The organism is Nocardia sp. CDC160, assembly GCF_035818795.1.
GTDB lineage: Bacteria > Actinomycetota > Actinomycetes > Mycobacteriales > Mycobacteriaceae > Nocardia.
Genome location: NZ_JAYKYT010000002.1, coordinates 1,193,645 through 1,250,185, shown reverse-complemented (window position 1 = coordinate 1,250,185; position 56,541 = coordinate 1,193,645). Strand labels below are relative to the sequence as shown.

Annotated in this window: 52 protein-coding genes, 1 tRNA gene, 1 pseudogene and 1 riboswitch (2 of these 55 only partly in view); of the genes and pseudogenes, 26 read left to right on the top strand and 28 right to left on the bottom strand. The window is 67.7% G+C overall.

Annotation, left to right across the window (positions count from 1 at the left end; genetic code table 11):
* The 3 genes from VMT40_RS13330 to orn all read right to left on the bottom strand — a co-directional run.
* Window positions 1-401: the 5' portion of a hypothetical protein gene (locus VMT40_RS13330; protein WP_326358286.1), read on the bottom strand. Its footprint begins 331 nt before the window's first position; the window shows 401 of its 732 coding nt (coding positions 1-401); it begins with the start codon at window positions 399-401; the stop codon falls past the left edge of the window.
* A 109-nt stretch (window positions 402-510) separates the two neighbouring features.
* Window positions 511-586 (bottom strand) — tRNA-His (locus VMT40_RS13325).
* A gap of 66 nt (window positions 587-652) precedes the next feature.
* Window positions 653-1,279 (bottom strand): oligoribonuclease, encoded by a 627-nt coding sequence (gene orn / locus VMT40_RS13320; protein ID WP_326311616.1) that lies wholly within the window; start codon window positions 1,277-1,279, stop codon window positions 653-655.
* Between the two features lie 188 nt (window positions 1,280-1,467).
* Between orn and VMT40_RS13315 the strand changes: the two genes are divergently transcribed.
* Window positions 1,468-3,258 carry a helicase HerA-like domain-containing protein gene (locus VMT40_RS13315; RefSeq protein ID WP_326358285.1) on the top strand — a complete coding sequence of 597 codons (1,791 nt, stop codon included), beginning with the start codon at window positions 1,468-1,470 and terminating at the stop codon, window positions 3,256-3,258.
* Between the two features lie 129 nt (window positions 3,259-3,387).
* Here the strand turns inward: VMT40_RS13315 and lysA are convergent, their stop codons facing one another.
* The 7 genes from lysA to VMT40_RS13280 form a co-directional block, all read right to left on the bottom strand.
* Entirely contained in the window at window positions 3,388-4,734 is a 1,347-nt protein-coding gene (gene lysA, locus VMT40_RS13310; protein ID WP_326358284.1) for a diaminopimelate decarboxylase, read from the bottom strand.
* A gap of 143 nt (window positions 4,735-4,877) precedes the next feature.
* Complete coding sequence (gene cmrA / locus VMT40_RS13305; protein ID WP_326358283.1) at window positions 4,878-5,672, bottom strand: mycolate reductase; 795 nt, start codon at window positions 5,670-5,672, stop codon at window positions 4,878-4,880.
* Window positions 5,673-5,772: 100 nt separating this feature from the next.
* The gene (locus tag VMT40_RS13300; protein ID WP_326358282.1) at window positions 5,773-6,207 is read right to left on the bottom strand and encodes a DUF4189 domain-containing protein; all 435 of its coding nucleotides are present in this window, start codon (window positions 6,205-6,207) and stop codon (window positions 5,773-5,775) included.
* A 203-nt stretch (window positions 6,208-6,410) separates the two neighbouring features.
* Window positions 6,411-6,971 carry a hypothetical protein gene (locus VMT40_RS13295; protein ID WP_326358281.1) on the bottom strand — a complete coding sequence of 187 codons (561 nt, stop codon included), beginning with the start codon at window positions 6,969-6,971 and terminating at the stop codon, window positions 6,411-6,413.
* Between the two features lie 83 nt (window positions 6,972-7,054).
* Window positions 7,055-7,648: a VOC family protein gene (locus VMT40_RS13290; RefSeq protein WP_326358280.1), complete on the bottom strand. Its 594-nt coding sequence runs from the start codon at window positions 7,646-7,648 to the stop codon at window positions 7,055-7,057.
* A complete protein-coding gene (locus VMT40_RS13285) occupies window positions 7,648-9,675 on the bottom strand; it encodes an NADPH-dependent 2,4-dienoyl-CoA reductase (RefSeq protein ID WP_326358279.1) in 2,028 nt (675 codons plus the stop codon). Before VMT40_RS13285 ends, VMT40_RS13290 begins: the two co-directional genes overlap by 1 nt.
* A complete protein-coding gene (locus VMT40_RS13280; RefSeq protein WP_326358278.1) occupies window positions 9,672-10,226 on the bottom strand; it encodes a PadR family transcriptional regulator in 555 nt (184 codons plus the stop codon). The genes VMT40_RS13285 and VMT40_RS13280 overlap by 4 nt, the downstream gene beginning before the upstream one ends.
* A gap of 219 nt (window positions 10,227-10,445) precedes the next feature.
* On the opposite strand from VMT40_RS13280, the gene VMT40_RS13275 reads away from it, so the two are divergent.
* Both VMT40_RS13275 and VMT40_RS13270 read left to right on the top strand, forming a co-directional pair.
* Complete coding sequence (locus tag VMT40_RS13275) at window positions 10,446-10,649, top strand: cold-shock protein (RefSeq protein WP_062996784.1); 204 nt, start codon at window positions 10,446-10,448, stop codon at window positions 10,647-10,649.
* Between the two features lie 177 nt (window positions 10,650-10,826).
* Complete coding sequence (locus VMT40_RS13270; protein WP_326358277.1) at window positions 10,827-11,798, top strand: hypothetical protein; 972 nt, start codon at window positions 10,827-10,829, stop codon at window positions 11,796-11,798.
* A 23-nt stretch (window positions 11,799-11,821) separates the two neighbouring features.
* On the opposite strand, the gene VMT40_RS13265 is transcribed toward VMT40_RS13270, so the two are convergent.
* Window positions 11,822-12,280 (bottom strand): flavodoxin family protein, encoded by a 459-nt coding sequence (locus VMT40_RS13265; protein WP_326358276.1) that lies wholly within the window; start codon window positions 12,278-12,280, stop codon window positions 11,822-11,824.
* A 144-nt stretch (window positions 12,281-12,424) separates the two neighbouring features.
* On the opposite strand from VMT40_RS13265, the gene VMT40_RS13260 reads away from it, so the two are divergent.
* On the top strand, window positions 12,425-13,342 hold the full coding sequence (locus tag VMT40_RS13260; RefSeq protein ID WP_326358275.1) for a D-alanyl-D-alanine carboxypeptidase family protein: 918 nt from the start codon (window positions 12,425-12,427) through the stop codon (window positions 13,340-13,342).
* A gap of 9 nt (window positions 13,343-13,351) precedes the next feature.
* Here VMT40_RS13260 and VMT40_RS13255 read toward each other — a convergent pair whose 3' ends face one another.
* Entirely contained in the window at window positions 13,352-14,776 is a 1,425-nt protein-coding gene (locus VMT40_RS13255) for an MFS transporter (RefSeq protein WP_326358274.1), read from the bottom strand.
* Between the two features lie 101 nt (window positions 14,777-14,877).
* On the opposite strand from VMT40_RS13255, the gene VMT40_RS13250 reads away from it, so the two are divergent.
* Window positions 14,878-15,945 (top strand): helix-turn-helix transcriptional regulator, encoded by a 1,068-nt coding sequence (locus VMT40_RS13250; RefSeq protein WP_326358273.1) that lies wholly within the window; start codon window positions 14,878-14,880, stop codon window positions 15,943-15,945.
* A gap of 98 nt (window positions 15,946-16,043) precedes the next feature.
* Window positions 16,044-17,387: an MFS transporter gene (locus tag VMT40_RS13245; protein WP_326358272.1), complete on the top strand. Its 1,344-nt coding sequence runs from the start codon at window positions 16,044-16,046 to the stop codon at window positions 17,385-17,387.
* Window positions 17,388-17,407: 20 nt separating this feature from the next.
* Here VMT40_RS13245 and VMT40_RS13240 read toward each other — a convergent pair whose 3' ends face one another.
* Window positions 17,408-18,016, bottom strand: a complete 609-nt coding sequence (locus VMT40_RS13240; RefSeq protein ID WP_326358271.1) for a TetR family transcriptional regulator — start codon at window positions 18,014-18,016, stop codon at window positions 17,408-17,410.
* Between the two features lie 141 nt (window positions 18,017-18,157).
* Between VMT40_RS13240 and VMT40_RS13235 the strand changes: the two genes are divergently transcribed.
* From VMT40_RS13235 to VMT40_RS13225, 3 genes and pseudogenes are all read left to right on the top strand, one after another.
* On the top strand, window positions 18,158-19,222 hold the full coding sequence (locus VMT40_RS13235; protein WP_326358270.1) for a ferredoxin reductase: 1,065 nt from the start codon (window positions 18,158-18,160) through the stop codon (window positions 19,220-19,222).
* A gap of 8 nt (window positions 19,223-19,230) precedes the next feature.
* Complete coding sequence (locus VMT40_RS13230; protein ID WP_326358269.1) at window positions 19,231-20,379, top strand: fatty acid desaturase family protein; 1,149 nt, start codon at window positions 19,231-19,233, stop codon at window positions 20,377-20,379.
* A pseudogene (locus tag VMT40_RS13225) lies at window positions 20,380-20,625 on the top strand (hypothetical protein); the annotation flags it as partial.
* 96 nt (window positions 20,626-20,721) lie between these two features.
* Here the strand turns inward: VMT40_RS13225 and VMT40_RS13220 are convergent.
* Window positions 20,722-21,363 (bottom strand): DUF4254 domain-containing protein, encoded by a 642-nt coding sequence (locus tag VMT40_RS13220; RefSeq protein WP_326358267.1) that lies wholly within the window; start codon window positions 21,361-21,363, stop codon window positions 20,722-20,724.
* 463 nt (window positions 21,364-21,826) lie between these two features.
* Here VMT40_RS13220 and VMT40_RS13215 point away from each other — a divergent pair, with 463 nt between their 5' ends.
* Window positions 21,827-22,147: a hypothetical protein gene (locus VMT40_RS13215; protein ID WP_326311636.1), complete on the top strand. Its 321-nt coding sequence runs from the start codon at window positions 21,827-21,829 to the stop codon at window positions 22,145-22,147.
* A 406-nt stretch (window positions 22,148-22,553) separates the two neighbouring features.
* Here VMT40_RS13215 and VMT40_RS13210 read toward each other — a convergent pair whose 3' ends face one another.
* From VMT40_RS13210 to VMT40_RS13195, 4 genes are read right to left on the bottom strand one after another with little or no spacing between them, the layout of a single operon-like run.
* The gene (locus VMT40_RS13210) at window positions 22,554-23,114 is read right to left on the bottom strand and encodes a GTP-binding protein (protein ID WP_326358608.1); all 561 of its coding nucleotides are present in this window, start codon (window positions 23,112-23,114) and stop codon (window positions 22,554-22,556) included.
* Between the two features lie 13 nt (window positions 23,115-23,127).
* Entirely contained in the window at window positions 23,128-23,565 is a 438-nt protein-coding gene (locus tag VMT40_RS13205) for a DUF742 domain-containing protein (RefSeq protein ID WP_326358266.1), read from the bottom strand.
* Window positions 23,562-23,990, bottom strand: coding sequence for a roadblock/LC7 domain-containing protein (locus tag VMT40_RS13200; RefSeq protein ID WP_326311638.1), 429 nt, complete (start codon window positions 23,988-23,990; stop codon window positions 23,562-23,564). Before VMT40_RS13200 ends, VMT40_RS13205 begins: the two co-directional genes overlap by 4 nt.
* A 10-nt stretch (window positions 23,991-24,000) precedes the next feature.
* Complete coding sequence (locus tag VMT40_RS13195; protein WP_326358265.1) at window positions 24,001-26,772, bottom strand: sensor histidine kinase; 2,772 nt, start codon at window positions 26,770-26,772, stop codon at window positions 24,001-24,003.
* Window positions 26,773-27,049: 277 nt separating this feature from the next.
* Here VMT40_RS13195 and VMT40_RS13190 point away from each other — a divergent pair, with 277 nt between their 5' ends.
* The gene (locus VMT40_RS13190; protein WP_326358264.1) at window positions 27,050-27,691 is read left to right on the top strand and encodes a DUF4389 domain-containing protein; all 642 of its coding nucleotides are present in this window, start codon (window positions 27,050-27,052) and stop codon (window positions 27,689-27,691) included.
* Here the strand turns inward: VMT40_RS13190 and VMT40_RS13185 are convergent.
* The 3 genes from VMT40_RS13185 to VMT40_RS13175 all read right to left on the bottom strand — a co-directional run bounded on the left by VMT40_RS13185 (window position 27,655) and on the right by VMT40_RS13175 (window position 30,252).
* Complete coding sequence (locus VMT40_RS13185; protein ID WP_442789981.1) at window positions 27,655-28,536, bottom strand: ABC transporter ATP-binding protein; 882 nt, start codon at window positions 28,534-28,536, stop codon at window positions 27,655-27,657. The two genes, VMT40_RS13190 and VMT40_RS13185, sit on opposite strands and share 37 nt — an antisense overlap.
* Before the next feature lie 104 nt (window positions 28,537-28,640).
* A complete protein-coding gene (locus VMT40_RS13180; protein WP_326358262.1) occupies window positions 28,641-29,456 on the bottom strand; it encodes an ABC transporter permease in 816 nt (271 codons plus the stop codon).
* Complete coding sequence (locus tag VMT40_RS13175) at window positions 29,449-30,252, bottom strand: ABC transporter permease (protein WP_326358261.1); 804 nt, start codon at window positions 30,250-30,252, stop codon at window positions 29,449-29,451. The genes VMT40_RS13180 and VMT40_RS13175 overlap by 8 nt, the downstream gene beginning before the upstream one ends.
* A gap of 154 nt (window positions 30,253-30,406) precedes the next feature.
* Between VMT40_RS13175 and ectB the strand changes: the two genes are divergently transcribed.
* A complete protein-coding gene (gene ectB, locus VMT40_RS13170; RefSeq protein WP_326358260.1) occupies window positions 30,407-31,669 on the top strand; it encodes a diaminobutyrate--2-oxoglutarate transaminase in 1,263 nt (420 codons plus the stop codon).
* A gap of 71 nt (window positions 31,670-31,740) precedes the next feature.
* Here ectB and VMT40_RS13165 read toward each other — a convergent pair whose 3' ends face one another.
* Window positions 31,741-33,843 (bottom strand): serine/threonine-protein kinase, encoded by a 2,103-nt coding sequence (locus VMT40_RS13165; RefSeq protein WP_326358259.1) that lies wholly within the window; start codon window positions 33,841-33,843, stop codon window positions 31,741-31,743.
* 268 nt (window positions 33,844-34,111) lie between these two features.
* Between VMT40_RS13165 and VMT40_RS13160 the strand changes: the two genes are divergently transcribed.
* The 4 genes from VMT40_RS13160 to VMT40_RS13145 are packed head-to-tail and all read left to right on the top strand — an operon-like array spanning window position 34,112 to window position 37,932.
* Window positions 34,112-34,915 carry an ABC transporter permease gene (locus VMT40_RS13160; protein WP_442789980.1) on the top strand — a complete coding sequence of 268 codons (804 nt, stop codon included), beginning with the start codon at window positions 34,112-34,114 and terminating at the stop codon, window positions 34,913-34,915.
* Window positions 34,888-35,784: an ABC transporter ATP-binding protein gene (locus VMT40_RS13155; RefSeq protein WP_326358257.1), complete on the top strand. Its 897-nt coding sequence runs from the start codon at window positions 34,888-34,890 to the stop codon at window positions 35,782-35,784. Before VMT40_RS13160 ends, VMT40_RS13155 begins: the two co-directional genes overlap by 28 nt.
* Window positions 35,781-36,776, top strand: a complete 996-nt coding sequence (locus VMT40_RS13150) for an ABC transporter substrate-binding protein (protein ID WP_326358256.1) — start codon at window positions 35,781-35,783, stop codon at window positions 36,774-36,776. Before VMT40_RS13155 ends, VMT40_RS13150 begins: the two co-directional genes overlap by 4 nt.
* Window positions 36,777-36,786: 10 nt before the next feature.
* Entirely contained in the window at window positions 36,787-37,932 is a 1,146-nt protein-coding gene (locus VMT40_RS13145; protein WP_326358255.1) for an LLM class flavin-dependent oxidoreductase, read from the top strand.
* Here VMT40_RS13145 and VMT40_RS13140 read toward each other — a convergent pair.
* Window positions 37,929-39,098, bottom strand: coding sequence for an MFS transporter (locus tag VMT40_RS13140; RefSeq protein ID WP_326358254.1), 1,170 nt, complete (start codon window positions 39,096-39,098; stop codon window positions 37,929-37,931). The genes VMT40_RS13145 and VMT40_RS13140 overlap by 4 nt on opposite strands.
* 257 nt (window positions 39,099-39,355) lie before the next feature.
* On the opposite strand from VMT40_RS13140, the gene VMT40_RS13135 reads away from it, so the two are divergent.
* The 3 genes from VMT40_RS13135 to VMT40_RS13125 all read left to right on the top strand — a co-directional run bounded on the left by VMT40_RS13135 (window position 39,356) and on the right by VMT40_RS13125 (window position 44,361).
* Window positions 39,356-39,634 carry a hypothetical protein gene (locus VMT40_RS13135; RefSeq protein ID WP_326358253.1) on the top strand — a complete coding sequence of 93 codons (279 nt, stop codon included), beginning with the start codon at window positions 39,356-39,358 and terminating at the stop codon, window positions 39,632-39,634.
* Window positions 39,635-39,701: 67 nt separating this feature from the next.
* The gene (locus tag VMT40_RS13130; protein ID WP_326358252.1) at window positions 39,702-42,620 is read left to right on the top strand and encodes a helix-turn-helix transcriptional regulator; all 2,919 of its coding nucleotides are present in this window, start codon (window positions 39,702-39,704) and stop codon (window positions 42,618-42,620) included.
* Window positions 42,621-42,678: 58 nt separating this feature from the next.
* Window positions 42,679-44,361, top strand: a complete 1,683-nt coding sequence (locus tag VMT40_RS13125; protein ID WP_326358251.1) for a bifunctional metallophosphatase/5'-nucleotidase — start codon at window positions 42,679-42,681, stop codon at window positions 44,359-44,361.
* Between the two features lie 20 nt (window positions 44,362-44,381).
* Here VMT40_RS13125 and VMT40_RS13120 read toward each other — a convergent pair whose 3' ends face one another.
* Complete coding sequence (locus VMT40_RS13120) at window positions 44,382-45,659, bottom strand: oxygenase MpaB family protein (RefSeq protein WP_326358250.1); 1,278 nt, start codon at window positions 45,657-45,659, stop codon at window positions 44,382-44,384.
* Between the two features lie 161 nt (window positions 45,660-45,820).
* Between VMT40_RS13120 and VMT40_RS13115 the strand changes: the two genes are divergently transcribed.
* From VMT40_RS13115 to VMT40_RS13100, 4 genes are all read left to right on the top strand, one after another.
* Window positions 45,821-46,381 carry an HD domain-containing protein gene (locus VMT40_RS13115; RefSeq protein ID WP_326358249.1) on the top strand — a complete coding sequence of 187 codons (561 nt, stop codon included), beginning with the start codon at window positions 45,821-45,823 and terminating at the stop codon, window positions 46,379-46,381.
* A gap of 195 nt (window positions 46,382-46,576) precedes the next feature.
* Complete coding sequence (locus tag VMT40_RS13110) at window positions 46,577-47,485, top strand: LysR family transcriptional regulator (protein WP_326358248.1); 909 nt, start codon at window positions 46,577-46,579, stop codon at window positions 47,483-47,485.
* A 221-nt stretch (window positions 47,486-47,706) separates the two neighbouring features.
* A complete protein-coding gene (locus VMT40_RS13105) occupies window positions 47,707-47,982 on the top strand; it encodes a hypothetical protein (RefSeq protein WP_326311655.1) in 276 nt (91 codons plus the stop codon).
* 120 nt (window positions 47,983-48,102) lie between these two features.
* Window positions 48,103-49,728: a hypothetical protein gene (locus VMT40_RS13100; protein WP_326358247.1), complete on the top strand. Its 1,626-nt coding sequence runs from the start codon at window positions 48,103-48,105 to the stop codon at window positions 49,726-49,728.
* A gap of 2 nt (window positions 49,729-49,730) precedes the next feature.
* Here VMT40_RS13100 and VMT40_RS13095 read toward each other — a convergent pair whose 3' ends face one another.
* On the bottom strand, window positions 49,731-51,485 hold the full coding sequence (locus VMT40_RS13095; RefSeq protein ID WP_442789958.1) for an NRAMP family divalent metal transporter: 1,755 nt from the start codon (window positions 51,483-51,485) through the stop codon (window positions 49,731-49,733).
* A 346-nt stretch (window positions 51,486-51,831) separates the two neighbouring features.
* Window positions 51,832-52,011: riboswitch (M-box (ykoK) riboswitch) on the bottom strand.
* A 232-nt stretch (window positions 52,012-52,243) separates the two neighbouring features.
* On the opposite strand from VMT40_RS13095, the gene VMT40_RS13090 reads away from it, so the two are divergent.
* Window positions 52,244-52,954, top strand: a complete 711-nt coding sequence (locus tag VMT40_RS13090) for a hypothetical protein (protein WP_326358246.1) — start codon at window positions 52,244-52,246, stop codon at window positions 52,952-52,954.
* 572 nt (window positions 52,955-53,526) lie between these two features.
* Here the strand turns inward: VMT40_RS13090 and VMT40_RS13085 are convergent.
* Window positions 53,527-54,045: a hypothetical protein gene (locus VMT40_RS13085; RefSeq protein ID WP_326358245.1), complete on the bottom strand. Its 519-nt coding sequence runs from the start codon at window positions 54,043-54,045 to the stop codon at window positions 53,527-53,529.
* An 88-nt stretch (window positions 54,046-54,133) separates the two neighbouring features.
* Between VMT40_RS13085 and VMT40_RS13080 the strand changes: the two genes are divergently transcribed.
* Window positions 54,134-54,673, top strand: coding sequence for a CGNR zinc finger domain-containing protein (locus VMT40_RS13080; protein WP_326358244.1), 540 nt, complete (start codon window positions 54,134-54,136; stop codon window positions 54,671-54,673).
* Between the two features lie 33 nt (window positions 54,674-54,706).
* Here the strand turns inward: VMT40_RS13080 and VMT40_RS13075 are convergent, their stop codons facing one another.
* Entirely contained in the window at window positions 54,707-55,333 is a 627-nt protein-coding gene (locus VMT40_RS13075; RefSeq protein WP_326358243.1) for a winged helix-turn-helix transcriptional regulator, read from the bottom strand.
* A gap of 58 nt (window positions 55,334-55,391) precedes the next feature.
* Between VMT40_RS13075 and VMT40_RS13070 the strand changes: the two genes are divergently transcribed.
* A complete protein-coding gene (locus tag VMT40_RS13070) occupies window positions 55,392-56,297 on the top strand; it encodes an alpha/beta fold hydrolase (protein ID WP_326358242.1) in 906 nt (301 codons plus the stop codon).
* A gap of 34 nt (window positions 56,298-56,331) precedes the next feature.
* Here VMT40_RS13070 and VMT40_RS13065 read toward each other — a convergent pair whose 3' ends face one another.
* Window positions 56,332-56,541, bottom strand: the 3' portion of a protein-coding gene (locus VMT40_RS13065) for a YciI family protein (RefSeq protein ID WP_326358241.1). 78 nt of this gene lie beyond the right edge of the window; the window shows 210 of its 288 coding nt (coding positions 79-288); its start codon lies beyond the right edge, outside the window — the gene reads right to left on this strand; its stop codon occupies window positions 56,332-56,334.

Here is a 56,541-nt window from a genome sequence, read left to right as displayed (position 1 = left end):
GCCTGGTACGCATCAATGTAGGAATGATCCAGGAACATGCCCCATTTCGGATCTTCCGGGGCTGTCGCGACAACCTCGCGAGCGCTGTCGTAAGCCCGGGCGCTTTCCGTACGGTCTCCATCGAGCGCCAACGCGTGAGCCCGAAATGTCAGTGCCGCAGCTGAAAACAGTGAGTCATGGGGAGCGCTGCGACGTGCTCCGCTGGCCAACTCCTCAGCCTCCGTTGCCTCGCCTTGGTCGCAAGCCAGTTGGCTCATACGTACCAGGGACAACCCGATGCAATAGTCATCGGCCAGCTGGTGCGACCATCGCAACGCCATCGCCGCCCAGTGATCGGCGTTGATGAAGTCGCGTTGATCCTGGTACTGCCAGGCGGCCGTTTCGGCAAACATGGCCTGCATACGAAGAATCCCGCGCGGATCGCCGACGCGCCCGCGCCTGAGCTGAGCGAGCAGCGCAAGTTGGTGAAATGCGGCGAGGCCCCCGATCCGGGGGATCGAGGGCCTCGAGTGGGGTGGCTGACGGGACTCGAACCCGCGACACCCAGGATCACAACCTGGTGCTCTACCAGCTGAACTACAGCCACCATTGCCGGTAACTTCCGGCGCGGTAGAGCTTAACGTGTTGGCCGGTCGAGTACCTAATCGGCTGTTCAGGAGGGGTTTACGGGGGGTTGGGCGGGGGTGGAGAGTTCGGCGGCCACGGCGGCTATTTCGGCGGTGGAGGGGCCGGGTGGGGCGACGAAGGCGGTGCGGCGGTAGTACTGGAGTTCGCGGATGGACTCCTGGATGTCGGCGAGGGCGCGGTGGGCGAGGCCCTTCTCCGGCTGGCCGAAGTAGATGCGGGGGTACCAGCGGCGGGCCAGTTCCTTGATGGAGCTGACGTCGATCATGCGGTAGTGCAGGTGGGCGTCCAGGGTCGGCATGTCGCGGGCGATGAAGCCGCGATCGGTGGCGATGGAGTTGCCCGCGAGGGGGACGGTGCGCGGGGTGGGTACGTACTGCTTGATGTAGTCGAGGATCTGCTGCTCGGCCTCGGCGACCGTCACGGTGGAGCGGCGGACCTCGTCGGTGAGCCCGGAGCGGGCGTGCATCTCGGTCACCACCGGCGGCATGGCGGCCAGGGCGGCGTCGTCGGCGTGGATCACGATGTCCACGCCCTCGCCGAGGATATTGAGGTCACTGTCGGTCACGAGCGCGGCCACCTCGATCAGCTTGTCGCTGTCGAGCCGTAGGCCCGTCATCTCGCAGTCCATCCACACCACGTACTTATCGCTCACCCGCCAAACCCTAGCCCTTCGCGGCGCGCCGCCCCGGTTACCCGGCCGCGTCGAGGCCGCTCGCCCGCCCGGCCGGGCAGTATCGTTCTGGGCAGATCCGCGCAAAACGAGCGGTCGGCATGTTGGTTGGGCAGTTCCACGCATATCGCAGGGCAGTCGCAGTTGGCAGAGCAGACGGAGGAAGCGCGATGACCACCCCGCAGGAGAAGGCAGCGGCGGCACGAAAGGCGGCGGAGGAGGCGGCGCGGATCGCGGCGGAAGCGGCGGCCGCCGCCGAGGCCGCGGAGAAGGAAGCGGCCGAACAGGAAGCCGCGGAGAAGCAGGCCGCGGCCGCGCAGGCGGATGCCGTCAGCAAGGCGGCGGCCGCGGACAAGGCGGATGCCGCTGCTGCGCAAGCCGATTCGGGAGCCAAAGCCGCGAAGCCGAAGGCCGGTGCCGCAGACAAAGACGAGGCGGCCGCGCAGGAGATCGCGGCGGGCTACGCCATGGAGGGCCTGGCCCTCGAACTCGGCACCGTGATCACCGGCGGCACCGTGCATCCCGATGCGTGCGTACGCATTCCGATGAAGACCATGAACCGCCACGGCCTGGTCGCGGGTGCGACCGGTACCGGTAAGACCAAGACCGTGCAGGGCATCGCCGAGCAGCTCTCGGCGGCCGGTGTGCCGGTTGTGGTGGCCGACATCAAGGGCGACCTGTCGGGCCTCTCACAGCCGGGCCAGTCCAATGACAAGCTCCTCGCCCGCGCCCAGGAGACCGGCGACCCGGACTGGAAACCGCAGGGCTTCCCCTGCGAGTTCGTCTCGCTCGGCACCGAGGGCATCGGTGTGCCGATCCGCGCCACCATCACGTCGTTCGGGCCGATCCTTCTCAGTAAGGCGTTGGGGCTCAACGAAACCCAGGAATCCACCCTCGGCCTGATCTTCCACTGGTCGGATCAGAACGGCTTCCCGCTGCTCGATCTCAAGGACCTGCGCGCGGTCATCCAATTCCTCACCAGCCCCGAGGGCAAGGAGGACCTCAAGGGCATCGGCGGCGTCTCCGCACAGACCGCGGGCGTGATCCTGCGCGCCCTGGTGAACCTGGAGGCCGACGGCGGCGACACCTTCTTCGGTGAGCCGGAACTGGATCCGGCCGATCTCATGCGCACCGCGGGCGGCATGGGCGTCATCACGCTGTTCGAGCTGGGCGCGCAAGCCGCACGGCCGCAGATGTTCTCGACCTTCCTCATGTGGGTGCTCGCCGACCTGTTCCAGACCCTGCCCGAGGTCGGCGATATGGACAAACCCAAGCTGGTGTTCATCTTCGACGAGGCGCACCTGCTGTTCAACGGCGCGTCCAAGGCGTTCCTGAACCAGGTCGAGCAGACGGTCAAACTGATCCGCTCCAAGGGTGTGGGCGTGTTCTTCTGCACCCAGTTGCCCACGGACATCCCGAATTCCGTGCTCTCCCAGCTGGGTGCGCGCATCCAGCACGCGCTGCGCGCGTTCACCCCGGAGGATCAGGCGGCCCTGTCGAAGACGGTCCGCACCTACCCCAAGACCGCCACCTACGATCTCGAAAAGGCGCTCACCTCACTGGGTATCGGTGAGGCCATCGTGACCGTGCTGTCGGAGAAGGGCGCGCCCACCCCGGTGGCCTGGGCGCGCATGCAGCCGCCGCGCTCACTCATGGACACCATCGGCGACGACCAGATCCGCGCCCGCGCACAGCAATCCAGCCTGTACGGCAAGTACGGCACCACGGTGGACGCGGACTCCGCCTACGAGATCCTCGCCGAAAAGCTGGCCGCCGCACAGCAACAGGCCGAGGACGAGCCCCCGGCGAAGTCCTCCCGCTCCTCGCGGCCCGCCCCCGAGCCGGAATCCATGGCGGAGAAGATCGTCAACAACCCCGCCTTCAAGAACCTGCTCCGCTCGGCGGCCACCGTCGCGGGCCGAGAAATCAGCCGCAGCATCTTCGGCACCCGCAAACGCTGATTGCCGCCTCGAGGGCTATCGCGACCCTGTCATCGCGGCATGCATATTGGCCGGGATCCACCGCAGCAGGGTGGATCCCGGCCAAGAGCGTGCCGGAATCTCGGAGGGGTTCTCCGAACGGACGCGGCGTCAGTGGCCGATGTCTCGGCACATCAGGTCGTCGATCGTCTCGCGGCGAACCAGTTCGCGAGATTGGCCATCCCGGACGGCGACGATGGGGGGACGGCCGACTCCGTTGTAGGAGGAGGCCAGGCTGTGGTGGTACGCGCCGGTGCAGGGCATGGCCAACACCTCGCCGGGCCGGAGGTCGGCGGGCAGCCTGACGTCGTGGGCGAGGATATCGCCCGCCTCGCAGTAGCGGCCCGCGATGGTGGCGGTCATGTGCGGGCCGGTGGGGTGGCGGTTGACCACGACCGCGTCGTAGCGCGCCCCGTAGAGGGCGACGCGGGGATTGTCGCTCATGCCGCCGTCGACGGTCACGTAGGTGTGGCCGCCCTCGACGTGCTTGACCGACAGCACCCGGTAGAGCGTGACACCCGCGCGGGCCACGATGGCGCGACCCGGCTCCAAAGCGATTCGCGGGCGCGGGAATCCGTGCCGGGCGCAGGCCGCGTCGAGCGAGTCCTCGACGATGTCGGCCAGCTCGGCCAGGTTCATTTCGGCGTCGCCGCTGCGGTAGGCAACCGCGTGCCCGCCGCCGAGGTCGAGATCGGTGAGGGTGATGCCGAATTCGTCACGGATGCGGGCCATTTCGCCGATCATCCGGCGCACCGCCTCGCCGTAGGGGAAGGTGTCGTAGATCTGCGAGCCGATGTGGCAGTGCAGGCCCACGAGTTCCAGGTTCGGTTGCCGCACAATGCGATCCACGGCCTCCTTGATGCCCTGTCCGCCGATCGGGAAGCCGAACTTCTGGTCGGTCACCCCGGTGCGGACCGCCGGATGCCCGTGCACGTCGATATCGGGGGTGACCCGCAGCAGCACGCGCTGCGGCTTGGTCGCCAAGGCCGAGAGCGAGGTGATCTCGGTCAGGGAGTCGATGACGATGCGCCCGACCCCGCAGCTGATCGCGGTCTCCAGCTCGCCGAACGGTTTCCCGTTGCCGTGCAGCATGATTCGCTCCGGTGCGGCCCAGGAGGACAGGGCGACGGCGAGTTCCCCGGCCGAGCACACGTCCAGGGACAGACCCTCGTCGGTGATCCATTCGGCCACCGCCCGGGTCAGCAGCGCCTTGCCCGCGTAGATGATCTCCGCGTCGGGGAACCGCTTGCGGTACGCCTGGCAGCGCCCGCGCACCTCGCCCTCGTCGAGGACATAGGTCGGAGTGCCGTACTGATCGGCGATATCGGCCAGTGCGACCCCGCCGACCGTAATGCGTCCGTCGTCGTCGTAGTGGGTCTCGGCGGGCCAGATGGCCGGATCGAGGCGGGGCACCAGGCCCCCGTCACGCAGCGACGGAAAGATCTCGAGCAGCGTCAAGGTGTCTCCTGTTGGCGTCCCCGCTTTCCTTTCTGCGGGGCCTACTCAGGAGTACGCCCGTACCGGTAGCCGGTGCACCTCCGGCTACGCGGCCTTGACGATCGCCGGGGCGATCCTTACGGCTTGTTGACCTTGATGAGAGGTCACTCACCCAGCTTCTTGTAGGCGGCACCCGCGACCACCGAGGTGATCGAGCGCGGCCCGAACTGCCCGGCCAGGCTCATACCCTTGCTGATCAGGCCCGGAACCACGCGCATCTTGTTGCGGGCCAGCGCGTCGATGGTGATCTTGGCGGTGTGGGCGGCGGTGACCCAGATGAACTCCGGGATCTTGTTGCCCATCTCCTCCTGGTCCGGATTGTCGGTCCGGACCGGGCCGGGGGCCAGCAGGGTGACGTGCACGCCCGTGCCCTTGAGCTCGCCGCGCAGCGACTCGGAGAAGGTGTTGACGAACGCCTTGCTCGCCGAATACGTGGTGTTGTGCGGAATGGGCATATTGCCCGCCGCGGAACCGGTGATCATGATGCCGCCCGCGCGCCGCTCCAGCATGCCCGGCAGCACGGCGAGGGTGAGGTCGTGCACGGCAACGGCATTCAGTTCCATGATGGCGCGCTCGTAGTCCAGATCCAGCTTGGCCAGCGGGCCGAAGGTGGCGACACCGGCGTTGTTGCACAGGATCGCGATATCGCGGGCGGCCAGCTCCTCGGCCAGCGGGGCGCGCTGATCGCGGTCGGACAGGTCCACCGCGCGCACCTCGGCGGTGATGCCGTACCGCTCGGTCAGCCGCTGCGCCAGCTCGGCCAGCAGATCGCCGCGCCGGGCGACCAGGATCAGCGAGTAACCCCGCGAGGCAAGCTCTTCGGCGAGGGCGACGCCGATCCCGGAGGAGGCTCCGGTGACGACGGCACGATTGTCGGCGGTGGGTGCAGGCAGGCTCACGGTCGAAGAGCCTACCCATGCACGGGCGATTCGGAGGGGCGGGTCCGGGGGAGCGGAGGGTGCGCGGGGGCGTGCCCTCCACTCCTGGCGGTGGATCCGATCAGCCCGCGTTGGCGGTGCATCGGGAGTCGAGCACCTTCGCCTGACTCGGTTCCGCGCTGCCCAGGCTGACCATCAGCGGGTTCGGGTCCGGGCCGCTGGCGGCGAGGGCATTGCGGGAGGCCTCGACGAGGGTGCGGCCCAGGCCGGTGTACAGGTCACCGTCGCGGTCCACCAGCGCCGCGCAGCCGTTCACCCAGCGCACGGGAATGACGCAGTCGGAGTAGCCGCACAGGTCCATGGCGTGGCTGTCGGCGGTGGCCTGGTCGGGCGCGTTGTACGTGTAAGCGATGTGCCACTGGTTGCCGAGGACGGTCACCGCGTACGCGCCGTAGAGATCGCCGTAGTACGCGCTCGCGGTGCCGGTGGTGCCGGACAGCAGCGCACCGGCGGCGCAGACCGCTACTCCCAGAGCGGCCTTACGTGACAAGTTCATAGAGAATTTCTCCCCCAGAGTCGTTGAAATCAGGTGCTTCGCGATCATGTCAGAGCGGTACGACAGCGCTGACCGTCTGAATCGGTTGCCATATAGGTCATTTCGCTTCCGGACGGAAGATCGTGCGGTTAGCTAGGGCGTGGGGTTCCCGGAATAGACGAAGGCCCCGCCGGTTTCGGCGGGGCCTTCGTCGACACGATGGGTCAGCTGAGCACGACCGACGTGAGCGGCACGGTGAGCGTGCGCGCATTGCTTGCCATGCAGTCCGCGGCCAGCTGGCCCGGGTTGTCGATCGGGCCGGTGTTGACCGCGAGGTTCGAGCCCTCACCCGAGGTCACCTGCAGGGTGTTGCTCGCGGGCGGCGGAGTGGGGCCGCCGGGTACGTGGAAGGGGCCGGACACGTGGGTGCGGTCGCCGTTGTTCCAGATCAGGTCGGCGTCGACATTGACGTTCACATCGTCGCAGTTGCCATTACCGCTGAAGGTGCCCTGGAACCCGCTGATGTCGCAGCCGGTGATGGTGCCGCTGATATTGCCGTTGACCGGGCCGGGTGCCATCCCGATCGGGCTGGTGGTGATGCTCAGGTTGCCGCCGTTGCACACCGCGCTGCCAGCGGCGGCGGCGTGCGGGGCGAGCGTGACCAGGGCTCCGCCAGCCAGGGCGGAACACACGACGGCAAAGGCCTTGCGGGGTGATGCCATGGTCTTGCGGGGTAATGCCATGGTCTTGCGGGGTAATGCCATGGTCTTGCGGGGTAATGCCATTGTGATCGTCTCCTTGGATCAGTGCAGATCAGATGGGGCGATGCAGTGGCTAACGTGGAACTCTCACGCGAAAACGCAAGAGACTATACCCCTGGTGATTTGGGCTCCATGAAGGCGATGCCCCAGGTCAAGTGTCCAAACCAGACGCTGGCGATCCGTCCGCCCTGGACGGCCGGTTTGGGGTCACCGATGGGTCCGCCCGCGGCGCGAACGGCCGCCACCGTCGCGTCCAGATCCGACGCCATGAACGCGACCCCGACCAGCGCGGGCGGCCGACCCGAGGTGACCGCCTCGATGAACGGCTCGCCCACGCGGTAGAAGGCCATCTCGGGTCCCTGCGGGCCGCGTGGGAAGAAGCGCCGCCGCGGCGGAACGTCAAGGACGGCGGTCAGATTGGTGACGGCGTCGTCCAGGTCGGGCACCCAGTACACGACGTGATCGACGGTCCTCACACCGTTCGCGTGCGTGGGAACCCAATCGGACCGGGGCGTATTCGATTCCAGATAGGGAACGCCGAGAATCCCTGGATCGGCGTGGGTTTCGTCGAAGCCCCAGGCGGCCTCGCCGAGTGCGCAGTCGACGCCGCCGATCCGGATGCGCCCGTCGCCGACGGTGAAACCCAAGGCCGCCCAGGACTGCTCGTCTCCGGGCAGCCCCAGGCGGGTGAGGTTGGCCATTACAGGCCCGCCGCCAGGCGGGTGCCCTGGTTGATGGCGCGCTTGGCGTCGAGCTCGGCGGCCAGGTCCGCGCCGCCGATGAGGTGCACCTTCACCCCGGCGTTCTGCAGCGGCTCCTGGAGATCGCGCACGGATTCCTGTCCGGCGCACAGGATCACGTTGTCGCACTCGATGACCCGCGGGCGCTGGCGCTTCTCGCCGAAGCTGATGTGCAGCCCGCGATCGTCGATGCGCTCGTAGTTGACCCCGCCGATCTGCTCGACGCCCTTGGCCTTGACCACGGCCCGGTGCACCCAGCCCGAGGTCTTGCCCAGGCCCTTGCCGAACGAGGACGACTTGCGCTGCAGCAGTACGACTTCCCGCGCGGCGGGGGAGGGCTTGGGGGTGGTGACGAAGCCGGGGACGTTGGGATCGTCGGAGACGCCCCACTCTTCCTTCCACTCGTCGAGCTTGAGGCTGGGATGCCCGTCGACGGTGAGGAATTCGCTCACGTCGAAGCCGATGCCGCCCGCGCCGATGACCGCCACCTTCTTGCCGACCGGCTTGCCCTCGCGCACCAACTCGGCGTAGGTGAGCACCTTCGGATGGTCGATGCCCGGGATGTTCGGGATGCGCGGCTTCACGCCGGTGGCCAGGATGATCTCGTCGTAGCCGCCCGCGATGAGCTGCTCGGCGGTGGCCTTGGTCTGCAAATGCAAACGCACACCGGTGATCTCGATCTGCCGGGTGTAGTAGCGGATGGTCTCGCTGAACTCTTCCTTGCCCGGAATCCGGCGCGCGATGTCGAACTGTCCGCCGATCTTGTCGTCGGCCTCGAACAGATCCACCTGATGCCCGCGCTGGGCCAGGCTGACCGCGGCGGAGAGTCCCGCCGGGCCCGCGCCCACGACCGCGAACCTCCGGGTGCGCCGCGTCGGCAGCAGCTGCAGCTCGGTCTCGTGCCCGGCGCGCGGATTCAGCAGGCAGGAAACGGTTTTGGCCTGGAAGGCGTGGTCCAGGCAGGCCTGGTTGCAGGCGATGCAGGTATTGATCTCGTCGGTCCGCGCGTCCTGCGCCTTGCGCACCCAGTCCGGGTCGGCGAGCAGCGGACGGGCCAGCGACACCAGATCGGCGTCGCCCCGGGTCAGGATCTCCTCGGCGGTTTCGGGCATATTGATGCGGTTGGACGCGCACACCGGAATGTCCACCAGGTCTTTGACTTTCGCGGTCCACTCCACGAACGCCGCGCGCGGCACCGAGGTGACGATGGTGGGCACCCGGGCCTCGTGCCAGCCGATATCGGTATTGATGATGCTGGCCCCGGCGGCCTCCACATCCTTGGCGACCGCGGCGATCTCGTCCCAGGTCTGGCCCTGCTCCACGAAATCGGCCATGGAGAGCCGGAATACGATGATGAAGTCCGGCCCGACGGCCTTGCGCACCCGGCGCACGATCTCGCCCGCGATGCGCCGCCGGTTCTCCGGCGATCCGCCCCACTTGTCCTTGCGCTTGTTGGTGCGCTCGGCCAGGAACTGGTTGATGAAATACCCTTCACCGCCCATGATTTCGACGCCGTCGTACCCGGCGAACTTGGCCAGGGCCGCGCAGCGCGCGTAGTCGTCGATGGTCTCCTCGACGCCCTTGGCCGACAGCGCGCGCGGCTTGAACGGGTTGATCGGGGCCTTGATGGCCGAGGCCGACACGCTGGTCGGCATGTAGGAGTAGCGGCCCGCGTGCAGGATCTGCAGCGCGATCTTGCCGCCCTCGGCGTGCACGGCCTTGGTGATGGCGCGGTGGCGGTAGGCCTCGGTCTTGTTGGTCAGCTTCGCGCCGAAGGGCAGCAGCCAGCCGGTGCGGTTGGGTGCGTATCCGCCCGTAATGATCAGTCCGACACCGCCTTTGGCCCGCTCGGCGAAGTAGGCGACCAGCCGGTTGATGTGCCAGGCCCGATCCTCGAGGCCGGTGTGCATGGAACCCATGACCACGCGATTGCGTAGCGTGGTGAATCCCAGGTCCAGAGGTTCGAAAAGGTGCGGGTACGCGCTCATCGACGAGTGCCTTTCGTGTCGCGCTTCAGGGCGTCGAGTACTTCGTCGCACCAGTCCACGATTCCCTCCTCGACGCGAATGCCGCCGCGCAGGACGAGGTACTGGTGCAGCTTCTTGCCGGAGAGCTGATCCGGCGCGGGGTAGTCCTTCTTCTCGAAGGTGCGGTACAGGTCGAGTCGATGCTCGTGCTGGTCGCGATGGCGCTTCACCTCGGCCATGAGCGCCGACACATCGCCGAGCGAGGCGGCGCGCAGTTTCACGCCGAGCTCGTTGCGCATGGGTTCCAGTTCGGTGGGCTCGCCGATCCAGCGGATCAGTTCCTCGCGCCCGGCCTCGGACACGGTGTAGACCTTCTTGTCGGGGCGGCCGTCCTGCGGGACCGTTTCGGCGATCACCCAGCCCTGCTCGTCCATGCGCTTGAGCACGCGATAGATCTGCTGGTGGGTGGCGTGCCAGAAGAATCCGATGGACTTGTCGAAGCGCTGCGCCAGGTCGTACCCCGAGCTGGCGCGTTCGGTCAGCGATACCAGGAGCGCGTGTTCGAGGGCCATGCGGCCAGGGTAACTGCTACAGCCCGTACTATGCAATTCAGTGCATAGTATTGGGCCCTGCGTGTCCACAGATCACTTCTGTGGCGTACGGTTGGTTGTCTCACAATTAGCCGTGCCGGTAGCGACTTATTGGTCGCGACAGGGCATTGTGGTGGTACAGAGACTGGGCGATCGGACGTGATAAGCCCGGCTCATCGACAGAAAAGATTGAAGTAAGCAATGGCTCAAGGCAGCGTGAAGTGGTTCAACGGCGAGAAGGGCTTCGGCTTCATCGCGCAGGATGGTGGCGGCCCTGACGTCTTCGTCCACTACTCGGCCATCTCCGGTTCGGGTTTCAAGTCGCTCGAAGAGGGACAGCGCGTGGAGTTCGAGATCGGCCAGGGGCAGAAGGGGCCGCAGGCCCAGGATGTCCGCGCTATCTGATTCACGGTAGCTCCGAAAAGCCCCGTACCAGCAGGTGCGGGGCTTTTTCGCGTCCGCGTCGGGCGCGCCGGGGAGCGCTCGGTTAACGCGCCCGTGCGCGGGGTGGATTTCAGAGCGAATCAAACGCCCGGGACCACCGGGCGGAGGACACTGAACGGCGAAACAGGGGAGGCAGCCGTGCGTTCGAAACTCACCACCGTCACCGCGGCGGTACTCATCGCGAGCTCCGCGATGCTCATGACAGCGTGCAACGACAAGGACACCACCAAGGGCACACCGGTCAGCACGGTCAGCGGCACGCCGCTGGGCGGGGCCAACCAGCCCGGCGGCACCGACAAGACGGGCGGCACCGACAAGACCGGCGGCTCGAATTCGCAAGCGACAGTGCGGACCATCGGTAAGACCGGCTGGTACGAGGGCTTCGAGATCTCCGTCGACAAGGCGACCGTCACGCCGGACGGTTCCGGCGGCGCGAGCGTGCGCGTCGACATGACCTTCAAGAACACCACCACCAAGGACGCCACGCCCAGCGTCATCCCCGATATCCAGATCGACGGCGCGATCTCCCCGGGCACCGGCTTCGACATGCCGGACGTGCCCGGAAAGGGTTCGGCCGCAGGCGATGTCACCACCTCGGTGAAGAAGCTCGACAGCGCCGAGCACCTGCTGGACACCGTCACCGTGGTCTTCGGCACCTCGGCGGACAATCAGACCAAGATCCCGCTGAAGGCCGATGCCAAGGCCGACAGCGTCGCGCCCAAGACGCTGAATGTCTCCGGCAAGCTGGTGCAGGACCAGACCACCGTCGAAATCACCGGTGGCACACTGACTCCCAGTTACGTCAAGGGCGAGCGCAACAAGATGAATCTGGCGCTGCACATCAAGCTGGTCGGCGGCTCGGGCATCGGTGGCGGCGGCCTGAACGTCTTCACCGAGGACTTCAGCCTGAAGATGCCCGACGGCCAGACCGTAGTGGCCGACAACCGCGGCTTCATCGACGAGCTGCTCGATCGCAATCAAACCATCGACAAGGCCGACCTTTTCGCCGTGTTCGTGGTCCCCGCCCCCGCGACCGGCAACTACGTGGTGAGCTACGACGCGACCAAGGGCGCGAGCGCCACGCCCACCTACGCGTTCACCGTCAACTGAGAAGGATTGCGCGCCCGGGACTTTCAGGCCCTCGCGGCCACCCGGGCGCGCAGTCCGGCGGCGAAGGCGCGCGTCGCCTCCAGATCGGCCGCGTCGGGCCTGCCCTTGTTGACCCCGCCGATCGGTCGCAGCGGGGCCCAGGTGTCGAACGCGCGCACCGAGAAGGTGTCGATCACGTCGAATCCGGCGCGCCGGGCCAGCCGGGTCATGGGCCACAGCTGCGGCGGGAACCCGCTGGTGGCGAAGACGAATGCCTTGCCGCGCGGCTGTTTCGGCAGCGCGCGCACGAAGGCCCGCAGCCGCGGGTGGAACATCTGATGGAAGATGCCCGACCCGAATCCGACCAGGTCGTACCGGTCGAGGTCGCTCACCTCGACCTGTTCCGGCTCGGCGATGGTGGCATCGAGTACCTCGCCCATGGCCTCCGCGACCCGGCGCGTATTCCCATGCGACACCGAAACACACACGATCAGGGTCTTCATCTCCACTCTCCTTCGTTCCCGGACGACTCTTCCGCCGCCCGGATGACTCGGACATGACTGGAGACACCGCCCACACCGGCAACCGTGACACCGCATCGGTGTGTCGCCGATCACTTCTCGCGTGCCAGCCCGTATACAGACACCATGCGGACATTCGCTCGGGTATTGCAGGCTGCCGTGGCAACGGTGCTGGTCATGGCGGTCGGTCATGGTGTGGCGGCGGCCGCCCCGGTGGCGAGCCCTCCCCGTACCCTGTTGCCCTGGACCGATTCCGAACCGGAGGGCGTGCAGGCCCCGGCGGCCGCGCTGGCGGACGGAATAACCGGCACGATGCTGTGGTCTCGCCAGCAGGACACCCCGGTCCCGATCGCCAGCATCGCCAAGGTGATGACCGCGCTGGTCGTGATCACCGCGGGCGACCTCGAGCGACCCGTCACCGTCCCGTCGGAGGCCATCGCCTACTGCGTCCGCAATGACGGCAGCACCGCGGGCCTGTCCGCCGGTGAGGTGCTCCCCACCCACGAACTGCTCTACGCTCTGCTGCTGCCCTCGGGCTGCGATGCCGCCTACACCCTCGCCGACGCCTACGGCCCCGGCCTGGACGGCTTCCTGGCCAAGATGAACGGCACCGCGGCGCAAATGGGCCTGGCCGCAACCTATTTCGCCGACCCCAGCGGCCTGCCCATCCCCGCCGACGACTCCACCTACTCCACCCCCGCCGACCTGATCGCGCTGGGCCTGCGCGCCATGCTCCTCCCGGTCTTCCGCGAAGTAGCCGGTTCCCAGAGCCACTTTCTCCCCGGCGGTGACGGCCACCGCGCACACAATTGGCAGACCACGAACCTGCTCCTGCGCCACTACCCCGGCACCATCGGCATCAAGACCGGCTCCACCGATGCCGCCGGAGCCTGCCTGCTCTTCGAAACCGTCCGCGCCGGAATCCCTTTGATCGGCGTGGTCCTGCACAGCGCCGCATGGAGCGGCGCCGCCGCGAGGGACGACGCCGAACGCATGCTCAATTGGGCCTACGACCCGGTTCTGGCCGTCCTGCCGATCCGCTGACACCGGTTTTCAGCGGGCAGCCTTGGCGGAGAGGACACCTGCCACCAAAACGGTGACGCCCTCGGCAATGGCGGTCACGCCGACCGCGTGGGAGGCGGAGAGCAGGGTGGTTCCGGCCAGGGAGAGGAAGACCGAGCCGAAGGTGGCTATGCCCACCACGACGCCGAGTTGGACGCAGGTGACCAGGATCCCGCTCGCATCGGCGGCCAGGGCCAAGGGGATTCGGCTGGTCGTGCGGGCCATGAGCGGGCTGAAGGACAGGCCGAAGCCGATGCCCATGATGCCGAAGACGGTCAGGGCGAGCGGGCCCATGTCGCCGCCACCGCGCAGCAGCAGGCCCATGACGACCATGGTGACGGCGGCCAGCAGCAGGCCCAGCGGAATCATGCGGGCGTGGTAGCGGGCGGGGATGCGTGACCAGTTCAGGCTGGCCAGGGCGAAGGTGATGCCATTGGGCAGGAACAGCAGTCCGGCGTGCAGGGCGCTGTAGCCGAGCGTGCTCTGCAGATGAATGGCGATGACGAACAGCCAGCCGCCGAAGGTGGTCATCACCAGGAACAGGGTGCAGGCGGTGAGAACCAGGCCGGGGGACCTCAGAACCCGGTCGGCGAACAGCGGTTCCCCGCCGCGCCGATGCACCCAGCGTTCCACCAGGGCGAAGCCCGCGAAACCGACCGCGGCGCAGGCCAGGGCGATCCACGTCCACACCGGCCAGTCCTGTTCGTGGCCGAGCACCAGCGGCACCACGAACAGCAGCACCGCCGGGGTCAGCACGGCCAGGCCCGCGAGATCCAGCTTGCGATCGCCGCGCACGGCCGCGGCGGGCAGGATGCGGGGTGCGACGGCCAACAGCGCCAGGCCGATCGGGACGTTCACCAGAAACACGCCGCGCCAGCCGGTTCCGGCGAAATCGCTGCTCACGATGACGCCGCCCGCGATCTGACCGACCACCATGCCGCCGGAGATGACGGCAGCGTAGGCCGAAAGCGCCCGGGCGCGTGTGGTTCCGGTGAAGGTGCGCTGGATGAGGGTCATCACCTGCGGCACCATGGCCGCGGAGCCGATGCCCTGGAGGAATCGGAAGACGATGAGCGCGGCGGTGTTCGTGGCCAGACCGCACGCGAGCGAGGCGAGGGTGAACACCGCCAGCCCGGTCACGAACATGGTGCGCTGCCCGAATCGGTCGCCCAGGCGGGCGCCGGTGACCAGCAGTACCGCGTAGGCGATGACGTAGCCGGAGACGATGAGCTGCAGGCCGGAACCCGTGGCGTGCAGGGAGGTTCGGATCGAGGGGATGGCGACATTGACGATGGAGGCGTCCAGGACGGCCATGAACTGGCCGAGCAGGATGACGGCGAGGACCGCGATCGGTCGCCGGGTGGCGACCGGGGCGGGTGCCGCCGCGGTGGGGGATTGGGTCAAGCTCTGTGTCATGAACCGAGGGTGCGGCGGCGCGGCAGCGGGTAACAGGAGCCTGCTTATACGGGTACTGCCACCACCTGGATACAAGTAGCGGGAACCGCCACCATGGACGCATGGTGTCAGAAGCGGATCCATGCGGACCCTTGATCGATACGGTGTCCGAAGCCGCGGCGCGGAACGGCTCTTCGCGCTCGGTGCGCAAGGCGCGGCGGGAGGAGCTGTCGACCTTCTTGAAATCGCGGCGGGCGCGCATTCGGCCGGAGGAGGTGGGTCTGCCGGTGGGGACGCGGCGCCGCACGCCCGGGCTGCGGCGGGAGGAGGTCGCGCAGCTGGCCGGGGTGGGGATCACCTGGTACACGTGGCTCGAGCAGGGGCGCGATATCAATTGCAGCGTCCAGGTTCTCGATGCGATCGCGCGGGCGCTGGCGCTGGATGGTGCCGAGCACGCGCACCTGTACCGGCTGGCGGATGTGCCGACCATTCCGTCGCCGGTGGTGGAAGAGCCCGTGCCCGAGGAGGTTCAGATCATCCTCGACCACATGCATCCGCTGCCCGCCGCCCTGTTCAGCGCGAAATACGATGTGATCGCCCACAATGCGGCCTACACCGTCATGTATCCCATGTTCATGAGCGGCTCCCGCAATGTGCTGCGCAAGGTCTTCCTGGCCGACGAATGCTGCACCCCCTACCCCTCGCACTCCGAACCCGAGCACCTGGCCCGCATGGTCGGCTACCTGCGCGCCGCCTACGCACGCAATATCGGCGACCCGGAATGGGTGGCGTTCATCGACGAAATGGTCGCGCTGAGCCCGCGTTTCGCCGAACTGTGGGCCCGCAACGACGTAGCCCTGCCCCTCGGCCGCACCCGCGTCATCCGCAACCTCGCCGTCGGCGAACTCGTCATGTACATGACCAGCATGTCCCTGCCCTCCATCGCGGGCGCGTGGATGCAGGTCTGGACCCCCGCCGACCCCGAAGCCTGGGACAAACTCCACACCCTCCTCGCCATGACCGAAGACCAACGCCGCCGCCCCTGGGCCGACCACGTCGAACAGGCCCACGGCCGACCACTGGAAACCTGGGTTCCAGCGAAGATGCATGTCTGCGCGCCGGGCGACACTCGCTCCGTCGGAACGCGGACGGACCTCACCTCCGAAATGTCCCCCGCGTCGGCGACATAGCCGGGGAACTGCGACGCAATGAACCTTCCGGCGCGACATTTTGGTCGGAATGGCTGGCCGGGGCACATTTTTCGGCGGAGGTCAGTAGTCTGCGCTGCATGAGCGAGGGCTCGGGGGTTGTGGGGCGGGCGGCGGTTGGGCAGGCCACCGGGCGGGGGCCGGTGCTGGCGTGGGGGTTGTGGGATTGGGCGGGGGCGGCGTTCAATGCCGTGATTCTCACCTTCGTGTTCTCGGTGTATTTGACCGACAAGGTGGGGGAGGGGCTGCCGGGCGGGGTTTCGCCGAGTGCGTGGCTGGGATGGGCATTGGGGGCCGCGGGGTTCGTGGTGGCGGTGACCGCGCCGGTGGCGGGGCAGTGGTTCGATGCCACCGCGAAACGCAAACTGGCGCTGGGGATTTTGACGGCGTGCACGGTCGTGGTGATGGCGGCCATGTTCTTCGTGCGGAAGGACTACCACTACCTGTGGGTCGGGCTGGTGCTGCTGGCCGTGGGGTCGGCGACCTTCGAGCTCTGCCACGTCCCGTATTTCGCCATGCTGCGGCAGGTGTCGACGCCCGCCACGGTCGGCCGGATCTCCGGATTCGGTTGGTCCATGGGCTATTTCGGTGGCATCCTGCTGCTGTTGCTCTGCTATGTCGGGTTCATCGCTGGCAAGGGGGATTACCGCGGACTGCTCGGCGTGCCGATCGATGACGGCCTGAACATTCGCCTGGTCGCGGTGCTGGCGGCGGTGTGGTTCGCCGGATTTGCCGTGCCGCTGTTCCTTTACGTCCCGGAGGTCCCGCGCACCGACGCCGATCCCGGTGCGGCTGTTCCCGCCCGGGCCGTCCTGAGTTCGTACCGGGTGCTCTGGCGCGATGTGCGCGAGCTCTGGCGCGTGGACCGCCGCACCGTCGGATTCCTGCTGGCCAGCGCCATCTTCCGGGACGGCCTGGCCGGGGTGTTCACCTTCGGAGCGATCCTGGCCGTCCGCGTCTACGGTATCGCCGACTCCGACGTCCTGCTGTTCGGCATTGCCGCGAATGTCGTTGCGGCACTGGGCGCTCTGGTCGGCGGCCGGTTCGACGACCGCACCGGCCCCAAGGCGGTGATCGTGACGGCGCTGACCGGCATGATCATCTGTGGCGCCTTCCTGCTGGTGCTGTCCGGCCCGCTCATGTTCTGGATCTTCGGCCTGCTGCTGACCGTATTCGTCGGTCCCGCACAGGCTTCGGCGCGCTCGTTCCTGGCGCGGCTGGCCCCGCCGGGTCGCGAGGGGCAGCTGTTCGGCCTCTACGCGACCACGGGGCGAGCCGTATCATTCCTCGCCCCAACCCTTTTCGGGTTCTTCGTCTGGGCATTCAACGCCGAGCGGGCCGGAATCATCGGTCTGCTCGTGGTCCTCGTCATCGGCCTGATGCTCTTGCTGCCGGTTCGCGGAGACGACTTGCGCGGCCGCTAGATTCAAGGTTTCCAGACGCTTCAGGGTTTCCAGACACCCATGCCGAGCGCGATGAGCCGAACCTGAAGCACCGCGCGCTCGATGACGCGCGCACTCTCGCGGCCGTCGCTGATCAGGTAATCGGCGATCCGGTCCGCCACCGTGGACACGATGAGCCCCGCCGCCAACTCCAAATCGTCGGGCGACCACGCGTCCAGCGCTCGCACCCGCGACAGGTCCGCCACCAATTCCCGCTCGATGAGCTGCATTTCGGCGGTGATGGCCCCGCGCAGCGCCGCCGATCCGCCATAGCGCTCGCGCAGCAGGAATCCCCACAGGTCACGCTGCCCGTCGACCTGATCGAACACGAAGCGCACGGTCTGGGCGAGCCTGGCATTGGGCGTGCGCCGCATTTCCCGTAGCGCCAGCCGCAATTGGCGCACACCCGCCTCGACCAGGGTGGTGCCGAGTTCGTCGAGCGAGGTGAAGTGCCGGTAGAAGGCGGTGGGCACGATCCCGGCCGAACGCGCGATCTCACGCAGCGAGAGCGCGGCGAAACCGCGATCCGCGGCCAGGGCGAGGGTGCCGTCGAGCAGCGCCGCGCGGGTGCGCTCCTTGCGCTCGACTCGGGTAGCTGCCTGCTCGCTCATCTCGATGAGCATACATGCGTTCACATTCGTTCCATTCAAGAGATGTCGTGTGGGTCACACGAACTGCCGGTTGAACTGGACGGGTTCCTTTCGGCACACTAACTCAGTGTACAGATGTGCACCGAAATCCAGGAGGCTCACATGGTCGGACTACTCGACCTGGTGCAGAAGACCATGACCACCCCGCATCCGCTGGACCGCTACCTGGAGCTGGTCCGGCCCACGCTGACCCGGGGCTCGCTGCGCGCGGAGATCACCCACGTGCGGCGCAGCGCCGTCGGTTCGGTCACGCTGACGCTCCGGCCGAGCCGCCAGTGGGCAGGACATGTCGCGGGGCAATACATCCAGATCGGTGTGGTGATCGACGGCGTTCGCCACACCCGCTGCTATTCGCCGGTCAATGCCGACGGCCGTCGTGACCGGCACATCGAGCTCACCATCAAGGCGCACCCGCACGGGCTGGTCTCGAACTACCTGCACGAGAACGCGATTCCCGGCATGGTCGTGGACCTCGAACCCGCCGCGGGCGTCTTCCATCTCCCCGAGCCGCGGCCCGAGCGGATCGTGCTGATCAGCGGCGGCAGCGGCATCACACCCGTGCTGTCCATGCTGCGCACCCTGGCCAATGAGGGCTATCGGGGCCGGATCCTGTTCCTGCATTACAACCGTTCTCCGGAATTCGTGCCGCATCGCCAGGAGCTCGAGGCGATCGCCATGCAGCACGGCAATATCCGCATCGAATTCCGCTACCCGCGGACCCAGCGCCATGCCCACTTCGGCTACGACGAACTCGAGGCCCTCGCGCCCTGGTTCCCGGACGCGCAGACCTACGTGTGTGGTCCGCCGTCGCTGATGGCCGCGGTCCGCACGGTTTACGAGGCCGAACAGCTGGGCGATCGGCTGCACACCGAGGAGTTCGTCCTCACCACCACCGTCGTGGATCCGGCCGACGCCGAGGGCACCGTGAGCTTCTCCGGCAGCGGCGTGGCCGCCGAGAACACCGGTGCATCCCTGCTCGAGCAGGCCGAATCCGCGGGTTTGAGCCCGCAGTACGGCTGCCGCATGGGGATCTGCTTCACCTGCACGGCCGTCAAGCGCAGCGGCTGCACCCGCAATCTGCGCACCGGGGAGCTCGACAGCGACCCGGATCAGCCCATCCAGCTCTGCATCAACGCCCCCGTCGGGGACGTCGACATCGCTATCTAGGAGGGATCATGGCGATTCTCACCGAAACCACCGAGGGCCCTTTGGTTCTCAGCGTCGAGCAGGTCGAGGAGATCGGCCGCGAACTCGACGCGCTGCGCGCCCGCATCACCGAGGACCTCGGCGATCGCGACCGCGAGTACATCTACAGCGTCATCCGCGCCCAGCGCGGCTTCGAGATCGCCGGTCGCGGGCTGCTCTACCTGGGCTTCCTGCCGCCGTTCTGGCTGGCGGGCGTGGCCGCGCTGAGCATCTCCAAGATTCTCGACAATATGGAGATCGGCCACAACGTCATGCACGGCCAGTGGGACTGGATGCGCGAGCCGACGCTGAATTCACGTGTCTTCGAATGGGATACGGTCTGCCCGGGCGACCAGTGGCGGCACTCGCACAACTACAAGCACCACACCTTCACCAATATCCTCGATATGGACCGCGACATCGGGTACGGCATCCTGCGCGTGGACGAGGCGCAGAGTTGGAACGTGCTGCGGCTGGGCAATCCGCTCTACGCGTTCCTCCTCATGCTGGCCTTCGAGTGGGGCGTCATGGGCCATGACCTCGAGGTCGAGAACATCATCAAGGGCAAGAAGTCCTGGGACGAGATCAAGACGCTGGTCAAGGGGCAGTGGCGCAAGGCCAGCCGCCAGGTGCTCAAGGACTACGTGGTTTTCCCGGCGCTGACCGGACCGCTGTTCGTGTCCACGCTGGCCGCCAACTTCAGCGCCAATCTGGTCCGCAACCTGTGGACCTTCTCCATCATCTTCTGCGGCCACTTCCCGACCGGCGTACAGACGTTCACCCAGGAGGAGTGCGCCGAGGAGACGCAGGGTGAGTGGTATGTGCGCCAGATGCTGGGCTCGGCGAACATCAAGGGTTCCAAGCTGTTCCACATCATGTCCGGCAACCTGTCGCACCAGATCGAGCACCACCTGTTCCCGGATATGCCCGCCAACCGCTACCCGGAGATCGCGCCCGAGGTGAAGGCGCTGTGCGAGAAGCACGGGCTGCCCTACAACACCGGTCGCTTCGCCAAGCAGATCGGCTCGGTCTGGGTCAAGCTGTTCAAGCTCGCGCTGCCGCCGTTCCTCGTGAAGAATTCGTCCGGACCGGGTGTTATCGTCATGCGGCGGGGGCAGCCGAGTGAAGTGGGCGTGTGAATGATTTCGAAATTCGAGAGCAACAAGGATCTGATCCAGGAATTGACGGCGTCCGGAGCCCGGCACGTCGGCAATATCGCCTCGATCATCACCGGCACCGTCGCCGAGGTGACGCGCGAGATCGGTGACTGGATCACCGACGCCATCGAGATGCGGGAAGCCGCCGCGGCCGCCGCGCAGGACGCCGCCGCCCAGCGCGCCACCGCCGAGGACCTGGCCGACAACCTCGACGACGAACCGGAACCCACACCCGCCCAGGACAATTCGGCAACGAAGCCGGTCCCGAGCGAGCGCGTCGACGGCTCCGACGTCATCGACGCCGAGGTCATCGACCCGCGGTAGTCACCAGGTGGGAAGTCGCCGCCGGTGCTGGGCGACTTCGGTGATCAGATCCTTGTAACCGTCGGCGAGTTCGGCGAGGCGGTACCACTGCAGGTGGGCTTCGGTGTCCACCCCGCGTCGGGGGCGGTCCTCGCTGATGCGGTGGGCGACCGCCCGTCGTCGTCCGCGTCCGTCGGCGGCTTTCGAACTCCCGTCGGCGGGCTTCGCGCCCCCGTCAGGAATCTTCGTGGCGCGCACCGGTTCCTGGTCGTTGCTGACCAGAGCTCGTTGTGCCACAACCCATTTCGCGGCCATGCGGTCGATCACCGCGCCGAGGGTCTCGGTGTGCAGCGAGGCCCCGGCGCGGTGCGGGATGTTCGCGGCCACCCAGTCGTCGATGCGGGCCACCAGGTCGGCCCGGCGCGCGTCGATCTTGTCGATCAGATGGGTGCAACTCGCGACATCGTCGGGGGTGGCATTGGGGGCGTGCGCCAGTTCCAGGGCGCGGTGGCGTCCCTCATGGCATTGCACCAGTTCGTGAGCGGATTCGAGGACGTCGCGGTCGTGCCGATCGGAGGTGACCGGTTCTCGGAAGGCGCGTAAGAGCGTGGCGGGCGAGGGGAGCTCGGCCCCGAATCCCGCTCCGGAGTACTCGATTGCCATCATTCCCACCCTCGGCCGTCGCATGGTTGGATGCGCCAGGGCCGAGGGGGTTTCGGGGAGGGGCTCCCCTCGGCTCCGGCGCAGCCCCGCATCCGGAACGCAACAGCCCACCACCAGCGACACGGTGAAGTAACCGGGAAATCCGCGACGATGCGATGAGAAGACTGTCCGATAATGCGGGACATATTCAGGAAAGCGCGATAGTCGAAGGGGCGCAACCGTCCGGCGCGTGATCGGCGAAGGTGCCTGAAAATTGTTATACAGCATTACAAGACGGTCACGTGGCCGCTGCGGTTGAAGGCCGATCGACACCTGCGCGGGTGGTGTGTGAGACGGGTTCGAGGGCTGGGCTCGACCTCCGCGAGGCTTCCGGCCCCGGACTTCGGTTACCGAGGCTTATGAATAGCTATCTTTGCGGCGCGCCGAAGGCGCGGCGCGCCATAGTCCGTTAGCCTCGGTATTCGTGCCCGCCTACGCGTCCTCACCGGAATTGCGATTCGGTTTCATGTTCGCGCTGGAAGACCCCGAGCGAATTGCCGAAGTTGTCCGGAATCTCATTGTTCGCCGGACGGTGTCGGTCTTCCGTCTCGCGCATCTCTCCGACGACAACGGACCTCCCGATCGGTTTGTCGTGAACTGGGGAGCGCTCCCGCAGATCTCCATCACCACCGCCGCGCCGGACCCCGACGAATTGCGTTCCAGCGGAACGATGCTGGTCAACGCGTTTCTCGGCGAGGACGGCGAGGTGAGTCTCTACTCGGCGGGCGCGCAGCCGCCGCAGTAGAAACTGGACGGTCCTCTCTCATGTGACGGGTCACACACCCTGTCTCAGCTACGTCTCAGCTACGGACAAGGTTCGCCTAAGTGTGCCTCGGCAGTGTGGGTCCCGTCGCCGAAGCGGAAATCCCGACCGGCGGCGTCCAACAGAGAGAGGTTGAAACATGATCCCGGTTATCATCGACACTGGTTCCGCTGCGCTGAACGGCGTGCTCAACACCGGTAGCGCGGCTCTGGGTGGTCTTCTCAACACCCTGTGGACCGGATCTTTCGGCCGCTAATTCGCATTAAAGCGAAGGGTTTTCGGGCAATCGCCCCGGGTGCGTTCGCACCCGGGGCGATTTTTGGATATGAGGTGAGGCATCGCGCGGGCGCGGTGCGGGCGCCTCGCCCGTAGCCCCACCACGGGCAGGTCAAACCGCGAGGGCGGGGGTGCGGCGGGCCTCGAGGATCTGTTCCAACAGCGCTACCAAAACGAGCTTGACCGATTCCCGGTCGCGCGCATCGCAATCCAGCAGGCGAATCGCGGGGGAGAGGTCGAGGGCCTCACGCACCTCGTCGAGTGCGAAGCGCGCACCGGACTCGAATCGGTTGACCGCCACCACGAATGGTGTGCCGCGCTGTTCGAAGAAGTCCAGGACCGGATAGCAGTCCTCGACCCGCCCGGTGTCGACCAGGATGACCCCGCCCAGCGCGCCGTCGAGCAGGTCGTCCCAGAGGAATTCGAAGCGCTCCTGGCCCGGCGTGCCGAAGAGATACAGGACCAGGCTCGCGTCCAGGGTGATGCGGCCGAAGTCCAGGGCGACGGTGGTGGTGGTCTTGCCGGTGGCCAGGCCCGGATCATCCACGCCCATGGACACTTCGGTCATGGCGGCCTCGGTGGCCAGCGGTTCGATCTCGGAGATGGCCCCGATGAAGGTGGTCTTCCCGACCCCGAAGCCGCCGCTGGTCACGATCTTCACCGAGGAGGCCAGCGGAGCGGTGTCGTCAGAGGTTCCGAACAAGGTCCCGGATCCTTTCCAGTGCGGCGGTGGAGAGTTCGTCGGTGTGGCCGACCGACGCGTGCCCGGCGGACACCAGATCGCTCACCAGCACCCGTGCCACGCCGACCGGAACCCGGAGGGCCGCAGCGATTTCGGCGATGGAATGCGGACGCTGGCACAGCCGCACCACCCGTTCGAGTTCGAAGCGCAGCGGCGCGGACAGCGCCGCGGGGGTGGCGCGCACCAGCGTCTCGATGCGCAGGCCGTCGACCACGGGCGTGGTGCGGCCGGAGGTCATCATGAAGGGCCGCACCACCTGCTCTTCGGCCTCGGCGAATCCCCGCTCCCGGTCGGGGTTTTCGGGCGCGGCGGCGCCGGACCACCCGGTGGGGCGGGTCAGCGCGATCATGCGCTCGTCCGGCAGCCGATGCGAATCGTTCATCGGCTCAACGACTCCCGCAGTTCGCTGATCAGGGCGGGGGTCAGCAGCGCGCCCGCGCGATCGGCCAGCACGGCCATCTGATAGCCGACCAGGCCGACATCGGCGTTGTTGTCGGCGATCACGCCGATGCAGCTGCCATTGGCCATGGCCGAGACCAGCAGGAAGCCCCGCCCCATTTCGATCATGATCAGTCGTAGTCCGTCGAAATCGTAACTGCGCGAGGCGCTTCGGCCCAGGCTGGTGAGCCCGGAGACGATGGCGGCGAGCCGGTCGCCCGCGGACCGGTCCAGCCCCTGGGACATGGCCATGAGCAGCCCGTCGGAGGACACCGCCACGGCGTCGCGCACGCCGTCGGTGGTGCGCACGAAGTCGGCCAGCAGCCAGTTGAAGGTGTGCGGATCGGTGTCGGTGTAGTGGGTCGTCACCCGGTTCCTCCTATGCTCTCGGTCCGGGTCGAGGCGGTTCCCCGCCCTGCCCGCGCTGGTGGCCGGAGCGGAATCCGGCCAGCATGCTGCGTATCTCCTCGGGCGAGCGGTCCGCGGCCGACGCGGCGGGTCCCCCCGTGCTCGGCTGGGCGCCACCCGGCGCGGCGCCCGAATGCTCGCGAGTCTTCCGGTTGCGCTTGACGAGACCGTTTCGCGTACGTTGCACCTCCGGGACACCTCCCGAAACGTCGCTCCCGTTGACCGGTGAGCCCGTCGAAACCGACGGCGCGACACCGGTGCCCGCCGGTGCGGTGGCGGGCCGCCGATCCGTCCCGGGTGTCTGCTCCGGAATCGATTGGATCGCCACGGATCCGGTGATCGGACCGCCGAAGGGGCGCTCGGCCGCGGTGGCGTGCGGCGCGGTGACCGAGCGGGTTGCGGCGGTGTCCACCGGGCCCGGCAACGCGGTATCGGCCGGACCCGGCAGGGGCACGAGCTTGATCGGGTTGGCGTGCGCGGCGACTTCATCGGTTCCGCCGTTCGGCCGGGACGCGCCGTTGGTCCGGGGCGAGGACCACGGGGGCCCCGTGGGCCCGGTGGCGGGCCGCGCTTCCGGTTCGGCGGACGCGCCGAACGACTCGGTCAGGGCGACGAAAGCGGCTGTGCCGGTGTCGAATACCGGGTCGTTGGCCGGGACCGCGGCGTGTTGGGGCCGCTCGCCGCCACCGGACGCGGGCGGGTGCGGCGAGCTGTGCCGACCCGCCCGGGGCTCCGGCATGGTCTCGAGCACCGTGGGAAGGTGTGCTCCCGCACCGTGTTTCGCGTCATCGGGCGGCGCGGGCCGATCACTGGCGGGATCGCCCAGCAGCTCGGTGGGCAGCAGCATGCGCGCCACCACACCGCTGGTGGGCGAGACGGTCAGTTCGACCTCGACGCCCAGCCGCTTGGCCAGGCGGCCGACCACGTAGTGCCCCAGGAAGCGGGTGGGCGCGACCAGGAAGTCGGCCTCCCCGCGCAGTCGTGCGTTGGCGGTGGCGAGCTGGTCGGGCGGCATGCCCACCCCGTGATCGACCACCGCGATCATGTATCGGGACCCGAGGCGGCGGCCGTAGATCTCGACCTCGAGGTCGGGCGGGGAGAAGGACAGCCCGTTCTCGATCAGCTCGGCCAGCATGTGCGCGACCTCGCTGACATGCGCGCCCGCGATGGCCACCTCGTCGACGCGCCGCAACACCACGCGGCGGTAGTCGTCGACCTCGGACAACCCGGCGCGGATGACGTCGGTCAGTGGAATCGGCCGGGACCAGCGACGCGGGCTGGACTCGCCGACCAGCACCAGCAGGCTCTCGGCATTGCGGCGCATGCGGGTGGCCAGGTGGTCGAGCTCGAAGAGGTTCGACAGCGCGCTCGGGTCGAGTTCCTCGCGTTCGAAGTCGCTGATCAACCCGAGCTGGCGGCGCACCAGGTTCTGATTGCGGCGGGCCAGATTGGCCATGGACTCGGTGGTGTTGCGGCGCAGCCGCGCCTGGGCCGAGGCCAGGTCGTAGGCGGTGGTCTGCACCCGGTCCAGCGCGGTGGCCACCGAGACGATCTCGGCTCCGGCGCTCTGGTCGGCGCGCACCGGTTCCGGCGGATCAGGGTCCGCCCCTTCGGTGCTCTGCCAGACGGCGATGAGCCGCGGCAGCCGCTCGTCGGCCACCTCGTCGGCCTGCTCGGCCAGCTTCGCCAGCGGCCGCACGATGGCCCGCACGCTGGCCACCACCAGCGCCACCTCGGCGGCGATGGCCAGCAGCGCGGCCAGCACGTACAGGCTCAGCCGCAGCGCGGCATGGCGGCGCAGTTCGCTTGCGCGGGAGGTGATCTCATCGCCCACGCTGCGCTGCACATGCCGCTCGCCGTCGATGATGGAGCTCATCTCACGCCACCAGTCGGCGGCATTGACCGGCTCGGTGAGCGTCCCGTGGTCGGAGGCGATGGCAATGGCCTCCGCCTCCCCGGCCCGCACCGACTCATCGGTCCGCATGGCGGTGTAGAGCAGCGACCGCTGCGCGGAGGTGGCATCGCGTTCGAAGGCGGTGATAGCGGCCTGTTTGGCGGCCCGGATGTCGAGGAACTTCACGTACTCGCCGGGCGCGAAAGCTCCCGAGGCGAAAACGCCGTTGAGGAAGCCGCGTTCCTGGCCGGTGAACTCCTTGACGTCGCCGAGCGCGTACAGGGTCTGCAATCCTCGCCACAGCTGTTCGTCCTGCGCGTGGTCGAGTCCGGGGCGCGTCTGGTTCAGCGCGCCGATGGCATTGGTATAGAAGGTGAACGCGGCCGACCGGTCGGCCCGTCCGCCGTCCACGTCCGCGCGCGTCGCGGTCACCCCCGAGAACTGGTTGAGCGCCGTGCGCACCAGATCGCCGCCGGGCGGTTGTCCCGCGAGCGTCGAATTGAGCTCCGACAGTGCGCTGTCGGTGGCCAACCGCTGATTGCTCACCGCGGGCCGCGCGGCGGTGTCGCCGCTGAGCAGACCGTTGGTGAGCCCGCGCTCGCGCTGGATCTCGTGGACGAGGTCCTGGACCGCCAGCGCCAACCCGACGGCCCGGGCGGTATCGCCGGTATCGCGATAGTTCTCGACCTCGCGGGTGACGATGATGGTCAGCAGCGCCAGCACCAGCGCCACCGACACGATGAGAATGCGGCGTAGCCGAGCCCGAATGGTGCGTGGCCGAAGCAATTCCACCGCCGGTGTGAGCTTCGTGTTACCCGTAGGCAACAATTTCGCCTGCCGCACCTTCACTCCGTCTCCCCAGAATCCGCTCCAGTGCCGACCCGGTCGAACACATGGAGAATGGTCAGCAACGTCGCACACGAGACCGGCGGCCGCAATTCGAAACGGGTCGATGTGGTGTGCGGAACTCGCTGTCGTGCGCGCTATTACAAATCTGGTCACAATGTGTGAGAAGCAGATGTGATCTCCGCGTCGCCGGGGAAACAATGGGGTGAACAACGGCTCACCGCTGTTCGGGTGGCGGTCGCGAGGGCGCGGCCGCCCGCACTCGAGAGGAGTGACGGCCATGCAGCCCAATCCCGTTTATCCGGTGCGCGTACGCGGCGACCTCGACCCGGGGTTGTCCCGCTGGATGTGGATCGTCAAGTGGATACTTGCCATTCCACACTATATTGTCCTGATTTTTCTGAGCATCGCATATCTCGTCGTCTCGATCATCGCGTTCTTCGCCATCCTGTTCACCGAGTCGTATCCGCGTGCGCTCTTCGACTTCAATGTCGGTGTGCTGCGGTGGAGTTGGCGCGTGCGCTTCTACGCGCTCTCACAACTGGGAACCGACCGCTACCCGCCGTTCCGCCTCGCGCCGGACCCGAGTTATCCCGCCGATCTGGAAGTCGACTATCCCGAAACGCTCAATCGCTGGATGGTCTTGATCAAATGGTGGCTGCTGGCTATTCCGCAGTATCTGATTGTCGCCGCGTTCATGGGCGGCGGCCGGAATATGGTGTCGCTCTTGCCGATTCTGTTGATAATCGCCGCCATCGGCCTGCTGTTCACCGGCGCGTATCCACCGGGCCTGTACGACTTCGCCATGGGCGTCAACCGCTGGTCGCTGCGGGTGCGCGCCTACGCCTCGCTGATGACCGACGCCTATCCGCCGTTCCGGCTCGATCAGGGAGCGAGGGAGCCCGACGCCGCGGCCTCGTAGAGCCGCCGCACCACGTCCTCGATATCGGGTTCCTCGATGGACAGGTCGCGGACCTCCGCGCGGGCCGACACGGCCGTGAGCAACTGTGCGGCGGTGGTGATCTCGGTGTCGAAGGCCAGCCGCTGCCGCATGCCCGCGCCCTCGCTGTCGAGGAGCTTGGCCCCGGGCAGATCGGCCAAGTCCGGGGTGGGTTCGGCGAGGTCGACGATCAGCACCCGCTGTGCGCCGACCATCGCGCCGAGTCCGGTCAGTGAGCCGTCGTAGACCAGTCGGCCGTGGTCCACCACCAGTACCCGCTCGCACAGCCGCTCGATATCGCCCATATCGTGGGTGGTCAGCAGCAGGGTGGTGCCGCGCTGGGTGCGCTCGTAGCGCAGGAATTCGCGTAATCGCTGCTTGGACAACACATCCAGGCCGATGGTCGGCTCGTCGAGAATGACCAGCTCGGGCGAATGCAGCAGGGCCGCCGCGACTTCCGCGCGCATGCGCTGACCCAGCGAGAGCTGGCGCACCGGGGTGTCGAGGGTGCCCTCCATCTCCAGTTGGGCGACGAGCTCCTCGGTGCGGGCACGCGCCGCCGACGGGGTCAGCCGGTGAATGGCGGCCAGGATCGAAAACGATTCGCGCAGTGGCAGATCCCACCACAGCTGCGAGCGCTGCCCGAACACCACCCCGATACGCCCGGCCAGCTCGCGCCGCTGCCGCACCGGGTCCAGTCCGCAGGTGCGCAATCGCCCGGCCGTGGGCACCAGGATGCCGGTGATCATCTTGATGGTGGTGGACTTGCCCGCCCCGTTCGCGCCGATGTACCCGACCGCCGCGCCGGGCTCGACCCGGAAGCTCATCCGGTCCACCGCGGTGAGCAGTTCCCGCCGCCGTCGCCAGCGGCCCTCCTTGCGGCTGAGCACGAAAGTTCTTGTCAGACCCTCGATATCGATGATCGCGTCGTTCACCCACCGCCTCCTTGATAGTGCCTGGTGCCCAGTCGCCACAGAAACAGCGCCGCGGCCCACACCCACAGCGCGGCGAACGGCGCGGCCCACGCCAGCCAGTGGGGCAGCAGTGCCGGGCCGGGCTGTCCCAACAGCGCGATGGTGGGCAGGTACGAGGTGAAAGCGACCGGAACGAGAAATCCGAAAACAAGTTTCATCGGGGTGGGGAACACCGACGTCGGCTGCATGGACGCGTACGACCCGCCGTAGGTGAAGGAATTGGTCAGTTCCGCGCCGTCGATGAGGAAGAACTGCGCCCCGGCCGCGCACACGAAAAGCCCGGCGAAGATGGCGATTCCGGAAAGCAGGGTGATGACGAACAACACCACGTGCGCGGGCGTCCACTGAATATCGTTGCGCACCAGGCCGAATACCAGCACGGTGGCGGCCACCCCGATGCGCGCGATCCGCCGCAACTGGATATCGCTGGTCATGAGCTGCATCAGCAACGGCTGCGGCCGCAGGTAGAACGCGTCCAGCTGGCCCATTCGAATGTAGGTGGGCAGCGTGTCGGCGTGTCCCACCACCATGTCCGCGATGGCGAAACAGGTATTGCTGAGCCCGAACAACAGCAGCATGCCGTTGAGGTCCAGCCCGCCCAAGCGCGTCACATTGTGGAAGATCACCCACATTTCGGCGAATTCCACCAGCCCGATCAGGAAGGCGCTCAGCAGATCCGTGGCGAAGGACAGCGGATAGGCCCGTTGCGCGCGCAGCCGCGACCCGAGCACGGCGCGATAGGGCGTGAGTCGTGAGGGGCGTGCCTCACCCACCCTGCACCTCCAGCTTGCGGCGCCCGGCCCGCAGCAGCAGTTGACCGGCGCTCACCAATACCAGTAACCAGAAGCATTGCACGACAAGGATTTCCACCGCATCCATCCCGGTGGTTCGACCGGAGAGGACATCGATCGGCCACTGCAGCATGGAGGGGAACGGCGTGGCATAGGCAATGGCGCGCAACCAGTCCGGGAACAGGTGCAGGGGTACGAAGAGCCCGGCCAGGAAGGTGCCCAGGATCATGTGCAGCGCGCGCAGGCCCCGCGTCTCGATGAGCCAGAATCCGGCCAGGCACACCGCGAACATGGACAGAAACGACAGCACCATGGCGATTAGGAGACTGACCGCCCCGAGCACGTAGGGCCCGGGCGTGGTCGGGAAGGCCAGCCCGAAGGTGATGACCCCGACCGCGATGCTGGGCAGCCCGCGTGGCAACAGCGTGCACGCCGCGCGCCCCAGATACTCGGCCAGATGCGCGAATTGGATGTCGATGGGCCGCAGGAAGTCGATGACCACGTCGCCGGTGCGGATGCGTTCCACGATGTCGGGCAGGGTCCAGAAGGCGATGGCCCCGAGCAGTCCCTGCGAGAGCCAGATGTAGGCGCCGATGGTGCCGCGGTCGTAGCCGCCGAAGCCGCTGTTCACCCGGACCGCGGTCATGAGCACCGCGGCCCGGACGAATCCGAACACCAGATTGGTGATGAGGCCCGCCAGCATGGCGAGGCGATAGTGCGATTGCCTGCGGAACCCTGCCCGGACGAGCTGCCAGTACACCCCCACGTCACTGCGCACAAGAGGTTCACCTTACGGGAACTGCCGTGTCCGAGTCCAGGTTTGGTCGAAACAGGGGTGCGGACGACCGAATTTGTCGAAAATGGTCATGTTTCAGAGTTGGCGATGGTAGAAACATCAACGTTTCACTCTGTTGCGAACGCTAGGACCGCCGATGACCATTGCCGAGACGACCGTTTTCGAGGCGCTCGAATCCAATGTGCGTGGTTACTGCCGTTCCTGGCCCACCGTGTTCGACACCGCGCGCGGCGCCTGGCTCACCGACGTCAACGGCAAGGAATACCTGGACTTCTTCGCCGGGGCCGGTGCCCTGAACTACGGGCACAACAATCCGCTGCTCAAGCAGGCCCTCATCGACTACCTGGTCGGCGACGGCATCACCCACGGACTGGACATGTCCACCGTCGCCAAGCAGCGGCTGCTCGAGACCATGCGCGATCTGCTGCTGATACCGCGCGGGCTGGACTACAAGGTGCAGTTCCCCGGCCCGACCGGAGCCAATGCCGTCGAGGCCGCGCTCAAGCTGGCGCGCAAGGTCACCGGCCGCACCACGATCCTGAACTTCACCAATGCCTTCCACGGCATGACCCTGGGCGCGCTGTCGGTCACCGGCAATGCCGCCAAGCGCGCCGGGGCGGGTGTGCCGCTGGTGCACGCCACCCCGATGCCCTACGACGGCTTTCTGGATGAGCCCGAGGAGCTTTCGTGGATGCGCCGGGCCCTCGACGACAGCTCCTCGGGCCTGGACAAGCCCGCCGCGGTGATCGTGGAGACCGTGCAGGGCGAGGGCGGGGTCAATGTGGCCCGCGGCGACTGGCTGCGCCACCTCGCCGAACTGTGCGCCGCCCGCGGGATTCTGCTCATCGTCGACGACGTGCAGATGGGCTGCGGCCGCACCGGCCCGTTCTTCTCCTTCGAGATCGCGGGCATCACACCCGATATCGTCACGCTGTCGAAATCCATTGGCGGCTACGGCCTCCCGATGGCGCTGGTGCTCATGCGCCGCGAGCTCGACCAGTGGGCTCCCGGTGAGCACAATGGCACCTTCCGCGGCAACAACGCGGCCTTCATCACCGCCGAGGTGGCCCTGCGCCACTACTGGTCCGACGATCGCCTGGAGCTTTCGACGCTGGCCAAGGGCGAGCGCATCCACCGGCACCTGACCACGCTGGCCGAGTCGTTCAGCGGAATCACCGCGCGCGGACGCGGTCTGGTGCAGGGCCTGGTCTTCGCCGACGCCTCGCAGGCGACCAAGGTCTGCCGCGTGGCCTTCGAGCACGGCCTGCTCGTCGAAACCTCCGGCTCCTACGACGAAGTCGTGAAACTGCTTCCCCCACTCACCGTCACCGAGGACGAAATCACCCACGGCCTGGGCATTCTCAGCCGGGCCGTGGAGATCGTCCGCGACGGTCACTAGACGTCGGTCACCGCCCACACCGGTGCCGACCCGGTGCCGGGTTCCCAGCTGCGGAGGGAACCCGGCACCACCTATACGGTGAAATACTTCTCGAACCAGGCGCGCAGCGCCGCATCGTCCTTGGGCGGGTTGCCCGGGTAGTCGGCGGGCGATCCGGTGACCACGACGAACAGGTGCAGGTCGTCGTACACCGCCACCAGGGCGGGCCGCGACGGCCCGTCGACCTTGGACACGAAACAGAAATATCGCCCGATGGGCTTGTCCTGCTTGCGCCACACCTCGTCCGCGCCGGAGCCGCCGCACGCGTGCCCGCCGAACTGGCCGAGATCGGCCTGGTAGAGCGTTTTCGCCGAATCGCTGTCGGGGAGGTCGACGAACGAGACACCCGGATCGTCGACCTTGGTGTCGCAATCGACGATGGCGGTTGCCGGACCGACCGGCGGATCGCTGTGGCGGCAGTTGCGGCGGACGTAGGGGTCGTTGAGCTGATCGAGCAGGGCATGGTCGGCGGCGGTGAAGTCGTCGGGGTCGCGCGCCTTGTCCTTCGAGAGCAGCTGGCCGACATCCCATTTCGCGTCATAGTCGCGCAGGGCGGTCTGGTTCGCGCCGGTCCAGATGTAGGTGACCAGCGCCAACTGGGCTTCATCGGTCAACACCAGACCGGGATTGCTGGCCCCGTTGCTGTGGTCGAGAAAGCACGCCTTGCGGCCGATTTCCTTGCCGTCCCTCATCGACGGACCGTCCTTGCCCGCCGGATCCGACGGGCAGGCGGTGGCACCGAAGACGTTCACGAAGTTGCTGTTGTAGAAATCGTGCATCCCGCTCGCGGTCTTGAAGCGGAAGAACCGGGCGGCGGGTGCCGAGGCGTCCGGATTGGGGTCGCAGACGACGAAGGCCGTGGTGGTGGCGTCGGGATTGGCGTGAATGCAATTGGCACGGTGATATCCGGCCCAGCTGGACAGCGAGAGCAATTCGACATCGGGTCCGCGCAGGGTCGCGGCGTCCCCGACCGGGGTGCCCGGTGTCGTGTGCCGCAAGTAGGCCCAGCCCGCGAAGCCCAGCGATGCGGCGACCAGCACGAGCACACCCAGCACCGCCGCCAGTCGTCGCATCCGGCCGCGCGGATTCCCTCGTCGCGGACCCGAGCTCTTCCCCGTCGCCTCGGGTTTCGTCAGTGCGGTCGTCCGCGCGCCGCCGCTGTCGTGTCCGCCGGTGATCGTCTCCGACGTATCCGGGTGGACGCGTTGGGGATTCGTGGCCGCGCGCGGGCCGTATCCGCTCATTGCGCCGGAATCGGTGGCCGTGGGCGCGCCCGGATCCGAGCGGTGTGCGCTGCGCTCGGCCAGGGCCGCGCGCGCGGCCGCGGCGAGTTCGCCTGCGGTGCCGTAGCGTTCGGTCGGTTCCTTGGCCATGCCGCGCGCGATCACCGCGTCGAGGGCGGCCGGGACGGTCGGCCGGACCAGGCTCGGCCGGGGGATGGGGTCGAAGAGGTGGGCGCGCATGAGCTGGGCCTCGTTCTCCGCGGAGAACGGGCGTGTGCCGGTGAGGCATTCGAACAGCACGCAGGTCAGGGCATAGACGTCGGCGGCGGGTCCGAGGTCGACGGCGGAGAAGCGTTCGGGGGACATGTAGCGGTAGGAGCCGACGGCCTGGCCGTCGCGGGTGAGGGATTCGTCGGTGGCGGACTGGGCGATGCCGAAATCCACCAGGTACACGAAGCCCCCGTGGGTGACGAGAATGTTGTCCGGCTTCACATCTCGATGCAGCAGACCGTCGTGATGGGCGGCATCCAGGGCCGCGGCCACCTGTTCCACCACCGCGACCGCCTGCTCGGGTGAGCCGGGACCGTGCCGGTGCAGCAGCGAGCGCAGGCTGTCGCCGTCGACCAGGCGCATATCGATGTACAGGCGGCCGTCGATCTCGCCGTAGTCGTGGATCGGGATGACGTGCGCCTCCCGAAGCCGTGCCGCCGCATGGGATTCGCGCTGGAAGCGCTGCCGGTACACGGTGTCCTCGGCGAGGCGTTCGGGCAGCACCTTGATGGCCACCGTCCGGTCCTTGACCGTGTCGTAGGCCTGATAGACCTCCCCCATGCCCCCGCGTCCGATCAGCTGGTCGAGCCGGTAGGGCCCGAACCGGGATCCGACGGTGAGCGGGTGATCCGGACCGTTCATGCTCGTCCTCGGCTCCTCGCTGCGGATTCATTGTGGCAGTCGAGCTGTCGGGCAAGCCCAGAATCACGCGGATTACAACCGGTGACCGGGCGGGATGCGACCGGCAAGGTCGGTAGGCGGCGGGCTGTGTTTGCGCGACCACGAGCGAAGGCCCTCGACCGCCACCCGCATTGCTTCCGGGTAATGCGCCTTGCCTGCGGGTAATGCGCATTGCCTCCGGCAATGACCGTCCCCGTCCCCGTTCGCCCGAGGTGCTGTCGTGTCCTCAATTGCCGTGCAGGCCAGGCCCATTGCCGCCCGGTTGCGCCTGCCGAGCGTCTCCGTCCTGGCGCGGTTCGTCGCGCCGGTGCTGCTGGTGGTGATCTGGCAGGTGGCCAGCTCCACCGGTGTGCTGCCCGAGCGGCTGCTGGCCTCACCGCTGACCGTGGTGCAGACGGCCGTGGATCTGATCAAGGACGGGACCCTCACCAAGGCCCTGTCGGTGTCGCTGCGCCGCGCGGCGCTGGGCTTCGTCATCGGCGCGGCGTTCGGCATCGGACTGGCGCTGGTGGCCGGATTGAGCCGGGTGGGGGAGTACCTGGTCGACCCGATTCTGCAGATGCTGCGGACCCTGCCGTTCTACGGGCTGATCCCGCTGTTCATCCTGTGGTTCGGCATCGGTGAGCTGCCCAAGATCGTGCTGGTCGCCTTCGGCGTCGCGGTTCCCCTGTACCTCAACACCTTCGCGGGCATCCGCAGCGTGGACGCCAAGCTGGCCGAACTGGCACAGGTGCAGCGGTTGAGCCGATTCCAGCTGGTCCGCCACATCGTGCTGCCGGGCGCGCTGCCACAGACGCTGGTCGGGCTGCGGCAATCCCTCGGTGTGGCCTGGCTGGCGCTCATCGTGGCCGAACAGGTGAATGCCGATGCGGGCCTGGGCTTCATGATCAACGACGCCCGCGAGTTCCTGCGCACCGACGTGATCGTGGTCGGCCTGCTCGTCTACAGCGTGCTCGGTCTGCTCACCGACGCACTGGTCCGTTCGATCGAGAGGAGAGCGCTGACATGGCGACGCGACTTCCTGGCACACTGACCGATTCGGTGATCGCGGCGACACTGGCCGACCTCGCGGAGACTACGGTCGCCGACGGCACCGAAGCTCCCGCCGACGCCGAAGCCCCAACCGACGCTGCGGCCACTGTCGCCTCGGCGGTTGCCGTCGGTGCGGCGGAGGCCGAGCCGTTCGTGGTGCGAATTCGCGGTCTGGTCAAGGACTTCGGCGAGCGCCGCGTGCTGCACGGGCTGGATCTCGACATCCGTCCTGGCGAGTTCGTGGCCCTGCTCGGTCGTAGCGGTTCCGGCAAATCGACGCTGCTGCGCGCTCTCGCGGGTCTCGACGATCGGACCGGCGGCGAGTTGAGCGTCACCGGCGAGGTGGCCGTTGCCTTCCAGGAGCCACGTCTGGTTCCGTGGAAGCGGGTGCGCGACAACGTGACCCTGGGTTTGCGCCACGAAAACCCCAAGGCCGCGGCGGAAGCCGCGCTGGCCGAGGTCGGACTGGCCGAGCGCGGCGGGGCGTGGCCGCTCACCCTCTCCGGCGGCGAGGCGCAACGCGCGTCGCTGGCGCGGGCGCTGGTGCGCGAGCCGGACCTGCTGCTGCTCGACGAGCCCTTCAGCGCGCTGGATGCCTTGACCCGCATCACGATTCACGGCCTGGTGCTGGACCTGTGGGCCAAGCACCGGCCCGGCGTGCTGCTGGTCACCCACGACGTGGACGAGGCGCTGCTGCTCGCCGATCGCGCACTCGTGCTGTCCGAGGGCCGCATTGCCCGCGAGATCCCCATCGACCTGCCGCGGCCGCGCCGTCGTGAGCATCCCGAATTCGTCGCCCTGCGAACAACTTTGCTCACCGAGTTGGGCGTCGACGTGGAGGCGGAATCCCATGGAAAGGCCCCCGAATGAGATCCAAACGCCTGTTCGCCGCCCTCGCGGTCGCCACGGCCCTCGTCACCGCCGCCTGCGGCTCGAGCGGTAACGACAACAAGGGCGTGAACGCGGACGGTTCGGTGGACCTGTCGCAGGTGACGCTGCACCTGGGCGATCAGAAGGGGCAGGCGCTGCAGGCTCTGCTCGAGGTGTCCGGCGAGGCGAAAGACCTGCCCTACAAGGTGGAATGGTCCACCTTCACCGCGGGCCCGCCCATGCTCGAGGCCATCAACGCGGGTTCCATCGACTTCGGCGGCGTGGGCGACGCCCCGCCGGTCTTCGCGGCGGCGGCCAAATCGCAGATCAAGATCGCCGGTGTCTACGACTCGGGCGCGGCGGGCAGCGCGGTGGTGGTGCCCAAGGATTCGGCCATCAAGGATCCGAAGGACCTGCGCGGCAAGAAGATCGCGGTCACCAAGGGCAGCTCCGCGCACTATCACCTGCTGTCGGTGCTGACCAAGGCCGGGCTCACCTTCGCCGATATCGAGCCGCAGTACCTGCAGCCCGCCGACGCGCTGGCGGCCCTGTCCACCGGCCGGGTGGATGCCTGGACGGTGTGGGATCCCTATGTGGCCCAGGCCGAGCTGTCGGGCAACCGGGTGCTGGTGGACGGCAACGGCTACGTGAAGCCGGACAGCTTCTGGGTGGTGGGCTCGAAGACCCTGGGCAACAAGGCGAATGCGGCCGCGGTGCGTGACCTGCTGGGCCGCATCCAGCGCGCGCACACCTGGATCACCGGCCACCGCGAGGACTGGGCCAAGCAGTCCTCGGCCATTACCGGCGTGCCCTACGACGTCACGCTGCTGGCGGTGAATCGCGCCAATTTCACCGATCATCCGCTCGACGACGCCACCATCACCGCCGAACAGCAGGTGGCCGACGCCTTCTCCGACGCCAAGCTGATCCCCGGCAAGGTGAAGATCACCGACTTCATCGACACCCGCTTCAACGACCGCTTCACCTCCTAGGAGTCCCCGAATGAGCCTGTCGTTCCATTGGTTCCTGCCCACCTCCGGTGACTCGCGCGGTCTGGTGGTCGGCGGCCACGGCACCCCGATGTCCGGTGACCGCCCGGCCTCGCTGCACTATCTGAACCAGATCGCGGCGGCCGCCGAGAGCAATGGTTTCGAGGCCGTGCTCACCCCCACCGGCTCCTGGTGCGAGGACGCCTGGCTGACCACCGCCATGCTGGTGGAGACCACCGAGACGCTGAAATTCCTGGTGGCCCTGCGGCCCGGGCTGATGAGCCCGACGCTGGCCGCGCAGATGGCGGGCACCTTCCAACGGCACTCCAAGGGGCGGTTGCTCATCAATGTGGTCACCGGCGGCGAGCCGCTCGAGCAGGCGGCCTACGGCGACTTCGCCGACAAGGAGTCCCGCTACACCCGCACCGGCGAGTTCCTGCACGTGGTGCGGTCGCTGTGGAAGTCGCACGAGCCGATCACGTTCCGGGGCGAGCACATTCACGTCGAGAACGCCCTGCTGCACAATCGGCCCGATCCGATCCCGCCGGTCTTCTTCGGCGGCTCCTCGGCCCCGGCTGGACCGGTCGCGGCCCGCTACGCCGACACCTACCTCACCTGGGGCGAGCCGGTGCTGGCCGTGAGCCGCAAGCTGGACTGGATTCGCGGGCTCGCCGTGGACCACGGCCGCCGCCTCGACTACGGCCTGCGCATCCACGTCATCACCCGCGACACCGCCGAGGAGGCGTGGGCGGTGGCCGACAAACTGCTCGCCGGAATCGATCCCGCCGATATCGAACGCGTCCAGGCCGCCCTGGCCAAGAGCGAATCCGAGGGCCAGCGCCGCATGTCGGAGCTGCACAACGGCAGCACCGACCGCCTCGAGATCGCACCCAACCTGTGGGCGGGTGTCGGCCTGGTGCGCGGCGGCGCGGGCACCGCCCTGGTCGGCTCGCACGAGGAAGTCGCCGAGCGCCTCATCGAATACTCGAAGGCGGGCATCTCCCACTTCGTCCTCTCCGGCTACCCGCACCTGGAGGAGGCGTACTGGTTCGGCGAGGGCGTACTCCCCATCCTGGAACGAAAGGGCCTGTGGCAGCACCCGACCCGCCGCCCGTCCGGCCAGCTCGTAACCCCGTTCGCCAGCGCCTCCAGCAGCTAGACCGTCACCGGTCGGGGTGTCGCCGCCCGCCGCAGGGCCGCCGCGTAGACGAGCGCGGCGGCCGCGGTGGCGGCCAGCAGCAGGTAGCCGATCGTGTAGCCGCCGGTCTGGCCGTAGGCGAAACCCATGACCAGCGGCGGGAAGTAGCCGCCGAGACCGCCTGCCGCGCCGACCAATCCGGTCACCGTGCCGACGCGAGCGGGTTCCACCAGCTTGGCCACCAGGGCGAAGACACCGCCGGTGCCCAGGCCCAGGCAGCAGGCCATGGCGACCAGGGCCGCGCCCGCGGGGAGTTCGGCCGGGGGCTCGAGGGCCAGCACCAGGGCCAGCAGTGTCGCCCCGGCGAAGGCGGCGCTCAGCACCCGGATCGGGCCGACCTTGTCGGAGAGAATGCCGCCGACCGGGCGGGCCAGCACACCGGCCATGGCGAATCCGGCGGTGCGAATGCCCGCGTCGGACTGGGCGAACTCGTACACGTTGTGCAGCACGGTCGGCAGGTAGGTCGAGAAGGCCACGAAGCCGCCGAACGCGACCGCGTACAGGAACGAGCCCTGCCAGGTCGCCTTGAGCCGCAAGGCTTCCCGAATCCGGGGCAGCGCGGGTTCGGTGGCGGGCGTCCAACTCGGCGCGTCCTTGCTGAAGGCCAGCATGACCACACCCAGGACGGCCAGCGCGGCGGCCATCAGGACATGCGTCGTGGCGCGCCCGAGATGCTCGACCAGACGCGGGGTGAACAGCGCCGACAGCGCGGTGCCACCCATGCCGAGGCCGAACACGCCGGTCGCGAAACCGCGCCGGGCGGGCTCGTACCAGTTGTTCACGAAGGGCACGCCGATGGCGAACGAGGTACCGGCGATGCCCAGCAGAAAGCCCCAGAACATCAGTCCGGCAAAGGAATTCGTCCAGCCGACGAACCAGACCGGGATGATGGTCAGGAAGCTCACGGCGGCGAACATGCGTCGCCCGCCGAATCGGTCGGCCAGCACCCCCACCGGAATCCGGCCCAGCGACCCCACCAGCACCGGCGTCGCCACCAGCAGCGAGGTCTGTCCGGGCGAGAGTCCCAGCAGCTTGGTGTAACTCGACGACAGCGGCCCGATGAGATTCCACGCCCAGAAGGTCAGGGCGAAGGCCGCCGTGGCGAGACTCAGATTCCGCGTGCTCATAAATTCTGTCTACTCCGCGCGGAATTTCGCGGATAGCGGATCCAAAACACATCACGGCCGTGGGTATTTTCTTGGCGGCGCGCTGACCTGCGGGAATGGTTGGCAGCGAAAATAGTGCGAAATCGTTGGTATTCGGGTTCACACCGCCTCCGGTGGGTTGAGTATCGGCGATGAGTATTTCGGCGGAGGTCCGGAGCCCGGGCGTCTTCGTACGCTTCCGGCATCACCCCGCCGCGGGTGGTCGAAGGAGGGAAATCATGTCCTACATCCACATCACTCACACGCCCGGCGTGGGCCTGAAGGAATACCGGAAGGTCCGCGAGGGATTGGGTCCGGAGCCGATCGAGGGCAACCGGTTGCACATTGTCGGCGAGCTCGACGGTGTGCTGCACATCGTCGACGTCTGGGATTCCGCCGCCGCGGGCGACAAGTTCGCCGCCGAGCGCCTGTTCCCGGTCTTCGAGCGCCTCGGCATCAAGCCCGGACCCGACGCCACGATCGAGGCCTTCGAGGGCGAGGTCACCAACCTGGGCTGACCGACCGGGTATCCCGGGCGGGTGCCGCGGCCTGCGGGTAGCGTGCGGTCCGGAGGTATCCGTGTCGATGGATTTCGTCGGGCGCGACCGTGAGCTCGCGGACCTGCGACGCCGTTGGGAGGCGGCGGAGCGGGGAGCGCCGTGCCTGGTCGTCTGCTCCGGTGAGGCGGGCATCGGCAAGACCCGCCTGGCCGACGAATTCACCGCATGGGTCCGCACGCGGGGTGGCCGCACACTGCACGCGCGGGCGCTGGAAGCCCGGGATACGCCGCCGTTCTGGTTGTGGCGGCAGGCCTTCGGCTCGCTCGGCCCCGAGATCCCCGATCCCGAGGCCGAGCGGCCGCTGCTCTTCGACGGTTTCGCCGCCCGACTCATCGGTGACGGCACGGCGGTGCTGCTGGTCATCGACGACATCCACTGGGCCGACGAGCCGTCGCTGCTGGCGCTGCGGCACATTGTGCGCGGCTGGCGGGATCGGCGAATCATGGTGTGCGCCACCGCCCGCGATACCGCCGCCGACGCCTCGGACGGCTGGCGCGCCATCGCTGCGGCCCTGTTGCGGGAACCGGCGACCCACGTCCTCGAGCTGACCGGCCTGTCGCCGACGAGTGCCGCCGCCTGCTTGAGTGCCGCCGCCGAACAACCCGTGCCCGACCACATTGCCGCCGAGGCCTACGCCCTGAGCGGCGGAAACCCGTTCTATCTGCGCGAACTCGGCCGAGGATGGCGAGGCGCGGCCGATGGCCGGACGCGCGGTACCGGCGAGGGTACGCGCGAGGCGGTCGGCGGTGAGCTGCGACTTCCGGCCACCGTTCGCGAGGTGGTGCGCGGCCGCCTGGCGACCCTGCCCGCACGATCGCAGGAACTGTTGCGCGCCGCCGCCATTCTCGGCGAGGACTTCTCCGTCGCGGTGGCGGCCCGCCTCATCTCCCGACCTGTCATGGACTGCCTCCACGCCCTGGATGCCGCCGTCGAATCCGGATTGCTGGTCATCGAATCACCCGGCGGCATGGTGCGATTCACGCACGCCCTGGTCCGTGCGGCGCTGCAGGACGGTTTACCGCTACAGCAGCGCGTGCTGCTGCACGCCCGGGCCGCGCACGCCATCGAGGACCTCTACCCCGAGGCCCTCGACGAGCACGCCGCCGCGCTGGCTCGCCACTACGCGGAATCCGCCCTTGCCGGAGACCGCGCGCCTGCGGTCCGCTGGGCCCGGCGCGCGGGCGACAATGCCCTGCGCGCCTTGGCCTTCGAGGAAGCCGCCCGGCTCTATGGCCTGGCGCTGGACCACGCCGCGGGTCTCGCCCCCTCCGAACGCGCCGGGCTCTTGCTGGCCAGGGCCACCGCGCACCTCCGTGCGGGAGCCCTCGAAGCCGCTCGTGCCGACTGCGCCGCCGCGGGCACGCTGGCCCGTCGGGCCCGGGACGCGGTCCTGCTGGCCGAATGTGCCCTGATTCTCGAACCTGTCGGAGACCGACTGTGGGACAGGAATATTCATGAGTGGTGCACCGAGGCGCTGGCGGTCGGAGCCGAGTTCGCGTCGGCCGATGCCGGGGGTTTCGCCGGAGGGGGCGGTGAATTCGGCGACGGCGTGGACCACGCGGATGGCGCGGACTTCAGCCGCGCGGTAGATCCCGGCGGCCGGGCGCCCGCGGGCGCGGGATTGCCGGAGTCGCTGCGGGCTCGTCTCCTGGCGCGCGCGACCGAGGCGGCCGTCTATCTGGGCCAGTGGGACGACGTGGAGCAAACCAGTACGCGCGCATTGGCATTGGCGGCCGCATCCGGTGACACCGAGGCGCAGGTGGCGGCACTGCGGGCGCGGCAACTGGTGGCCACCGCGCCGGAACAGGGGGAGGAGCGCGCCCGGCTCGCGGAGCGGATGATCGCCCTCGGCGTCGAGACCCGCCGCCCGTCCACCGAGATGTGGGGACGGCTGTGGGCGATCGACAGCTACTGGGAGCAGGCCCGGCTCGCCGATATCGCCGCGGAGCTGTCCAGGCTGCGCTGGTGCGTCGAGCACACCGGCGGACCCATCGCCGGGTGGCACCTGCTGGTCGTCGAGGCGGCCCTGGCCATGGGGCGCGGTGACTGCGATGAGGCGGTGCGCATTGGCGAACAGGCCCGCGAACTCGCCGAATCCCTCGGTCACCCGGCCGGTTTCGGCACCTACCGGGCCCAGCTGGCCAGCGCTGGACACCATCGCGGGCACGTGCCGCAGGCCCTCGAACCGCCGCCTGCGCAGCAGCGCGGTGAGGTCCGCAATCTGTTGTTCGCGGCCCTGGGCACCGCCTTCCCGCTGATCGAATCCGATCGGCGCGCCGAGGCGGAGGCGCTCTATCGCGGTCTGGGGCCGCCGTCGACCTGGGTCATCCCGCCGTACTTCCGGCTCAATGCCCTCACGGTGGGCGGCGCGGTCGCCATGGGGCTCGGCGCGTCCGAGGATCTCGCCTGGTTCGCCGAGCAGCTGGAGCCCTACCGGGACATGCATGTCGTCGGGCTCGGCGGCAATGGTCACTATCTCGGCCCGGTCCGGCTGTGGCTCGGGAAATTCGCTGTCGCCCTGGGGGATTCGGAGGCCGCCGAGGACGACCTCCGCGCGGCCCTGGACGCCGCCCGGATCGCGGGAGCCCACGGCTATGTCGCCGAGGCCCAATACGAGCTGGCCGCCGCGCTGCTGCGGCGCGGTGCCGCCGAAGCCGCGCTGCCCTTGGCGAAAACCGCGCTCGCGGCGGCGGTTTCGCTGCACATGCGGCCGTGGATCCCGCGCCTGGAGCGGCTCGTCGCCGAGGCGTCGGCGCGGGCGGTGCTGTCGCCACGAGAACGGGAGGTCGCCGAACTGGTGGCCAAGGGCATGAGCAATCGGGAGATCGCCGCGGCGCTGGTGCTGTCCGAACGCACGGCGCAGAACCATGTGCAGCACATACTCACCAAGCTCGGCTTCACCAACCGCGCTCAGATCGTGGCCTGGGTGAGCCGGGCCGGGTGACGGCGAATTCATCTGGTCGTCGGGCGAGTGTCGTCGAGGTCTGCCACAGTCGAGGACTATGAACGGTCGGCGGCGGGTTCTGGGACTGTGTGCGGCGGTGATGAGCCTCGGCCTGGTGGCGGGGTGCGGGGGCGGTGGGGACAGCGGGAAACCCGCCGGACCGAGCGGCGTGCCGCTGATCTCGACCGGTGACCTGCCCGCGGCGCAGGCGGGGGAGGTGCACCTGTTCGGCATCAACGATCTGCACGGGAATCTGCAACCGCCGGACGGATCCAATGGCAAGGTGGGCACGTACACGGCGGGCGGCGCGGCGTACCTGGCCGCGCATCTGGACCGGTTGAAGGCCGCGTACCCCGACAGCGCGATCCTGGCGGCCGGGGACAATGTGGGTGCCAGCCCGCTCATCTCCTCGCTGTTCCACGACGAGCCGACCATCGACTTCATGAATTCGGTCGACGTCGCCGCCTCCTCGGTCGGCAATCACGAATTCGACCACGGCGTCGGCGAATTGCGGCGATTGCAGCAGGGCGGCTGCGCGGCCGACGGGTGCGCGCCGGGTGAGCCGTTCACCGGCGCGAAGTTCCCGTACCTGGCCGCCAATGTCACCGACGGCAATGGCCAGCTGCCGCCCGGGTTGAAGCCGTGGACCATGCTCACGATCAGCGGCCACAAGATCGGCGTGATCGGCACGGTCACCACCGATACCGAGCACATCGTCCTGCCGGAGGGCATCGCGGGCTATCACTTCGGCGACGAGGCCGACGCCATCAACAAATACGTGCCCGAGATCAAGGCGGCGGGCGCGGAGACCGTGGTGGCGCTGCTGCACGACGGCGGCGCGCAACAGGCCCGGGGACAGATCGACTACAACGGGTGCGCGAACATCTCACCGGACGTGAAAGCGTTGGCGCACAACGTCGATGGCGCGGTGTCGGTCCTGTTCACCGCGCACAGCCATCAGGCCTACAACTGCACCCTCGACGGCAAGGTCGTCACCCAGGCGGCCTCCTTCGGCCGCCTCATCACCGATGTGACGCTGCGCTTTCACGACGGCAAGGTGGACGCCAAGGCCGTCAACCGGGTCGTCACCCGCGACATCACCCCCGCGCCCGCGGCCGCCCAGCTCGTGGATTTCTTTGCCGGACAATCGAAACCGCTCGCCGAGCGGGTGATCGGCAACTCCACCGCCCCGCTGCCCGCCGAACCGGCCCCGGCCGGTGACTCCCCGCTCGGCGATGTCATCGCCGACGCCATGCTCGACGCCATGACCAATGTGCAAGCCGTGGCGGCATTCATGAACCCCGGCGGCGTGCGCGCGGGACTTGGCGGCGGCAATATCACCTATGAGCAGGCGTACACGGTGCAGCCGTTCGGCAATCAGGTGGTGGCGTTGGCGCTGACCGGCCAGCAGATCCTGAATCTGCTGGAGCAGCAATGGGATAACGTGAGCAAGCCCGCCGTGCTGTCGATCGCGGGCATCACCTACCGCTATTCCGAGGCCGCGCCCAAGGGACACAAGGTCATCGAGGACAGTGTCCGGGTGGGCGGGCAGCCGCTGAATCCGGCCGCGTCCTATCGGGTGTCGACCAATAACTTCCTGGCCGCGGGCGGTGATGGCTTCACCGTGTTCAAACAGGGCACCGACACCAAGGTCGGGCCGATCGACCTCGACGCGTTCGAGGCGTATCTGCGCGCGCACGCGACGGTGACGCCACCCCAGAGCCGGATCGAAAAGAACTGAGGCTCACCGGGAACCGGTGTTCAGCGCCGGAACTCCTCGACCGGGGTGAACTCGGCGTCCCGGTCGCCGACCTCATTGCGGTACCAGCGTTCGCGTCGGTGGCGCTGTACCCGATCGGCCACCGCGTCCAGACCGGGCAAGGTGCGGCGCAGGGTTTCCGCGCCGAAGACCACCGGTGCCTGGATGAGCGGATGCAGCACCCACGGGAAGCGGCGCGGCATGCGATGACGGGCGTACGTGGCGGGCGGCAGCCAGAAGCCGGTGTAGCCGATCTGTATCCGGTAGTTGATCTCGTCGCGAATCCGCTTGGCCCACGGCGTATCCGGCTTCGGCGCGAAGGCGGGCAGATACGACTCGACCAGTTCCTCGCCGTCCGCGCCCGCCGTGTGGGCGCGTTTGACGAAGGCCGCGAACATCAGTCGCACGGCGCTCTCGAAATCTTCGGGATACCAGTCCGGCTGTACGCCGAGCAGATGTCCGACGTAGCGCCAGAAGTGCAGCGTCGCTTCGATTTCCGCGATGGTGGTCTGATGCCCGAGACTCCACAGCGCCAGCCCCGGGACGACACTGCCGCCCATGAGCGTGAGCGTGGCGTCCCCGACGCTGATCGGCACACCCCAGGCGTCGTAGTCCCACTCCGGGCGCTGCATGAGCTTGCGCCGGATGAACACGTGCATGATCCGCACGCGCATGGCGGTCTGACGGCCGCGCGCACCCGCGTCCAATCCGCCGGGCTCGGAGACGTCGATCCAGAACCGGACCGTCTCCAGTTGCCGCTTGTGCGCCTTGTCTCCGGCATACCCGCCCGCGTAGGACAGTGGTTTGGTGATCGAGCTCTCCGAGTACATTTCCAGGGTGCTCGTGGTTGCGAAGCTGAAAACCGAAGTGCCCCAACGCCGGAACACCTTCGCCCCCCGCTCGACCAGTTCCGAATCCAGCCACGGCGGCGCGGTCTCGAACTCCTCGAACAACCGCCGCAGCGATGGCGGCGCGTCGACCACGCTGTCCACCCCGTGTGCCAGCGCCCGATCGAGCATGGCCCGCCCGGACTTGGGGCCGATCTCGCCGAGATACACCTCGTCGACGAACGCCTCGGCCACCGGATCCGCCTGGTAGTAGGCCGTCGCGAAGGCGCGGACCAGGTCTTCGTCGGGTTGCGGATCGAACCGGAACACCCCGCGCCACACCCGCCGCGCCCACTGCACGCGCGGATCCTCGATCCGATCCCAATAGCGAAATTCGGTCGGAATCTTCCCCGCCGCAGCCGCTTCCAGCGTCGCGGGAGCCTTGCCTGCCATGTCCGCAGCGTAGGTTCGCCGCTCCGGCCCAGACAGAGAATTTCGGCCATTTCAGATGCGACGATAGTGCGACCTCACTTGTACCGGTCGGTCGGTACGTTCGCTGAAAGTTTCCCGCCGTGCGGTGGCGGGCCTTGGAGCAACACCCTAGGGTTCGCCCGGTGAACCCAGTCATCGAGCCCGTGTCCACCGTCGACGACCTCATGTCCCTGCTGGCCAACTGCGAAGACGCCTGGGACATGCCCGACCGCAGCGGCGACCCGGTCGACATCCTCGACCACGACCGCCAGTGCGCCGAGATTCTGCGCCGCGACTTTCCCTCCGACGAGGAACTCCAGGTCGCGGGCCTCGTCCACGACATCGGACACGTCCTCGTCCCGGGCGACGACGCGGGCCACGGCGTTCACGGCGGCAACGCGGTGCGAACCCTGCTCGGCAATCGCGTGGCCCGCTTGGTCGAACTCCACGTCGTGGCCAAGCGCTACCTCGCCGCCACCGATTCGGCCCACGCGGCCGCGCTTTCCCCCTCCTCCCAGCGCACCCTGATCGCCCAGGGCGGCCCCATGACTCCGGCCGAGATCGCGGCGTTCGAGGCAGACCCCGACTTCACCGCGGCCATCGCCCTCCGCCGAGCCGACGACGCGGGCAAGATCATCGGCCTCACCGTCCACCCCCTGGACACCTGGCGAGCCGTCATTGAGCGCGTAGCCGCCGACCACTGATCTGCTGAATCCCACGACCTTCGCCGTTATCCGGGCGTAGCGCGGACAACCGTCGTCATCCTGGTCCGCGCGGGGACGCCCCGTCATCCCGGCGTGCCTTTAGGTCGGGATCCACTACGGTCGCGACGAATCCCTGCCTGACGCGCCGGACTGACCGGCGCGGGACCGCTCATCACTGCGGCATAGACTCGCTCTATGCCGTTGTCGCCGAGGGTCCCGGATCTAGCCGCGCTGGATCTGCTGCTGTCCGTCATCGAACTCGGGAGTCTGGGGCGGGCTGCGAAGGCGCACGGGATCAGTCAGCCGTCGGCCAGTTCGCGGATTCGGTATCTCGAGCAGCTGGTGGGGGTGCCGGTATTGGAGCGGACCACCCTCGGGTCGCGGCCCACGGCGGCGGGTGCGTTGATCGCCGAGTGGGCGCGGGATGTGGTGGACGCGGCCGCGCGGCTGGACGTCGGGATCGACAGCCTGCGCGCGCAGCGGGATTCGCGGCTGCGGGTGGCGGCCAGCCAGACCGTCGCGGAATATCTGTTCCCCAAGTGGCTACTCGGCCTGCGGGCCCGCATGCCGGAGACCTCCATCTCCCTGGAATCGGGCAATTCGGCGGAGGTCGCCAAGGCGGTGCTCGACGGGCGGGCCGGTATCGGATTCGTGGAGAGCCCGCGGCTGCCCGGCGGCCTGGAAAGCCATGTGGTGGGCCGGGATCGACTGGTCGTGGTGGTGGCCCCCGGACACCTCTGGGCCAAGCGGGGTGAGGTCTCGGCGGCCGAACTCGCGCGCACGCCGCTCATCTATCGCGAGCCCGGCTCCGGTACCCGCAACTCCTTCGAACGGGCCATGAGCAGCGACATTCCGGGCTGGGAGCCGAATGTCGCGTTGGAGCTGTCCTCCACCACGGCCATCAAGACCGCGGTCGCCGAGGATGTCGCCCCGGCGGTGCTCAGTTCACTGGCGGTGGCCACCGAACTGGCCGAGGGGGTGCTGGTCTCGCCCACGGTGACCGGACTGGACCTGGAGCGGCAGCTGCGGGCGATCTGGCCGACCGGGCAGAAGCCGACCGGTCCGGCGCGCGACCTGTTCGCCATTGCGCGCCGCCCGCTGTGAGACCTGCTGAGCTGAGCCCAATCTGAGAGTTTTGTCCGAACTGTTGACAGAGTGACTCCCATCACCATAATCTTCCGGCGCGGGCACACCGTATTTCTCGAATGGCCAGTCCTGCCAGCACATTTCTATCTTCGATACAATGGCTTCGCTGAATTCGCAGCGCGAAGACACAAGTGCGCCAACGCCTCCCGCGAGCGTTATCAAAGGGTTATGGTCACGGCATGGTGCGAACCGCCGCCGCAGCCGCAGAACCGGATGAACCTGACATTCCGGCTACTGCCTCGCGGCCAAAGCTAGAGGTTGTTCAAGAATCGCCTGACCCCGAAGCGCCACAGCCCCATTCCTTCGGCGCACACGTCCTGAGCGCGGCCGATATCGAGCGACTCCCGTCCTCGGCCCGGCACCGCATCGCAGCCTTCATCCACCTGCAGGTGGCAACCCTGGAGGAGTGGCCCGAACCGGTCCTGCCACCCATTCCCGACCTCGACGATCTCTGACGGGATCGGCCCCGACTCCCCGTCCGGCCAGGCGAATTGTGCGTCCGGCCAGACGATTCGGCCGGATCCTGGGATTTTGCCGGATGGTTCCGGCGGCCCGGCCTGGCATGGTCAGCGACCATGAACACCTTTCGGCCCCGTACCCGTTCCGCGACGCTCCTGGCCGCGCTCCTGACTCTCGGCGCGCACACCGCCGGACTCGCTGCGGCGGAACCGGATTCGAGCACGTGGTACGTCCGTGCGGGGGCACTCGCGGGCGGAACCGGTAGCGCCGAAGCGCCTTTCGACTCCCTCGCCCGGGTCGAATCGGTTTCCCGCGACGGCGACACCATCATCGTGCAATCGTCCATGGCGACCCTGGACGGTGGGATCGCGCTCAAGCCCGGGCAGAAACTGCTGGGCGACGGCCCCGCGGTCGTCGGCGCGACCGATACCGTTGCGCTGCCGCGGATCGCGAACACCACCGGAAACCACGACGGCGATGCCGTGCGGCTGGCCGCGGGGGCCGAGGTGCGCAATCTGGTCATCACCGGTGCACGGCGCGGCGGCATCTACGGCTCCGACGCCGCGGACGTGGTGATCAGCGGCAATGACGTCACCGGGACGAATCAGCAGTGCGCGGACGGCTTCATGATCGGCCCCTTCGGCCTGCCGCCCACCCTGCCGCTGGGCGCGTCGATTCCGGCCCTGCCCGACTTCATCACCCTCAACAATGGCTGGGCGGCCATCATGACCGACTTCCATGGCGCGGCGGGTGCGGTGCGCATCGAGGGTAATTCGGTGCACGACACCGCCTGCGGCGACGGCATCGACATCCGCGCGCTCGGCACCAGCCGGGTCGATGCCGACGTGATCGGAAACTCGCTGCGCGCAATCAATCTCGGCCTGGCCAAGCTGTCGGTGCTGACGATCGGCGTGCAGGCCGGTGACACCGCGCGGCTGACCGGTCGCCTGAATGCCAACTCCGAGACCGACATTGCCACGCCCGCCACCGCATTGCTCAATGTGATGGCCGACAGCGAAGGCGTCTTCATCAACCCCTTCGGGCAGGCGCATCTGGATATCTCGGTGGACGCCAACCAATTCCACAATGGCTACGGCAATTTCTCCGCCAATGGCCTGGAGTACGTGACCACCAGCGGCGCACCCGAGAGCCGGGTGCGGGTGACCAACAGCGTCTTCGACAATGTCACCGGCGATCTCATCGAGAACTACAACCTGAGCAGCGGCGGGGCGCACCAGTCGCTGAGCCTGGACAATGTCTACGCCCACCACTCCACCTTCCCGGGGGCCGTGCTCAACTCCGTGGTCCCGGCGAACCTCGGAACCTGTGTGGTGACAACGAATTTCGGCCGTGCCGCCCACACCGACCTGACCATCGCGAACTCGGATCTCGGTGACTGCAGCGCCGATGGCATCGGGCTGATCGCGTATACCCCGGCCGGATCCGAGCCGAGCACGGCCGCACTGACCTTCGACATCCGCGACACGGTCGTGGGCGCGTCCGCGGCGAACGGCATCAACATCAGGAATATCGGTGACACCGCGACGCTGCGCGGTTCGATAGCGCGGACCGCCGTCGCGGCGGCCCGGGAATCGCTGATCCGCACCAGCGACAGCGACGGTCCGATCGCAGACGCGAGGTTGGCGCTGAACGGCATCACGCTCGATGGCGCCGCGATGAACTGCGACGCCATCGAGCGTGATGGACGAGTCGACCTGGCGGGTATCCCGGTCGGCTGTTGAGCTCAGCCGCCGATGGACTGAAAGACCTTCACGCCCACCAGGATCACGGCGATGAGCAGGTAGCCGCGCAGGGCGAACATGCCGACCGTCCGCGCCGTGGAGAACTGCGGCCGCTCCAGGGTGTCGAGCGCGGGCGTGCGCCAGGTGTCGCGGTCGGCCTCGAGGATGGCCTTGCGCTCGGCCCGGGTCAGCGGGGTGGACTCCAGCTCCTCCACCTGGTCCGGGTCGAGGTTGCCGAGCTCCTTCGCGGTGCGCTCGGCATTGCGACGGCGGCCGCGCTGCCAGGCGATCAGCATGCCGACACCGCCGAGCACGCCGACGAGAGCGCCGACACCGAAACCGATTTCGATGGTGGTGGTCGACAGGCCCGGGAAGAAGACCGCGGCGGTCAGCGCCAGGGACAGCAGCACCAGCGACCAGACGATGATTCCGGCGACGATGTTCTGGCGCACCGTGTTGACCCACGGACCCAGCACCGCCTTGTCGTTGCAGAGCAGGACCAGGAAGACGGTGGCGGAGGGCAGCAGCACGCCCGCCAGCGCCTGGACGCCCTGGGTCAGCAGACCCAGCACGTGGTCGGGGCTGAACGACACGGCGGCGGCGAGGGCGAGCAGGGCGGCGTAGCCGATGTAGAAGACCGGTGCTTCAGTGATCTTCCAGTGCAGCGAGTGCCGCTTGCCGAGGGTGTCGCCGAGGGCGTAGGTGGTGGCCAGGCCGACCGCGTTCGCGCCGATCAGCGAAGCGTCCAGCAGCAGGATGGCGAACAGCGCGCCGACGGTGGTGCCCATGTGATCGTGCAGCGACTGCGCCACCGCCCCGGCGTCGGTGAAGTTCCCGGCCGCCTCGGTGCCCGCGAGCCCGAAGGCCGCCGCCGCCATGATGGCGATCGCGCCGATCATCACCACCACGATGCCGACCCACAGATCGATGCGCTCGAACTTGATCCAGCGCGGGGTGATGCGCTTGTCGACGATGTTGGACTGCTGGAAGAACAGCTGCCAGGGCGCGACGGTGGTACCGACGATGGACACGATCAGCAGCAGCAGCGTGGAGTTCAGGCCGCCCGGGAAGGACGGAAGGAAGCCGTGGCCGATCGCGGAGACCTGCGGGTGCACCAGGAATGCCAGCGGGAACATGACGATGTTCAGCGCGATCAGCCCGAACAGGAACCGCTCCCAGCGCCGGAACGATCCGCCCGCCACCATGGCGAACAGCGCCACCGCGGCCAGCGGCACCGAGATCGCCTTGGGCAGACCGAAGTAGTTGAGCGCCATGGAGACACCGATGAACTCGGTGACGATGGTCAGCGCGTTCACGATGAACAGATCGCCCACGCTGAACGCGCCCCAGAACTTGCCGAAACGATCGAAGATCAAGCGCGCGTGGCCGACTCCCGCGACCGCGCCCAGGCGCACCACCATCTCCTGGTTCACATACAGCACCGGGATGAGCAGCACCAGCGTCCAGACCAGCGCCATGCCGTAGTTCTGCCCGGCCTGCGCGTAGGTGGCCACGCCACCCGCGTCATTGTCGCCGACCATGACGATGAGGCCGGGGCCGAGGATGGCCAGCAGCATGCGGAATCGCTGCCAGCGGGTGCGGCCCTCGAGGGTGTCGTGCTGGCCGATGGAGCCGAGCGCGCCGACGATGTCGCCGACGTGCGCGCTGTCCATGACGGCGCCGGTGGGCTTGGTGTCGGAGACGGGTGCGGCGACGGTGGAGGTGCGGCGGCCGGAGCTGTTCGCGAAAAAGGCCATGGCCTTCCCTCGCTTTCGATCATCAGGTGTTTCGACATGCGGAGAACACCCGGCCGCCAAGCGATTTCGGGCACCGAGCGGTCTGCCCGAGGCACACGTCGGCCCACCTCAGCGGCGTCGCGGGGACGTCGGGGAGGCGATCGGTGTGGGAACGGGTCAGCCGGTGACCGGAATGCGGCAAGCCGGGGACGTCAGGGTTGTGAAATCCGTACTCGGATACGGACTATCGCCGGAACTCATGGTCGTCCCTCACCTCCTTGCCGCCGGGACGCACGTGGGCGTCGCTGGATCGTGGTGTCGCATCGCGCACGGCGAGAGGAATCCGGACCACGCTCGACGGCGTAGTCCCGCACCCCTCTCGTCAGAGCTTCGGCACTGTACGACGTATCCGGGGGCTCGCGGCCCGGGGAAGCCACTTCGGATCACCCCTTAATCCGGGGTGATCTGTCCTAACCCTGGGCGTCTCTCGACGTCGTCGGATCAGTGGCCTGTGTTCGTACAGGAGCCTCGCCTAGCGAGGTGCTGACTGGCCAATGTTGAGCCTCGACAGCGGCGTTGTCAAATCCAGCCCGGTCGGTTCCCAACGGGTGAACGGCGGATTAACTTGCGGCGCAATCGACTCGGAATGTGTGTGACGAGTCACTTTGGGACTTTCGTCCATTGTCGGATTCTCGAGAACCGACTTAAAGTTTGCTTGTCAATAACTGAACCTGCGATAAGTCCAGATTCCGCAGGCCTACTCAATCGAGGTAAATCAAGTGCGCAAGAGGGGATTCGCTGCGGTTACCGCTTTGGTGGCCGCCGTCACAGCAATTACCGCAGGAACGGTTAATGCCCAGCCTGAAGCCGGTGACGTGGGTGCCATCCACTACACCGCATCGGCGACCGATCGCTCGGCGACCATTTCCACCGATATCGGTTCCATGGCCGTGGACAACGGTGTTTTCCAGATCAAGGCACCCGATGGCACAGTGGTTGCTGGAACCGAATTGAACTTCCGCGTGGACGATTTCGTCTTCCCTATCCTGGCCGATGTTCGGGACCGGACCGTCACGCTCACACCGCAATTCGATCTGCAGCACGCGGTATACCAGCCGGTCGCACTGCCCTTCGAGGACACCGCGCCCTGGAAGACCCCGTACGACCGTGAGCAGGCGGCCTGGAACCGCATGAAGGACACCATCGCCATGGGCGCCACCATCGGCACCCTCGTCGGTGGCATCGGCGGCGCGGCGGTCGGCTGTGCGCTGGGCGGCATCGCCGTCGGCTCCGGTGTCTCGCTGGCCACCGGCATTATCGGCGGCCTGTTCTTCTTCCTGCCCGGCGCGGTCGTCGGCTGCCTCGCCGGTGCCGCGGCCATGGGCGCGCTCGGCGCGGTCGGCGGGATGATCCTGGTCACCGCACCGGTGGCGATCGCCGCGGCGGTCCAGTACTTCACCACGGTCAACTCCCCTTTCCAGGGGCATTGATCCGACCTGCCGTTTTGCTACATTAGTGGGCCGCTGACCTGCCCATTTCGGTCGACGTGATTCCTGTGCGACACGCGGGGTTCGGTCGCCGTTTCAGGTGTGGCATGGCTATCTGCGCTCGTTGTGTCGGCAGGGAGCGTATCGAGACCCGGCGAGTTCGCCCGGGGGACACGACCCCGTTCGGATCGGTGATTCGGACGGGGTCTTCGTCGTTGGGGCGGAGTGGCAGGAGGTAGTGCGGAATTGTCCTTCATGCCAGCCGGTCTCGGGCAGTCAATCCTCCCGCCTGACGGTGTTGACCAGTCCGGTCGTCGCCACAACCTCGCCGCGGGCACTCCACCGTCTCCGCTGCTCGCCGAGCTCACCGCCACGGAAGTGCTGCAAGCGACTGAACTTGCCGCTACCCAGCCCGCTCAACGAACATGATGTCCGCCGAAACCATCAGTGTCACAGTCTATCCCGCCGTTGTTGTTTCCTCGATTTCTACCGGAACCCCCTGCTGAGGAAGGTGACTGGCCGGCCCGAACAGCCTTGTACACGGCTTCTTACAGCACGGCCGCAAATTGAGGCACTCACCGATCGTGCTGGCGATGAGCGGCCATTTCCTGGACCAGTTCGAAGGATGTGGCGTTGCGGGCGAGGTAGCCCTGCCAGTGGAAGCTGGTGTCGGTGATGTTCGAGAAGATCCACCGGACCGATGTACCGAGTTGGGTACTGCCTTCGAGGACGATGCCGGTGTCGACAGAGCTTGCTTGCAGGGTGACGTGCAGGCCGGAGTGTGGGTCGAGCCAGACCGCGTTCCAGCTGTCAGTGGTTGGGACGTAGCAGCGGATCGTGGTGCCGGGGTAGCGATTCGGCGCGGTGGGGCAGTCAAGGACGTCCTGGATCGCCAGTCCGCCCAGCGTCCAGCCGAAGTCCCAGCGCCCGGAATAGGTCGTCCAGCTGCCGTCGGCGGCCCGGAGGCGATTGGTCACTCGCCAAGAGCCGACAAACTGCCCGAACACGGCGAGCTTCTCGACGTAATCGGGGTGAGGGCCTTGGGCGTGCAGGGCGTGGGCCAAAGTGTCGGCGGATTGGGAAGTCGTGTCCACAACAACTCCATATCAGTTACTAAAACTATTTAAGTACTGAGAATGCTAAGGTCGGTGCCGCTGGTCGTCAATGGCGAGGAGGTGGATGGTGAGCGATCTGGATCTGGTCGTGGATCTGGTCAACACCGTCTATGCGCTGGCCGATCCGCCCGATCGATTGACGACGGTCAACCATTTCCGGGTCATCCTGCGCGGCGCAGGTCAGTCGAGCCTGGCCGAGGAGCTCGCCGACGGCGATCTGGATCGACTGCGGGAGCTGCGGGAGCAGTTGCGGCCCGCGTTCGGCTGCGATACCGACTCCGAGGCAACGGATCTGGTGAATGGACTGCTGCGTGAACACGCCGTGGTCCCGCAGTTGTCGCGGGACCCCGCTGGCGTCATCCGGCTGGACGCGGGTGGCGTGTCGCACGGGCTCGCAGCGTTGGCGGGCAGGCTGGTCGCGGCCCTCGCCGAACACCTTGTGCAGCATGGTATTCGGCGGCTCGGGGTGTGTGCCGCGACCCCGTGCGTGTGCGTGTTCGTCGACCGCACCCGTCCGGGCACCCGCAAGTACTGCTGTGACACCTGCAACGACCGCGTGGCGGCGGCCGCGCACTATCGCCGCCGGAAAGCCAATCGCCGAGATTGATTGCCGCTCGGACCCTCCGGTGAAGAGGCTCGCTCAGGCGGCGAAAACCGCGCGAATGAGAGCCTCGTCGCCGTCGATCTCGACAGCCCCGAGCGCGCGAGCGTCACTGAGGGTGAGAGCACCGGCGGCAAGCCCGAGGATGTAGGCGGGGTCGGCGCGGACGGTGGCGTCGAGGTCGCGGCCGTCGTGGGGGGCGATCTCGAATCCGGATGCCGTGATACGGAGTTGGAACGGCGAGCCACCGATGTCGAGGCCGACCGTCGCCGTGGGCCGGTCTTCGACCCGGGTGGTGAGCAGGGCAGGCACGGCGAGGGCGAGCCATTCAGGGCGGAAGGCATCGGCGCCGGGGCCGGGGATCATCAGCGGGGTGGACCAGCGGATCAGGCTCTCGATCGGCTCACGCAACTGCGCACCCCAGGGGGTGAGCGCGTATTCGACGACGCTGCCCTCACCGGCCAGTCGCCGCTCGATCACGCCGGAGGATTCCAGGTCACGTAGCCGGTCGGCGAGGAGATTGGTGGCGATGCCGGGCAGGCCGTCGAGCAGGTCCCGGTAGCGGGCCGGCGCGAGGAGCAACTGGCGGACGATGAGCAGGTTCCACCGATCGCCCACGACTTCGAGGGACCGGGCGAGCCCGCAGTACTGGCCGTAGCTACGCATCAATTCCTTCAATTGCTTGAGAATCTCAAGTTGGCTTGAGAAGATCAATCATACCGTGATGTCGAGCGTAGGGGGTTCAACCATGGCCGAGACCACCAGCACCACACGACCGGACTGGGTCGACGACACTCTGTTTCCGTTCGAGAGCCGTTTCGTCGAAATCGACGGGCACACCGTGCATTACGTCGACGAGGGATCGGGTCCGACACTGCTGTTCCTGCACGGCAATCCGACCTGGTCGTTCCTGTGGCGCGATGTGATCAGCGCGCTGCGTGGCGAGTTCCGCTGTGTCGCAGTCGATTACCCGGGCTTCGGGCTGTCGACACCGAAGCGTGGTTACCGTTTCCTGCCCGAGGAGCACGCGCAGGTGGTGGCCGGGTTCGTCGATGCCCTCGGCCTGGACCAGGTCACGTTGGTCGGCCAGGACTGGGGTGGTCTGATCGGCCTAGCGGTCGCACAGCGGCGGCCGGGGCTCTTCGAGCGGCTGGTGCTGGCCAATACGTGGGCGTGGCCGGTCAACGGAGTCCTGCACTTCGAAGCGTTCTCACGCGCCCTCGGTAATCCGGTGAGCCGGCTGGCGGTGCGGCAGCTCAACCTGCTGGTCAACGCGTTCATCCCCACCGGCCACCGTCGGCGCAAGCCGACCGAGGCCGAAATGGCTCACTACCGCCAGGCGCTGGACACTCCCGCACGGCGTCAGGCCAGTGCGGTGCTGCCCCATGCGGTACTCGCCAGCCGAGACTTCTTCGCCGAGATCGAAACTCGCCTGCCCGAGGTCGCGCAGTTGCCGACGTTGATCGTGTGGGGTGACGCCGATATCGCCTTCCGCCCCCAGGAGCGCCAGCGATTGGAAGCGACCTTCACCAACCACACGACCGTGATCGTCGAAGGCGCCGGCACCTACGTCGAATCCGACGCGCCCGAGGAGTTCGTCGTCGCAATCCACAACTGGGCCAAGGCATAGGACTCCCCAGCCGGAGGTGTCCGGAGCAGGTTGGTCAGTCGAGCAGGAATTTCAGGCGATCGTCGGCTTGTCCGGCCGCGATCTCGATGATCTCGGCCGTCACGACGTCGGCCGCGACGAACGGGTCCTGTGCGACACGCCGCTCGAGGTCTTCCGGGGAGGTGTTGTGGGTCAGGACCGCGCCGCCGACACCGGGTTTGATGCTGCCGACCAGCAGGAACACCTCGTCGTCGAAGCCTTGCTG

What these genes read in the sequence shown, in the direction of transcription:
- VMT40_RS13190 (WP_326358264.1), top strand. Translation starts at nt 27,050, where the DNA reads ATGCAGCCCAATCCCGTTTATCCGGTGCGCGTACGCGGCGACCTCGAC.
- VMT40_RS13130 (WP_326358252.1), top strand. Translation starts at nt 39,702, where the DNA reads ATGGATTTCGTCGGGCGCGACCGTGAGCTCGCGGACCTGCGACGCCGT.
- VMT40_RS13265 (WP_326358276.1), bottom strand. Translation starts at nt 12,280, where the DNA reads ATGAAGACCCTGATCGTGTGTGTTTCGGTGTCGCATGGGAATACGCGC.
- VMT40_RS13155 (WP_326358257.1), top strand. Translation starts at nt 34,888, where the DNA reads ATGGCGACGCGACTTCCTGGCACACTGACCGATTCGGTGATCGCGGCG.
- VMT40_RS13235 (WP_326358270.1), top strand. Translation starts at nt 18,158, where the DNA reads ATGGTCGGACTACTCGACCTGGTGCAGAAGACCATGACCACCCCGCAT.
- VMT40_RS13240 (WP_326358271.1), bottom strand. Translation starts at nt 18,016, where the DNA reads ATGAGCGAGCAGGCAGCTACCCGAGTCGAGCGCAAGGAGCGCACCCGC.
- VMT40_RS13140 (WP_326358254.1), bottom strand. Translation starts at nt 39,098, where the DNA reads ATGAGCACGCGGAATCTGAGTCTCGCCACGGCGGCCTTCGCCCTGACC.
- VMT40_RS13290 (WP_326358280.1), bottom strand. Translation starts at nt 7,648, where the DNA reads ATGGCCAACCTCACCCGCCTGGGGCTGCCCGGAGACGAGCAGTCCTGG.
- VMT40_RS13285 (WP_326358279.1), bottom strand. Translation starts at nt 9,675, where the DNA reads ATGAGCGCGTACCCGCACCTTTTCGAACCTCTGGACCTGGGATTCACC.
- VMT40_RS13145 (WP_326358255.1), top strand. Translation starts at nt 36,787, where the DNA reads ATGAGCCTGTCGTTCCATTGGTTCCTGCCCACCTCCGGTGACTCGCGC.
- VMT40_RS13105 (WP_326311655.1), top strand. Translation starts at nt 47,707, where the DNA reads ATGGTGCGAACCGCCGCCGCAGCCGCAGAACCGGATGAACCTGACATT.
- VMT40_RS13150 (WP_326358256.1), top strand. Translation starts at nt 35,781, where the DNA reads ATGAGATCCAAACGCCTGTTCGCCGCCCTCGCGGTCGCCACGGCCCTC.
- VMT40_RS13245 (WP_326358272.1), top strand. Translation starts at nt 16,044, where the DNA reads ATGAGCGAGGGCTCGGGGGTTGTGGGGCGGGCGGCGGTTGGGCAGGCC.
- VMT40_RS13275 (WP_062996784.1), top strand. Translation starts at nt 10,446, where the DNA reads ATGGCTCAAGGCAGCGTGAAGTGGTTCAACGGCGAGAAGGGCTTCGGC.
- ectB (WP_326358260.1), top strand. Translation starts at nt 30,407, where the DNA reads ATGACCATTGCCGAGACGACCGTTTTCGAGGCGCTCGAATCCAATGTG.
- VMT40_RS13280 (WP_326358278.1), bottom strand. Translation starts at nt 10,226, where the DNA reads ATGGCCCTCGAACACGCGCTCCTGGTATCGCTGACCGAACGCGCCAGC.
- VMT40_RS13165 (WP_326358259.1), bottom strand. Translation starts at nt 33,843, where the DNA reads ATGAACGGTCCGGATCACCCGCTCACCGTCGGATCCCGGTTCGGGCCC.
- VMT40_RS13255 (WP_326358274.1), bottom strand. Translation starts at nt 14,776, where the DNA reads ATGACACAGAGCTTGACCCAATCCCCCACCGCGGCGGCACCCGCCCCG.
- VMT40_RS13220 (WP_326358267.1), bottom strand. Translation starts at nt 21,363, where the DNA reads ATGGCAATCGAGTACTCCGGAGCGGGATTCGGGGCCGAGCTCCCCTCG.
- VMT40_RS13095 (WP_442789958.1), bottom strand. Translation starts at nt 51,485, where the DNA reads ATGGCCTTTTTCGCGAACAGCTCCGGCCGCCGCACCTCCACCGTCGCC.
- VMT40_RS13315 (WP_326358285.1), top strand. Translation starts at nt 1,468, where the DNA reads ATGACCACCCCGCAGGAGAAGGCAGCGGCGGCACGAAAGGCGGCGGAG.
- VMT40_RS13075 (WP_326358243.1), bottom strand. Translation starts at nt 55,333, where the DNA reads ATGCGTAGCTACGGCCAGTACTGCGGGCTCGCCCGGTCCCTCGAAGTC.
- VMT40_RS13120 (WP_326358250.1), bottom strand. Translation starts at nt 45,659, where the DNA reads ATGGCAGGCAAGGCTCCCGCGACGCTGGAAGCGGCTGCGGCGGGGAAG.
- VMT40_RS13125 (WP_326358251.1), top strand. Translation starts at nt 42,679, where the DNA reads ATGAACGGTCGGCGGCGGGTTCTGGGACTGTGTGCGGCGGTGATGAGC.
- VMT40_RS13205 (WP_326358266.1), bottom strand. Translation starts at nt 23,565, where the DNA reads ATGAACGATTCGCATCGGCTGCCGGACGAGCGCATGATCGCGCTGACC.
- VMT40_RS13230 (WP_326358269.1), top strand. Translation starts at nt 19,231, where the DNA reads ATGGCGATTCTCACCGAAACCACCGAGGGCCCTTTGGTTCTCAGCGTC.
- VMT40_RS13260 (WP_326358275.1), top strand. Translation starts at nt 12,425, where the DNA reads ATGCGGACATTCGCTCGGGTATTGCAGGCTGCCGTGGCAACGGTGCTG.
- VMT40_RS13300 (WP_326358282.1), bottom strand. Translation starts at nt 6,207, where the DNA reads ATGAACTTGTCACGTAAGGCCGCTCTGGGAGTAGCGGTCTGCGCCGCC.
- VMT40_RS13295 (WP_326358281.1), bottom strand. Translation starts at nt 6,971, where the DNA reads ATGGCATTACCCCGCAAGACCATGGCATTACCCCGCAAGACCATGGCA.
- VMT40_RS13250 (WP_326358273.1), top strand. Translation starts at nt 14,878, where the DNA reads ATGGTGTCAGAAGCGGATCCATGCGGACCCTTGATCGATACGGTGTCC.
- VMT40_RS13185 (WP_442789981.1), bottom strand. Translation starts at nt 28,536, where the DNA reads ATGAGCTTCCGGGTCGAGCCCGGCGCGGCGGTCGGGTACATCGGCGCG.
- VMT40_RS13110 (WP_326358248.1), top strand. Translation starts at nt 46,577, where the DNA reads ATGCCGTTGTCGCCGAGGGTCCCGGATCTAGCCGCGCTGGATCTGCTG.
- VMT40_RS13135 (WP_326358253.1), top strand. Translation starts at nt 39,356, where the DNA reads ATGTCCTACATCCACATCACTCACACGCCCGGCGTGGGCCTGAAGGAA.
- VMT40_RS13070 (WP_326358242.1), top strand. Translation starts at nt 55,392, where the DNA reads ATGTCGAGCGTAGGGGGTTCAACCATGGCCGAGACCACCAGCACCACA.
- VMT40_RS13100 (WP_326358247.1), top strand. Translation starts at nt 48,103, where the DNA reads ATGAACACCTTTCGGCCCCGTACCCGTTCCGCGACGCTCCTGGCCGCG.